Source organism: Joostella atrarenae (assembly GCF_021764745.1).
GTDB classification, from domain to species: domain Bacteria; phylum Bacteroidota; class Bacteroidia; order Flavobacteriales; family Flavobacteriaceae; genus Galbibacter; species Galbibacter atrarenae.
Map to the genome: position 1 here is coordinate 576,715 of NZ_JAETXX010000001.1, position 57,671 is coordinate 634,385.

Sequence of the window (57,671 nt, forward strand, 5' to 3'; positions counted from 1 at the left end):
CCCAAAATCCTTGAAGCTTGTTATCGTTTACTTCAATCGTATTTCCGTTTATGTCGAAAGATTCGATGTATTGGTTATAACCGATAAAGCCTGCAATAGTGGCATCGTATTCCTGCCCTTCGTTTAAAAGTTTAATAGTTCCGTTTTGATAGGAAGCAGAAATACGAACCCATTCATAGGTTCCTGTTTTTACTTCACTTATAGGGATTTCTATAAAAGTTTCGTCATTTTTTATAAGTGTTGCTTTAGAGAAGTCGATGGCTTTATCTCCTCCTTTTGTAGTTTCTTCACCTTGGTATATTATTGTCCCTTCACCTAAAAGAGTTGTTGCAGTTGGCGCTAACTCTAAATAATGTGCACTAAAAGCATTTAAAGTTGGGGTTTGGGCAGCATTTCCTTCTGCAATCGTAGATGGTTTTCCTAAATTATCTAGTCGCTCTTGATTTTCATCAAATTTAATTTTTACGATAAGATTGTTCTTAGTAACTCTTGTGTCATCAATATCATCATCGGCACAAGAAATTAATAATAGCGTAGTACTAAGCAATAAAGCTAGTTTTTTCATGATTCTAAAATTTGGGTTTCTAGATGGTAAAAATAATAATGTTTTTCAATATTTCTGAATAAAATAGGATTTGTCTATAATGATTACTATTCTGTTTTGTTAAACTTTATACGAAGTTTAACAAGAAAAAATTCTATTCTTATTAATTTTGACGAAATTCAAAATATACACAAATGAAGTACGATTTAATAGATAGTAATCTTTTTATAAAAAACCGTCAGAAATTTATGGCTAAGATGAAGCCAAATAGTATTGCGGTTTTTAATTCTAATGATATATATCCAATTGGTTCTGATAGTACGCTGCCTTTTCAGCAAGCTAGAGATCTTTTCTATTTAAGTGGTGTAGATCAAGAGGAGAGTATTTTGGTCTTATTTCCAGATGCTCATGAGCAGAAACATAGAGAGATTTTATTTGTTCGTGAAACAAATGATCATATTGCCGTTTGGGAAGGAGAGAAGCTTACTAAAGAAAAGGCGTTAGAAACTAGCGGTATTAAAACTACTTATTGGTTGGGAGATTTTAATAAAGTCTTCTTTGATATAATGACAGAGGCAGAAACTGTATATTTTAATACAAATGAACATTACCGTCAGTCTGTAGAAACAGAAACACGTGAAGATCGTTTTATCGATTGGTGTAAAAATAAATTCCCAGCTCATAAATGGGAAAAAAGTAACCAGATTTTACAAGAATTAAGAGGTACTAAAGAGCCTCAAGAGATTGCATTGATGCAACAGGCTTGTAATATTACCGAGAAAGCTTTTAAACGTGTATTGCAGTTTACAAAGCCAGGTGTTTGGGAATATGAAATTGAGGCGGAGTTTATACATGAGTTTACTAGAAATAGATCTCGTGGTTTTGCATATACGCCAATTATAGCTTCTGGAAACAATGCAAATGTTCTTCATTATATTGAAAACAAAATGCAGTGTAAAGAAGGTGAGTTGTTGTTAATTGACGCTGGTGCAGAGTATGCAAATTACGCTAGTGATATGACGCGTACTATTCCTGTGAGCGGAAGATTTACAGATAGACAAAAAGAAGTTTATAATGCTGTTTTAAGAGTTAAGAACGATGCAACAAAAATGCTAGTTCCTGGAACAATGTGGAAAGAATATCACGAAGAGGTTGGTAAATTAATGACGAGTGAGCTTCTTGGTCTTGGTTTATTAGACAAAGCAGATGTACAGAATGAAAATCCAGATTGGCCAGCTTACAAAAAATACTTTATGCACGGTACAAGTCACCACATTGGTTTAGATACGCACGATTATGGTCCGTTGAAAAAACCAATGAAATCAAACATGGTATTTACTGTGGAGCCAGGAATTTATATCCCAGATGAAGGATTTGGAATCCGTTTAGAAGACGATTTAGTAATTCAGGAATCTGGAGAACCATTTAATTTAATGGGAGGTATTCCTATTGAAGTCGATGAGATTGAAGATTGGATGAATAAATAATTTTAGAATTATAAATTTGAATGTTGATTACATATAGGAACATTCAAATTCACGATAATCCTGTCACATTGGGCGCGGTCAAATAAATTATTGATTGCGCTCAACTTGGCAGTTTTGTTTTTATATAATGACTCATAAATGACGCTAAATTATAAAGGCACAGCTATTTTTTTTGAAGATGAAGGCAAAGGCTCAGCTGTAGTTTTGCTTCATGGTTTCTTAGAAAATGCCACAATTTGGAATCCTTTAAGGGAAGTGCTGTCTAAGCGAAATCGTGTAATTACGATCGATTTACTTGGGCATGGTAAAACGGGTTGCTTGGGTTATGTGCATACCATGGAAATGATGGCAGAAACGGTAAAGGCTGTCTTAGATCATTTAAAACTAAGGCGAGTTTCTTTAATTGGTCATTCTATGGGGGGTTATGTTGCTTTGGCTTTTGCTGAAGCTTATCCAGATGATGTAAAGGGATTGGTTTTGGTGAATTCTACAACAAGCGCAGATTCTGAAGAAAAGAAAAAAAATAGAAATCGTGCCATAGAAATGGTAAAGCATAATCATAAGAGTTTTGTTCGGATGGGGATTGCTAACCTATTTAGGCCTAAAAATAGAAAGCTTTTTGCTGAAGAAATAAAGGCGCTTAAAAAGGAAGCATTGAATACTCCTTTGCAGGGAATTGTAGCTGCATTAGAAGGGATGAAAATTAGAAACGATAGAGAAGTTTTACTCCATTTTACTCCCTTTGCTAAAATGATGATTATCGGTAAAAGAGACCCTGTGTTAAATTACGATTCTTTAGTAAGTCAAACACAAGAAGCTGATGTGAAAGTAGTTGAATTTCCTGATGGACACATGAGTTTTATTGAAAACAAATCGCAATTCATCGATAATATCAATGAATTTTTGCGAAAAATTTGATTATTAGGTAAATAATGTATAAGTTCACGATACCCAAAATTTACATATCTAATGAAAACCTCAAATTCTACAGTAAAAAAAGCACTGTGCTCGATGTTTGGACATCGATATAGAGTGTCGAAAAAAGTAACTTCTCACATTACAGAATATCAATGTAAAACATGTAAATGTGAGCTCACAACAAACGAAACTGGACACCTGGATATCTTAACTCCAGAGTTGAAGGAAATCAATGAAACCCTTGCTAGATTTTATAAAAAGAGAAGGGCTGCGCATACAGTTGCTTAATTTCTAAAACACTCAATAAGAACTGCTGCATATTCCAATTTTGGATTATGTATAGGGATTTTACGGCCTGTAATTTCCGAATTTCACACAATTGTGTTATTCGTTCTCTTCTTCATTATCCTCAAATGAATTCCATCCTCTTGCTTTAAGAGGTATTTTTGTGTTTCCACGAGTAATTAAATGCATTCCTTCACTTTCTTGTGTCATATGACCAATTATCGATAGATGTGGATTTGCTTTAATTTTTGGGAAATCTTCTTGAGAAATTGTGAATAATAATTCATAATCTTCACCGCCACTAAGAGCAACAGTTGTACTGCTAATATTGAATTCTTCTGAAGTAGAAATTACTTGTGGGTCTAATGGGATTTTGTCCTCATATAGATTACAACCTACTTTAGACTGCTTGCACAAATGAATAATCTCTGAAGAAAGTCCGTCGCTGATATCAATCATAGAAGTTGGTTTAACCTCCAATTTTTTTAATAATTCAGGGATGTCTTTTCGAGCTTCAGGCTTTAGCTGACGTTCGATAATATATGTATATGGATCTAAATCCGGCTGATTCTGAGGATTTACCTTAAAAACTTCTTTCTCTCTTTCCAATATTTGGAGTCCGAGGTAAGCAGCTCCTATGTCTCCAGAAACTACCAATAAATCGTTAGCTTTAGCTGTATCTCTGTAAACTATATCTTCTTCATCGGCTTCTCCAATTGCAGTAACCGTAATTAAGAGTCCTTTATTAGAAGAAGTAGTGTCACCACCAATAAGATCTACTTTGTAAGCGTCGCAAGCTAGTTTTATTCCTGCATATAATTCTTCTAAAGCTTCTAATGGGAAGCGATTAGAAACAGCGATAGAAACGGTAATATGTGTAGCCTTTGCGTTCATTGCATACACATCAGATAGGTTGACCATAACAGCTTTATACCCTAAGTGTTTTAGGGGCATGTAGCTAAGGTCAAAATGCACATTTTCCACCAAAAGATCGGTAGTAATAACTGCTTTCTTGTCTTTAAAATCAATTACAGCAGCATCATCACCAATTCCTCGAACGGTGCTTAATTGGTTAATATCAAAATTCTTGGTTAAATGGTCTATTAAACCAAATTCTCCTAATTCAGATATCGATGTGCGCTTTGGGTTTTTGTCTTCTATCATGATGCAAAGATAGTTAAAGTTGAAGGTTTATAAAGTAAAAAAATAAACTACTACTAAGCTTAAGTTTTGATGTTTTGGTTAGTTAAAAAGTTGAAGGGTGAAAGTTTAGGTTTTTTTCTGGTTTGATTTTGTTTTCATAGGTTTTAAAAATAGTACCCCAAACTCGTGAGTTTTTAATTTTTTTCAGCTGAAAAGTTAAATGCATATTAAGAAAGAAATGAAGTCTTTTTTGATAATAAAATTGATTAAATTTGAGAACTACTTAAATTATAAGAAAACAAAATATAGGGGAGCTGTTTTTGTGTAGTAATTAACCGTAAAAACATAGCTTTTATACTCATATTCTTTTTTGTTTTTAAATGGAATTTAAAGCTCGCATACGTTATCTGCTAATCTCATTGAGACTGCTACTGTGTGGAGATGAAAGCCTGTTTGTGCTGTTCAGTAAGAGGGTGAAAGTGATTGCAATTATTACTATTAAAAAAGCTTCTTAGAGAAAATGTAAGGAATTACTAAAAATCATAACAAATCTCTATGAAAGGATATAATATAATAATGCAATAAGTATGGTAAATCGTGACGAATATCATATTTTTGTAAACTATTTAGAAATAACAATTTTATTATGATAAAAGTTTCTGAAACAGCGAAAAAGAAAATTTCTGAGTTAATGTCGGACGGTGGTTTTGATGTAGCTCAGGATTTTGTGCGCGTAGGTGTGAAGAGTGGAGGTTGTAGTGGCTTGTCATACGATTTGAAATTCGATAAAAGCAAAGCAGACGAAGATAAAATGTTTGAAGACAATGATGTAAAGATTGTTGTGGACAAGAAAAGCTTCCTGTATCTTATCGGAACCGTCTTAGAATATTCTGGCGGTTTAAATGGTAAAGGTTTTGTTTTTAACAATCCGAATGCTCAAAGAACCTGCGGTTGTGGGGAGAGTTTTTCGTTGTAGAATTATAAAGTTAAAGAGTTAAAAAAGTAAAAAGTTAATGTAATAAAATATGGGGAGTACAACTTTTGAAGATTTAGAAGTTTATAAATTGACCCTACTTTTTACGATTAATATTTTTGACTTATTGAATGAAAAGCAACTCGAAAAAGAGTTTTCTATTAAAGACCAATTAAAACGGGCAACTCTTTCTATTTCCAATAATATCGCGGAGGGATTTGAAAGAGAGACGGATAAAGAATTGATACGGTTTTTATATTTTTCTAAAGGCTCCTCTGGAGAAGTGAGAAATATATTAAACATTTTAAAAGAGACAAATTATATAAATGAAGATAAATGGTTGTCGTTAAGAAGTGAAGTTATAGTAATATCAAAGCAACTTTCTAATTACATTAAGTACATTAAAAGGCGCTAATAAAACTCCTTAACTTTTTAACTGTTTTCTTATTTACTTAGAATAAAAGTATGGCATATACCGAAGAAGAATTAAAAAAAGAGCTCGAGACGAAGGAATATGAGTATGGATTTTATACCGATATTGAATCGGATACTTTTCCTATTGGATTAAACGAGGATATCGTTCGAGCAATTTCAGCAAAGAAGAATGAGCCAGAATGGATGACCGAATGGCGTCTAGAAGCTTACAGAGCTTGGACGAAAATGGACGAACCTGAATGGGCAAATGTTACTTACGAGAAACCAGATTTCCAAGCTATTTCTTATTATTCGGCACCTATGAAAAAGCCGAAATACGATAGTTTAGATGAGGTAGATCCAGAATTACTAGACACGTTTAAAAAGTTAGGTATTTCTGTAGATGAACAGAAAAAGCTAGCTGGTGTTGCAGTAGATATCGTAATGGATTCTGTTTCTGTAGCAACGACTTTCAAAAAGACTTTAGGAGAAAAAGGAATTATATTCTGCTCTATTTCTGAAGCTATTCAAGAGCACCCAGAATTAGTAAAAAAATATATTGGAACTGTAGTTCCTGAGAAAGACAATTTTTATGCAGCATTGAATTCGGCAGTTTTCTCTGACGGTTCTTTCTGTTATATACCTAAAGGGGTTCGTTGCCCAATGGAATTGTCTACATATTTCCGTATTAATCAAGCAGGAACTGGTCAGTTTGAGCGTACGTTGGTTATTGCAGACGAAGGGAGTTACGTAAGTTACTTAGAAGGATGTACAGCGCCAACAAGAGATGAGAATCAATTGCATGCTGCAGTGGTAGAATTGATTGCTTTGGATGATGCTGAAATAAAATATTCTACTGTACAGAACTGGTATCCTGGAAATAAAGATGGTAAAGGAGGAGTTTTTAACTTCGTTACCAAAAGAGGATTGTGTGAGAAAAATGCTAAAATTAGCTGGACACAAGTAGAAACTGGATCTGCAGTAACTTGGAAATATCCTTCTTGTATTTTAAAAGGAGATAATTCTGTTGGAGAATTTTATTCTATTGCGGTAACTAATAATTATCAGCAAGCAGATACAGGAACGAAAATGATTCACTTAGGAAAAAACACTAGAAGTACGATTATTTCTAAAGGTATTTCCGCAGGGAAATCTCAAAATAGTTATCGTGGTTTAGTTCAGATAAATAGTAGAGCAGACAATGCTCGTAATTTCTCTCAATGTGATTCTCTATTAATGGGGAATGAGTGTGGAGCACATACGTTCCCATATATCGAAACTAAAAATAAAACGGCTCAAATAGAGCATGAGGCTACAACTAGTAAAATTGGAGAAGACCAAATTTTCTATTGTAACCAACGTGGGATTGATACAGAGAAAGCAATTGCATTGATTGTAAACGGATTTAGTAAAGAGGTTTTAAATAAACTTCCGATGGAATTCGCCGTTGAAGCTCAAAAATTACTGGAAATTTCTTTAGAAGGTTCCGTAGGATAAATATAATAAGGTATTGAGTTTGGGAATTTATTTTTAACGCAAACTCGGTAACAGCATAACTTGATAACAAGATAACAGCATAATTAGAAGTATATGTTAAAGATTGAAAATTTACACGCTAGCGTAGAAGATAAAGAAATTTTAAGAGGAATTAACCTAGAGGTGAAACCAGGAGAAGTTCATGCTATAATGGGACCTAATGGTTCTGGAAAAAGTACATTATCGTCTGTAATTGCTGGTAATGAAAACTTTGAAGTTACAGAAGGAAAGATTAGTTTCTTAAATGAAGATATTGCAGAATTGGCACCAGAAGATAGAGCTCATAAGGGTATTTTCTTATCGTTCCAATATCCAGTAGAAATCCCTGGAGTTTCTGTTACTAACTTCATGAAAACTGCAATTAACGAAACACGTAGAGCGCAAGGATTAGAAGATATGCCAGCAAAAGATATGCTGCAAAAAATTCGTGAGAAATCTGAATTATTAGAAATCGACCGTAAATTTCTTTCTCGTTCTTTAAACCAAGGGTTTTCTGGGGGAGAGAAAAAGCGTAATGAGATTTTCCAAATGGCAATGTTAGAGCCTAAATTAGCTATTTTGGATGAGACAGATTCAGGGTTGGATATCGATGCTTTACGTATTGTTTCTGATGGTGTTAATAGATTGAAAAGTAAAGACAACGCTGTAGTAGTAATTACTCACTACCAACGATTATTAGAATATATCGTTCCAGACTATGTTCACGTTTTATTAAACGGTAGAATTGTAAAATCTGGTGGAAAAGAATTAGCATTAGAGCTAGAGGAAAAAGGATACGACTGGATTAAGCAGGAAGTAGCGGTATAAGCATTATAGTTTGAGGTTTCTAGTTTGAAGTTTATGGAAATGGAATGGGTACAGTTAAACAGTTTGAAGATTTAGAAATTTGGCAAGAAGCTAGAAGACTTGCTAAGGAAATCTTACAAATTGTAAAAACAACCGATTTAAATAATGACTTTAGATTTAGGGATCAAATAAAGGCTTCATCTGGATCTGTAATGGATAATATTGCTGAAGGGTTTGAAAGGAGCGGAAATTTAGAGTTTAGACAATTTTTGTCGATAGCAAAAGGTTCTGCTGGAGAGGTAAGATCACAACTTTACAGGGCATATGATTCAGAATATATTGATGAAGATCGATTGAATGATTTGACTGTAAGTTATGTTAACTTGAGCAAAAGAATTTCAGCTTTTATAAGTTACCTCAACAAGAAAGATTACAAAGGAATAAAATATAAGGAGTAGTTAGTTTCTGGAAATGGGGTTTGTATAAACATCAAACCAGAAACAGAAAACTAGAAACACATACAAAATGGAATTAAAAGATAAATTAATATCATCGTTTATGGCTTTTGAAAATCGTGTGGATGTTCATCATCCAGTACACGATATTCGTACGGAAGCAATAAAGGTCTTTGAGGAAAAAGGATTCCCTTCAAAAAAGGATGAAGCTTGGAAGTATACCTCGCTAAATACATTATTGAAGAATGACTATAGTGTGTTTCCTAAGGAAGAGTCAGCTTTAGAATTTAAAGATGTAAAGAAATATTTTATACATGATATAGATAGCTATAAGATTGTATTTATAGATGGTATCTATAGTTCTCATTTATCACAAACATCGCATGAAGGTTTAGATGCTTGTTTAATGAGTTCTGCGCTTACAAAGCCTAAGTACAGACTTATTATTGAGAATTACTTTAATAAGATTGCAAAAAAGGATGAAAGTCTAACAGCGCTGAATACAGCTTTTTCTCGTGAAGGTGCTTTTATAAATATACCTAAAGGAAAGGTTGTAGATAAACCGATTCAGATTATTCATTTGGCTACAGGAAAAGAGTCTTCTATTATGTTACAGCCACGTAGTTTGGTTGTTGTTGGAGAGAATGCTCATGTTCAGATTATAGAACGTCACCAGAGTTTAACAGACAATCCTGTGCTTACAAATTCTGTTACAGAAATATACACTCATAAGCGTGGTATTGTAGATTATTATAAGATTCAGAATGATAATGAAAATGCTTCATTGATCGATAATACTTATATTTCTCAGCAAAAAAATAGTCATGCTTCTGTGCATACTTTTTCTTTTGGAGGGAAAATAACACGTAATAATTTACAGTTCCTACATAATGGAGAATATATAAATTCTACGTTAAAAGGAATTACTATTACTCAAGATAAGCAGCATGTAGATCACAGTACGCTTGTGCATCATGCAACGCCAAATTGTGAGAGTCACCAAGATTATAAAGGGATTTATGCTGATAAAAGTACGGGTGTTTTTAACGGTCGTATTATTGTAGAGAAAGAGGCTCAGAAAACCAATGGTTTCCAACAGAGTAATAATATCCTAATTGATGAAAAAGCAACTATCAATGCAAAGCCACAATTAGAGATTTTTGCTGATGATGTAAAATGCTCACACGGTTGTACTATCGGACAATTGGATGATGAAGCTCTATTTTACCTACAATCTCGTGGAATTCCTAAAAAAGAAGCACGTGCATTAATGATGTATGCTTTTGCAAATAACGTACTAGAAAGCGTTAAAATTCCAGAAGTGAAAACACGTATTAATAAATTAATAGCCCTTAAGCTAGGTGTTAATTTAGGTTTCGATTTATAAAAGAAACTTTTAGAAGTTTAAAACCCGAATATTTATTATGAGTATTCGGGTTTTTTGTGTTTCTTACTTTCCTAAACGTGATTTTATCAATGAAAAACAGCTGTAGAATGAGGGAGTTTACAAAAGAAGAAAGAGAATTATATTAAAAGTTCAAAATTTCTTCTAAATTAACACGTTTATTAGCTGTCATGAAAATTCTAATAATAGAGGATGAAGTTGAACTAGCAGAAGATATAATTAATTATCTAACTGGAGAGCAGTACCTGTGCGAATGGGTGTCAGATTGTCCATCTGCTATACAGAGAATTCATGATTATAATTACGATTGTATTTTATTAGATATAATGTTACCAGATGGTAACGGATTAACAATCTTAGAAACACTTAAGAAAATAAATAAGCAAGATGGCGTTATTATTATTTCTGCTAAAAACTCTACAGATGATAAGATAAAGGGTTTAAAACTAGGAGCCGACGATTACCTTGCTAAACCCTTTCACTTAGCAGAATTAGCTGCAAGAATTGAATCTTTAATTCGGAGGCAGCAATTTGACAGTAGCAATTTAATTATGCAAAATGAGTTAACGGTCGATTTAAATGCTAAAACAGTAGCTGTAAATAATTCCAATGTTAATCTAACAAAAAAGGAATATGATTTACTGCTTTTCTTTATAGGAAATAAAAACAAGGTGCTTTCTAAAGGAGCTTTAGCAGAACATCTTTCTGGAGATTTTGCAGATATGTTTGATAGTCATGATTTTGTTTATGCACATGTTAAAAACCTAAAGCGAAAATTAAAAGAGCAATCTTATGGGGAGTATATAAAAACTATTTACGGAACAGGATATAAATGGGAGTCATGACAAAGTTACTTCACAAGCCTCTAAAAGCATTTGCTATATATGCTTTGATAATTTTAATTGTGAGTATTCCTGTGTACGTATTAGTGGTGGATTATATATGGACAACGGAGTTGGATGAAAATAACTGGCTTACACTGCAACATACTAAACAAAAGCTTCAGTCTAAAAACTTTACTACTGATGAGGTGGAGCAGATAAATTACATTTGGGGGCAGCTTCAGCCTGGAGTATCAATAAAGAAATCAATAAACAGTACTGCTTTTAAAGATAGTATTTACGAAGTAATTAGAGCTAATGAATACGACTTTGATAATGGGGAAGATAGATTTCGTGGTTTAACATCTCATGTTGTGATAAACGGCGAGCCATATGTTGTCACTATAGAAACTAATGTTGAAGAATCTAAAGAAACCTTTATTGCCATAGCTTCTATAACGTTGGTGTTTTTTGTAATTCTGATAGTTGGATTCATACTATTAAATAAATATATCGCCGCTAAAACGTGGAAGCCATTTTATAATACACTGCGAGTGTTACAGACTTTTAAAGTTTCTGATGATAAGGAAATTAAATTTTCGTCTACAAAAATTGAAGAATTTAAAGCTCTTAACGATACTTTAGAAGTTATGATAAACCATAATATCGATCTTTATAAACAACAGAGGTCGTTTATTGAAAATGCTTCACATGAGTTGCAAACACCTATTGCACTACTTAAATCAAAAGTTGATTCATTGCTTCAGCAAAAGGGGTTAGACTCAAGCACATCCCAGATTCTTAATAATATAGAGGGGCCTCTTTCACGATTATCAAGGATTAATAAAAATCTATTGGTACTAGCCAAGGTTGATAATTATTCATATGGTGAAAAAAAGGATCTTGATGTAAAAGCCTTAATACAGGATACACTTTTGTTGTTTGAAGATTATATAGATGAAAAGAAGCTTTCTCTTAAAAATAAGATACAAGAGTCTATTATAGTTAATACAAATACGTTTTTATTAGAAACGCTTATTCATAATCTGCTTTCCAATGCAATTAGACACACTGCTTCAAATGGAGAAATTATTATTACTAGTGATGATTCTACAATTGAAATTATGAATTCTGGAGCGGAAGAATTAGATAATAATAAGTTGTTTAAGCGGTTTTCAAGTACTTCTCAGAAAAAAGTAAGCAGTGGCTTAGGGCTTGCTATAATTAAAGAGATTACTAATAAGAGTAACTGGGATGTAACATATAATTTTAAAGACTCGTATCATATTTTCACAGTAAAGTTTTAGGCATTCTAAATTTCTTCTAATTCTTGTTTGATGTTTGTCGTTCCAATATCTTTTAAAGGTGTTGTGAGTATGAGTAATTAATATCAATACAATCGCCAAATGTCCAATACAATAAAGTATCTAAGAACGTTAAAGTTCGATTATCGAGTAAGAACCAAGGTTGCCATATTATTTTATATGCTTCTGTTTTTTGCTTACGGAAATGCACAAGATTCCCTAGTGAACGTTTCAGGAAGTATAAAAGATGTAGCTTCAGGAGAAACACTCCCTTTTGTAACTGTACAAATAAAATCGCCAACAGGAACTAAACTTATCGAAGGAACTATTTCTAATGATAATGGATTGTTTACTTTTTCTGAAGTAAAATCTGGAGACTATGTTTTGGAACTTTCATATACAGGATACAAAAAACACATAGAGCCACTATTTATTGGTGCTAATTCTGAATATATCAACATTGGTGTTATAGAAATGGAAGCTCAGATTGAGCAATTAAACGAAGTTGTTCTTACCGCAAAGCAAGAAGCTATTGTAGGAGCTATGGATAAAAAAACTTACGGAGTAGCTGATAATATTAGTCAAGGTGGAGGAAGTGTTTTGCAATCGATAAGTAATCTTCCAGGAATAACTACTCAAGATGGGCAAGTACAGCTTAGGGGTAGTAGTAAAGTTGTCATTTTGATAGATGGTAAGCAAACCGCGATAACTGGTTTTGGAAATCAGAGCGGACTTGATAATCTCCCTGCTTCTGCAATAGAAAAAATTGAAATAATTAATAACCCTTCAGCAAAATATGACGCTAATGGTAATGCGGGGATTATCAATATCATATTAAAAAAAGAATCAGAAACAGGATGGAGCGGTAAAGTAGGTATGTCGACAGGGCTTGGAGCTCTTTGGGAGCGTAAAGAGAATCTCCCAGGAATCCGACCACAATACAAAATGACTCCCAAGATTAATCCTTCCATAGCACTTAATTACAGAAAGGAAAAGGTGAATTTCTTCTTGCAAGCAGATAATTTATATACAGAAACTTTAAACAAAAATGAGTTTGTTACTAGAACTTACGACGATGGCACTATTACTAACCAACAGCTCAAGCGAAATAGAAATACCAATTTTTTCACAACCAATGCTGGGGTAGATTGGTTTATAAACGATTATAATACACTAACAGTGTCAGGTTTTTTTAGCCAAGAATCAATTAAAGATTATGGTGATCAACCTTTTTTTGATGGTTATACAAATGAGCGCCTTCGACTTTGGCAATTTTTAGAAGATGAAGTGTTAACTGCTTTTATGGGGTCTGTTGCTTTCGAGCATAAATTTAAACAGCCAGGACACACATTAGATGTCGCTTTTAATTACACTTTTGATAGAGAAGATGAAAAGTATTTTTTTGAAAACACAATGCCTTCATTTACTACAGAAGAATCCTTTTTCTTGATTGCTGATCAAAAAGTAGCAGATTTTACTTTAGACTACACAAAACCATTAAAGCATGGTCTATTGGAAACTGGTTTTAAATTTCGTAGCAGGACCATTCCAACAGATATGCAGTTTAATCCATCTGAAGAAAATTCTGTATTAGATACTGGAGCTGATGGAAAGGCTACTTATAAAGAGATAATTCCTGCACTTTATGGTAATTATACATATGAAATAAAAAAGTTAGAAGCTGAAATAGGAATGCGATTAGAATATGCAGATTTGCAATATGATGTAGATCCAAACCATAATACTTACCAAAGTGATGGATATGATTATTTAGAACTATTTCCTAATGCTCGTTTAACATATAAAATTAATGATAGTAACAAGCTTTCTGCTTTTTATAACCGAAGAGTGGACCGTCCTGATGAGGTAGATATTAGAATTTTCCCAAAATATGACGATGCTGAAATAATTAAGGTTGGGAATCCTAGTTTACAACCTCAGTTTACCAATAGCTTTGAGTTAGGTTATAAAAAGGATTGGAGTGCTGGTTATTTTTATGGAGCAATATATCATCGTGCTTCTGAAGGAACGATTACAAGAATTGCTACTACTGTAGATAATACCAATCTTATATATAACATTTCTCAAAATGCAGGTAATAGTTATAATTCAGGAGTTGAAGTTGTAGTAAGTCAGGAATTAAATGATAAAATAGCTCTGGATTTAAATCTTAATGGCTATTATAATCAAATAGATGCTTTTACGGTTGTAAATCAATACCCAGTAGAGAATTCTTTTACTGCTGATGAGCAAGATATATATTCGGGAAATATAAAATTAAATGGCAAGTTTAAAATAGGAAATAGTATCGAAGCACAATTAACAGCTATTTATCTTGCTCCCGATATTATTCCTCAAGGAACTATAGATAGTAGATTCTCTTTGGATACAGGAATAAAAAAGATTGTTCAAAAAGGAAAAGGCGAATTTTATTTTAATGCTACAGATTTATTAAATACAATGGTTACAAAGAAGGAGATAGAGGGAAATGATTTTTCATATACTAGCTCCGATTATTACGAAACGCAGGTAATTCGATTTGGTTATAATTATAAATTTTGAAGTATGCTAACTCAGATATAAAGGCCTAAAAACCCATTATCCAATTACCTTTCTAAATCTTTCGGGTAACTCGTTTTTTAAACACAACTTTTGTTGGGTAAAAGGATGCGTGAATTTTAAAGAATATGCATGGAGATATATGCCCTTTCCATTTAGAATTAAGTCTTCTTTTCCATATTCTTTATCTCCCAGAATAGGATTTCCAATACTGGCCAAGTGAATTCGTAACTGGTGTTTTCGTCCCGTTTTAGGTTTTAGTTTCACCAAATTGAGATTTCCAAATCGTTTTGAAGGCACAGTTTTTAGAACTTTATATTTCGATTTAGACTTTTTCCCGTCTATGGTAGCTGTAATTACCCCTTTAGAATCCATTTTACCAATGGTAATAGCAAAATATGTTTTTTGAATCTTCTTATCTTCAAAAAGTTTGTTCAGTATACGAATACTATTGCTTGTTTTTCCAGTCAATAAAATACCAGTTGTGGGATAGTCTAACCGGTGTACAGGCTGAGGAATAGCAGCGTCAATAAGCGTGCTTTTCTTTAAGTTTTGAGGCAAAGCATTCGCGATTGTTTTAAAGCTATTTCCGCTTACTAAAATACCTGCGGGCTTATGGATAGCTGCTAGGTATTCGTCTTCATATAATACAGGAAGTGGAAAAATAAGTTCTTTCTTCGCTTTTTTTATTTCGGGAACAGAGATTTTAATAGTTTCTCCTCCTTTTATAAAAGTTGCTGTGCTAGCAAGAACTCCATTTACGGTAATAAGTTCTTTTTTTATAGCCTTTTTTAATGCAGATTTAGTGAGGGCACTATTAAAAATCCCGACACCATATTCCTGTAATCGAATTGGATGAAGCAGCTCAGGGACAATATGTTTTTCTGTTTTATTAATAGGAGTTTTATTTTTTAAAAAGCTCTTTTACGACACTAAGATTAGTATCTTTATTTACGGGATAAAAATAATCAGTTTGCCATTGCTGACTTCTTTGTGCTTGTTTGTTCTGTGGCCGATCCCAAGGAGGATAGACTCTAAAAGCTCTTTTTCCTTCTTTATGTTCAGTAGAAATAATTCCTTTTCTTATTAATACTGATTTAGGGAATACAAATTGCCCTATCTCATTTGCTGATTTTACGGTGACAACAAAAAAATCAAATTCATCAATTGTATGAAAAGGTGCTATTGACTTATTCTCAATTCGTTTCCAAAAAGTAACAAATTGCCCAGCCTTTTTAGGAGTTACTTTACCGTCTCTATAGATAATATTTAGGCCATCAAGTTTAAAAGTACAAGCACTATATTCTTTACTTTCTAATGCAGGTTTAAAATCGGAAAATTTAAAATTGCATGGTTCGTAAACTTCGGCCTTTATCGTTTCGAGACTTTTATTCATTTTTAGAGTTTATGTCTTTTAGTTGAAGAGATTTCTCTTCTTGCGCCTTTTTAATAATCGCTTTTAGGCGCTCTTTATGTTGGAGTTTTTGCTTCTTTTGTTTATTGATTTTCTGATTCATCAACTTGGTATGTTTGGCCTTGTTGACAGTGTTTTTTGCTTTTCCCTTTTTTGCCATCTCAATAAATTTAAAATTTCGCTATAACTGCTTCAGCACAGCGTTCTCCATCCATAGCCGCAGAAATAATTCCACCGGCATAACCTCCTCCTTCTCCACACGGAAATAAACCTTCAATTTGTGGATGTTCTAAATCTTCCTTTCTCGGAATATTTACAGGAGATGAGGTTCTAGATTCTACACCTACAATATTAGCTTCGTTGGTATAATAACCATGCATTTTATCTCCAAAAGCGGCAAAACCTTTACGCAATCTACTTCCTATAAGTTTAGGTAATAATGAATGCAGTGGTGCTGATTTTAATCCCGGTTGGTATGAAGTGTCGTTTAAAGTAGGTGAAATTTTACCTTCTACAAAATCTACCAAACGCTGGGCTGGTGCTATTTGACTCCTTCCTCCAGCATTGAATGCTAATTTTTCTAAGTCTTTTTGGTATTCTAACCCTTTTAAAGGACCGAATTTATCATATTTAAAGAGGTCTTTTTCTATGTTTATTTCCACAACGATTCCAGAGTTTGCAAACCTATTGTTTCTTTTGCTAGGAGACATTCCGTTCACAACAACTTCTCCATTGGCAGTAGCTGCTGGAACAATAAAGCCACCAGGACACATACAGAAAGAATACACGCCACGTTCGTTAACTTGATGAACCAAACTATATGCCGCAGCTGGTAATAATTCATCTCTTTTTCCAGGACAATGATATTGGATGCTATCGATAATCTCTTGCGGATGTTCTACACGTACGCCCATGGCAAAAGATTTTGCCTTTAAAGCGATGTCTTTCTTGTGCAATAGATCGTAGATATCTCTAGAAGAATGCCCTGTTGCCAAAATAACAGCATTTACAGGGAGTTCCTTACCGCTTTGTAATTGTATAGCTTTTAGTTTGTTGTCTTTGATTATAAAATCTACAACTCGGGCTTCAAAATGTACTTCTCCGCCATATTTTATAATATTCTCACGGATATTCTGAATGATTTTAGGGAGTTTATTGGTTCCAATATGAGGATGCGCATCTACTAATATCTGGTCTGTAGCTCCGTGGTATACTAGATTCTCAAAAATCCTTCTTACATCTCCACGTTTTAAACTTCTAGTATATAATTTCCCGTCAGAATAAGTTCCAGCGCCGCCTTCTCCAAAACAATAGTTAGAATCCTCATTTACAAAATGCTCTTGATTTATAGCTTTTAAATCGCGCCTTCTGTCTTGTACATTCTTACCACGTTCTAAAACTATCGGTTTGTAGCCTAATTCTATGCATCGAAGTGCTGCATACATTCCAGCAGGTCCAAAACCAATAATGTGTACCTCTTTTGCATTGGAAACATCTTTATAATCGAAAGTATAATCAGGACTATCAGAGGGTTTCTCTCCTAAATAAACCGCTACTTTATAATTAAAGATAATATCTCTTTTACGAGCATCTATGGATTTTCGCAATACTTTTACTGCTGAAATCTCTTCTTTAGAAACTCCTAATTGCTTGGATGCTTTATACAATAAAATATCCTCTTGCTTTTCTTCAGTAAGGTTAACACGGAGTTGAATCTCTTTTATCATGAAGCAAAATTACGCAAATGAAATCAGTTTTTGTCAGCATAAAATTTTTAAAGCTATGCAGGTCAATCTAAAAGTGTATTTCCTCTTTTATTTTAGCGTAAAATAAACAAAAGCAGAAGTTTATTTAAATTGCTTTAAGTGTTCTAGTAGAAGATTTATGGACTAATAATAAAAGGCGTATTGTTATATAGACCTGCTTTTATCGCTATAGTCAAGGGATAATTCGTTGTCGTTTATTTTGTAAATCAGATCTTCTACTTCACCACAATTACAACATCTAGTTCCTGTTTTAATATAGAGAATACCGTTTATGGTATATGTGGTCAATTTCTGTAGTGAACACGCACCTGTTAATGGATATACAAGGTCATTATAAATTGCAAATCGTGGTCCCGATGTAGAGCCATCCGAAGAGCGGTAGGAAGCTATAGTTACCTCAATATGTTTGTTTTTTGCGACATGCATTTCTGGAAGCCGATTAACAGCCGCTTTATTTAGTTCATTGGAAAGTGAAGCTAGATTTGCAGTAGTCTTTAACCGTTGATCCATTTCCTTTCTAGTTTGCTCATCGGTTATGATATGAGTATTTATCAGTTTAAAATCTATATTCTTTGTGTTAGGAATAACAGCGATGTCTAGATTTATATTATCTCGAAATAGAGAAGGCTCAATCGCCGTAAGTTCTAGTTTTCCTAAGATAGGATCTTCTTGAGTGGCATGCGTTGTTGTTTTTACCTTATGCGCTTTCCCAGATTTAAAATTTAGAAGATATAAATGTTTATTAAGAGGTTGATTTCCCCATAACATCAATGTGTCCGTATTCCAAAAGGTTAAAGAAAATGCATTTTTTAGATCATCTTGCCCGATTAATGTACCTTCATTATCAATTGAATACTCCAAAGTATCAGCCGACGAAAAATAGACATCATCTAATTTTAAAGGAGTACTTTTCTTAGTTTCTTTACAGCCAATTAGAATAATAATTAATAAAGATAGTGGTATGATATTGCGCATTATTGCTATGAATTTGATTTTAAGGGGAATTCAAATATAGTCAATAATCTACATTTTTATTTATTTTTTTGATGAATTATTCCTGAATTTGTAGGAAATAGAGCTTCTGTTATCTCTAGCTTTTAGTGCTAATTACCACCCAATGCTACTAACTTTAAAACGGTTTTCCAGTTCCTAGTTGTTGCTTCAACTTTTAATTTTTTCTCAAAAAAGGCATTTGATAATTTTGATTGATGGTATTTCCCTTCGCAATAAATAAAAACATCTTTATCCTTAATTGTAAACAAATCTGGTGCGTAATCATAACGCTCTGTCTCCTTTATATTTTCTTCGGAAGGAGATTCATTTAAAAAAGTAAGGTGGAGTTTATTTATATCTGAATCACTAGTATAATATGGATTTGACTCTGTTGCTTGTTTTAATTCTTTTACAGTTCTTATTACCACAGGAACTTCAAATCCAAATTTGTTTTTTATAGCATCTCTTATTTGTTCCGCTAGTTTTGTATGTGCTGATTCTTTTGAATCGAAAATCACATTTCCGCTTTGGATGTATGTAACGACATTAGAAAACTCCAAGGCTTCAAACATCCCTTTTAAATCCGACATCAATATTTTTTTCTTTCCTCCAACATTTATCCCTCTTAGGATTGCAATTTTTCGCTGCATTATAATTGTTTCTTTATAGCTATTATTTATAATCATCAGGAGTTACCTTAATATTCAATAAGAATACGCCTTTTTTATCTTTATAATCGTATTTTAAAGTCACTTCATTTTTTCTAAAATCGGCCATATCTGGATTTGTTTTCACAGAATTTATAATATTTGGCTCGATATTGCTTTTAAATTCATCGATATTAAGTTCAGATTTTTCTAGATTCACCAATGTATAATTATACTGAAGTGTATTGTTTGGGAGGACTACAGAATTATCTAGCCGCGTGTCTTGATCGACCATAAACGGACAAGTTTTATTAATTTCGTTGGAAACCTTTACTAATACTTCATCATAAGCAGAAGGACTAAAGAGCTTTTGAACAAAATAGAAACTTAGAATAGCAGCTATTACTCCAACTACGATAGAAGTGATTCTCTTTGTATTACCCGTCTTTTTCTTTTCTTTTTGTGGAGCTATATATTCAGGCGTTTCTAAATTTTGTTTCGGCAAAGTATGACCACATTGTGAACAATATTTTGCATTCGCAAAGTTTTCAGCATCACAATTCGAACAGTTTATTTTTTCCTTTGTATCCATTTATCTACGGAAGAGCTCCTTATTTTATAGTTAAACTTAATTTATTCCTTTAGAAATACCGCCTAAAAACCAATCAAAATCAAAGGCATCGCCAGAAGCTAATCCCATTCTTACTACAACAAGATCTTTTGATGGAACGATATACACACGCTGACCTTGAAAACCATCGGCATAATAGGTGTCCATTGGTGCATGAGGCATTTTATCTGGTGTATTGAGCCAAAAATGTGCTCCGTAGAGGCCATCAGAATTTGGTGCTGGTTCCGCTACATAATCGCTCCAATTCTTGTCAAATAACTGATCGCCGTCCCAATTTCCATTGTGGAGATATAGCAAACCAAATTTCCCCCAATCGCGAGTAGTTGCCCAGCCATAAGAAGAACCTACATAAGTTCCAGCAGCATCAGTTTCGATAAACATACTTTTCATTCCAATTCTATCGATAAGCTTTTGGTACGGAAAGTTTAGATATTCCTCATAGCTATTAAATTCTTTTCGCAATAAAGAAGATAATAGATTTGTAGTTCCAGAGGAATAATTCCATTGTTTATTTGGGGCAGCTTCTGCTAGTTTTTCTTCTTGTACTTTTCCCATATTGTCTGTTAGGAAAAGCATTTTGGTGACATCAGAAATGGTAGCATAATCTTCGTTCCACGCTAAGCCGCTGCTCATGTGTAACAAATCGTTATACGTAATTTTTGCACGTTCATCGTTTTGCCAAGCTTTAATATTTGTAGGGTCGTTTACATTGAGCTTCCCTTCATATTGAAGAATCCCATAAAGTGTAGCCATAATACTTTTTGTCATCGACCAGCCGAGGAGTTTAGAATCTTTGTTTAGAGAGTCGGCATATTTTTCAGCAATAATCTGATTTTTATAAATAACCAATACAGAACGTGTTTTCTGAATCTCATTGTTGTCGAAAGAAGCATTTACAATCTCATCGATTTGCTCATAATCTATATTAGAGAAGAAAGTATCTTTTTGCTGTAAGTCGCCATACGGATACGGCCGATTAATTCTCTCCGTATTTCGGATGGGTGCTTTCGCACTTTTAATTTTTTCTACATCTGCGTTTATTGGTAGTAAGACACACCCTAATCCTTCACGGTAAATGGCAGTACGCGATTTTAATCCGTAAACACTAGCGGTAACCGAATTGGCTGTTTTATTAATCTTATTGTTTGCTAAGTTGACAGGCGCAAAATTATTGTCGTTATTTCTTGTGAATTGCTGACTTCTACCGTCATTAAAAACACAAGAACACATGTTTTTTGCTGAAAATCCACTGATAATATTCAGTTTTGGATAGTTAAAGTAAACAACCGAAATAAATAATAAACATATAAGAATGATTGTAAAGAGTGCGAAGCGTTTAAAATTTCTCACAGATTAGGTGTTGTAGTTAATGTAGAATAAAGATAATATAAAAAGATTTAAGAGCTGAAGATAGAGCGCATGGTTTTTGATGTATTAGATTGGGATATACAAAGAATAAATAGATTATTAAATACTCATTTCTAACGTTTATAGTCAATTAAAAACAGATAAAGTATATCGAAATAATGGACTATTAAAACTTTCAACTTTATAACCTTTATACTTTACAAACTGTTGCCTACTTTTGTACAAAGATTAGTTATGATTGATATACAGAAAATACGTGAAGATTTCCCAATTTTAAAAAGGGAAATAAATGGATATCCTTTGGTTTATTTTGATAATGCTGCGACTTCGCAAACGCCAAAGCAGGTGATGGACTGTATTGTAGATTACTATTCTAATTACAATGCCAATATCCACCGTGGTGTACATACATTATCTCAGGAGGCTACAGATTTATATGAGGCTTCTCGTAAAAAGATCCAAGCACATTTTAATGCTAAAAAGGATTATGAGATTATCTTCACTTCTGGGACTACACATAGTATAAACTTGGTTGCAAATGGGTTTTCTGCGCTTTTAAAGGAAGGCGATGAGCTTATAGTTTCTGCTTTAGAGCATCACTCTAATATTGTGCCTTGGCAAATGCTTTGTGAGCGCACAGGAGCTGTCTTAAAAGTTATTCCGATGGACGAAAACGGAGAACTTAAGATGGATGTGTATTCAGAATTGTTATCGGATAAGACAAAGCTTGTTTTCTGTAATCATATTTCTAATGCTCTTGGAGTTATAAATCCTATCGAAGAAATTATTGCTAAAGCCCACGCTGTTGGTGCTGCGGTTTTAATAGATGGCGCGCAAGCTTGTCCGCATATAAAGCCAGATGTACAGGCATTAGATGTTGATTTCTATGTGGCTTCTGCTCATAAAATGTGTGGACCTACAGGTGTAGGAATGCTTTATGGAAAAGAGGAGTGGTTAAAAAAATTGCCGCCTTACCAAGGAGGGGGAGAAATGATTGCGGAGGTTACTTTCGAAAAAACTACCTATGCAGATCTTCCTCATAAATTTGAAGCTGGGACTCCAAATATTTGTGGAGGAATTGCCTTTGGTGCTGCCATAGATTACATGAATAATATTGGTTTTGATGCTATTCTTGCTTATGAGAATGAGCTTTTAAAATATGGAACAGAAAAGCTTAACGAAATTGAAGGATTAAAGATTTATGGGGTTTCTGATAAGAAGGCTTCTGTAATTTCTTTCAATATTGAAGGTATCCATCCTTATGATATCGGAACTATTGTAGATAAGCTTGGAGTAGCTGTAAGAACGGGGCATCATTGTGCACAACCGATAATGGATTTCTTTAAAATTCCGGGAACAGTGAGAGCTAGTTTTGCCTTTTATAATACCAAGGAAGAGATTGATGTATTGGTAGCAGCTGTAAAGAAAGCTTCAATGATGCTTTCGTAGTTTTTTATTGAAAAAGTATATCAATTTTATTGCTGAAATATTTATTGTTTCAATCATAAACGAGTTGTTTTTTTAAATGAGCTAACGGCTGATGCATTTATTTGAAATCTTAATTCTATTGTTATTGCATTAGGGATTGAGTGGTCTGTTTGAGCTCTTATGGCAAGAGATTGCCATAAAGCGAGTAACGAAAGCCCGGACGCGAATTTTCTTCGCGGAATGCCCAAAAAGGAGCTTACATGATTGGTTTTATATCTTTTTAATGTCTTTAGATGCTTTCTACTATCATTTTCCTTTATAATAACATATAGTAAAACAGTTGAATAGCATTTATTCTTGTTGTATTTTTGTTGAAAATTAAACCTATGACAATTCAAGAGATTCAAAATGATATTGTAGATGAATTTTCTATTTTCGACGACTGGTTGCAGCGTTATGAGTATATGATCGAGCTAGGGAAGTCATTGCCACTTATTGATGAAGATTATAAAACGGAAGATAATATAATTAAAGGATGCCAGAGTAAAGTATGGGTTCATGCGGAGCTTGAAGGTGATAAGTTGGTTTTTACTGCGGATAGTGATGCTATTATTACTAAAGGAATTATTGCTATTTTAGTAAGAGCTTTCTCTAATCAAAGTCCAAAGGATATTATAGAGGCGAATACAGATTTTATAGATGAAATTGGCTTAAAAGAGCATTTGTCTCCAAATAGAGCTAATGGATTGGTGAGTATGATAAAACAATTAAAGTTATATGCAGTTGCATATCAGACACAATTAAATTAAAAAAATATGAGTGAAACAATAGATACAGCGGCATTAGGAGAAAAAATTGTAGTGGTTTTAAAAACTATTTATGATCCTGAGATTCCTGTAGACATCTATGAATTAGGACTTATTTATGATGTTTTTGTAAATGAAGATTATGAAGTTAAAGTTTTAATGACACTTACAACTCCAAACTGCCCAGTAGCAGAAACATTACCAGTGGAAGTAGAAGAAAGAATTAAAACTCTTGACGAGGTAAAAGATGCAGAGGTAGAAATTACTTTTGACCCGCCTTGGAGTCAAGAATTAATGAGTGAAGAAGCTAAATTGGAGTTAGGTTTATTGTAGGAATACCTAAATAGCGATACGTTAAAGTTGTAAGGCACGGTGTAAGAAGTAAAAATGCTTATATATTAAACTTTAACGCTATTAAATACCCCAAAATCATAAATGCATGCAGGAAGAAATAATTAATAGAGTAGCGCAAAGTAAACTGGAGACTTTTAATCTTGAAGATTATTATCCAGCTGGTGAGCGTGTGCTTTTTGATATTAAAGATTGGCTTTTGGAAGGATTTTTGTTGAAAGAAAAAGATTTCCGAGAGCTAGCTAAAAATTATAATTGGGAGCAATATGAAGGTAGTTATGTAGCGTTAACATGCTCTACAGAAGCAATTATCCCTGCTTGGGCATTTATGTTGCTTACTACGTATTTAGCTCCTTACGCAAAAAAAGTTGTAGTTGGTTCTTTAGAGCAATTGGAGACATCTATATACCAAGATGTCATACCAAATATTGATCTTTTGGAGTATACAGATAAACCTGTTATTGTGAAAGGATGCTCTAGAAAACCAGTACCACAAAATGCTTATATAATGATTACGGAACGCCTAATCCCTGTAGCAAAAAGTGTTATGTACGGAGAAGCTTGTTCCGCGGTTCCTTTATATAAGAGAAAATAATTCATAATTTCCCTCAACATATCTACTTATTGTAGTAATATTGCACAAATTTTTTAAAAGGATAACTTAAAATTTAAATCAATGAGAAAATTATTAGTAATAGGGGCTCTTTTATTAGGGGTTACTTTTTCTTATGCTCAGGATGCGGATGCAGAAGATGCACCAAAACAAGGATGGACTAAAGGTGGAACATTTACCTTTTTATTAAATCAATCTGCTTTTAGTAATTGGGTTGCTGGGGGACAAAATAATATTTCTGGAACATTAGGAGTAAATTATGACTTTAATTATTTAAAAGAAGATTGGTCTTGGGATAATAAAGTGATTGCTTCTTATGGTCTTACAAATAACGACGATCAAGGTACGCGTAAAACAGACGACCGTTTTGAATACAACTCTTTAGTAGGGAAAAAAGCTTTTGGAAATTGGAACTATTCATTCTTCTTAAACTTTAGAACTCAATTTACAGATGGTTATGATTATGATAACGATGAAGATGGTGATTTCCGTACTTCAGGGTTATTTAAACCAGCTTATTTAACTTTTGGTCCAGGTATGGAATGGAAGAAAAATGAGAATCTTAAATTGAACTTAGCTCCAGCTACTTCTAAAATGACTTTTATTAGTGATGATCTTTATATTTATGATGAAGATTCAGATGAGTTTGTAGAGCATTCAGGTGTTTCTAATACTAATAATTTGCAGGCTTATGGAATTGATCCGGGAGATAAGTTTCGTTATGAATTAGGTTTCTATGCTTCAGGTTACTATAAATTTAGCTTGATGGAGAATGTGACTTTTGAAAACACATTAAACCTTTATTCTAACTATTTAGAAGATCCACAAAATGTAGATATCGACTATACGTTGAATGTTGTAATGAAAATAAACAACTACCTTTCTACAAATTTCACAGTACAAACGGTATATGATGATAATGCTGTTAATGCATTGCAATTGCGTGAAGTATTTGGTCTTGGAGTTAATTTCGGCTTCTAAGAGCACCTAAATAATATTTATTAAAAAATCCTCTTGTTATTTCAAGGGGATTTTTTAATATAGACTATATTCTACAGTGTAATTGTATAGTCTATGATTGATGAGGTTTTATTAGATGGTTCTCAAATTGAAAATTTAGAGGTAAGTAATGTTACTTCTAAAACCATAACTCGTCTTAAAAATCAAACAGAACTTACTACTTTTAATCCTGATTTTAGTTTAAAGCTTGTTTCTGTTCTAGGTGATATAAAAGCTCAAACAGTTGCTGTTTCTTTTCTTATTACTCATAAATTGGGGAATCAATTATTATGTTTTTATCACAGAGACGTGCATACTTATGTGAAAGATGTTGCTGATAATAAATATTTTTCAGAACAGGCTTCTGTAGGTAATATGTTTGTAGGTTATTATTCCGTTTGTAACAGAGTTTTAGCGAATATACCTATTCAAACAAAAGTAGTTTTTAAGAATATTAATCCAGAGGTTGATGTGTTTAGCAACATTACTATAAAAGTAAGTAATGAAGATTTGTATGCCGACTATTCTGAATTTAGTTTTATTAAAGGAAAGAATTTAGTTATAGATTGGAAATAAAAAAAAGCAACCCCAAGAATTTAAATCCTTGGGGTTGCTTTTTATTGATGCTTTTTAAATCTGAATATAAATATTCTAATCTACTCTTCAGTTTCTTCCGTATAATCCTCATAAAGGAAATTATTATAAGGGAAACGTTGTACATGAAGTTCTCTAACTGCATCGTACACTTTCTTTCTAAATTCCTCTAGGTTTTCTTTGTTAAGAGCTGATATAAATAGCACTTCGTTATCTCCAACTCTTCCCATCCATGTTTGTTTCCATTCATCGAGGGTAAAGTGTTTAGTAGTTTTTTCAGTTACTAAATCATCTTCTTCAATAGTTTCATGCTCGTAATTGTCGATTTTATTAAAAACCATAATTGCAGGCTTATCAGAAGCTTTTATTTCATCTAATATCTGATTTACAGAAGCAATATGCTCCTCAAAATTGGGATGTGAGATGTCTACAACATGCAGTAGCAAATCGGCTTCTCTCACCTCGTCTAAAGTACTTTTAAAAGACTCTACTAATTGTGTAGGGAGCTTTCTTATGAATCCTACAGTGTCAGTTAATAAAAAGGGAAGGTTTCCTATAACTACTTTTCTAACTGTTGTATCTAGCGTTGCAAATAGCTTATTCTCAGCAAAAACTTCACTTTTACTAATAACATTCATCAGCGTAGATTTACCAACATTGGTATATCCAATAAGCGCTACACGAATTAATGCACCACGATTTCCACGTTGCGTTTCCATCTGGCGATCTATCTTCTCCAATTTTTTCTTAAGAAGCGCAATACGATCTCTTACGATACGTCTATCTGTTTCAATCTCTGTTTCCCCAGGACCACGCATTCCAATTCCTCCACGTTGACGTTCCAAGTGAGTCCATAAACCTGTAAGTCTTGGTAATAAGTATTGGTATTGTGCCAATTCTACTTGTGTTCTAGCATTACTAGTTTGTGCACGTTGGGCAAAAATATCAAGAATAAGACTCGTTCTATCAAGAATTTTAGCCTTCAGAATCTTCTCTATATTACGTTGCTGACCAGGGGTTAGCTCATCATCAAAAATAACAGTCCCTATATCGTTCTCAGTAACAAATTGTTGAATTTCTTCCATTTTCCCAGTTCCAATAAAGGTTTTGGGATTCGGAATATCCACTTTCTGGGTGAACCTAGCAGCAACTTCACCACCGGCAGTATATGCCAAGAACTCTAATTCATCTAAATATTCTTTAGATGTTTCCTCATCTTGCTCTTGGTTAATAATTCCAACGAGCACTGTTTTCTCATATTCTAATGTTTTCTTTTCCAGCATAAAATAAAATGTAAAGTACAAAGGTACATAATTGATTTTTCTATTTTTACAGCATGAACGATAACAATTTGTACACCGTAGCTTTTTACAATTTAGAAAACTTATTTGACACTATTAACGATCCTAATATTTTAGATGATGATTTTACTGAAGATGGTCGTCTTGAGTGGGATGATGATCGTTATGAAAATAAAATATTCAAGCTAGGAAAAGCCATTTCTCATATAGGAACAGACGAATCAAATTTTCCTCCCGTAATCTTAGGTGTTGCTGAAGTAGAAAATAAAGCCGTTTTAAATGATTTAATTACTACTGAATCTTTATCAGATGCTAATTATAAATACATTCATTACAATTCTCCTGATGAAAGAGGAATAGATACAGCTCTTTTATATCAAGAAAAGCATTTTAAAATAATTCATAGTAAGGCAATTCCTTTATTAGTTTATAGTGAAGATGGAGTTCGTGATTTTACTAGAGATATTCTACATGTATATGGAGAGCTTCATGGGGAGCGAATTCATGTTTTTGTAAACCATTGGCCTTCTCGCCGTCAGGGAGATGGAGAAACCGCTTATAAACGTGTAGCTGCCGCAAAATCACTTCACACCGTTATGGATCAGATTAAAGTACAAGAAAATGATCCTAAGTTTATTATTATGGGAGATTTTAATGACGATCCTAGTTCTCCAAGTGTAAAAGATAATTTGGTTACTAACGATCTGTATAATCCAATGGAAAAATTGCATATTCCTTCAGAAAGAGGATCACTAAATTTTAAATCTAATTGGAATATTTTTGACCAGATTATTATCTCCAATAATTTCTTTAATATTTCTGAAAGTAAACTACGTTTTATCAAAGCTGATATTCTTGATGATAAATTTCTCGCAGAATGGAAAGAAAGGTATAAAGGTTTTCCTTTTAGAACTTATGTAGGTAATAAATACCTAGGTGGTTATAGTGATCATTTTCCTGTGTTTATTCAATTAAAAGAGTCTTAACTATTCTTTTTTATAAGGTAATGTTATAAGACTATCTTAATATCCAGAGACTATAATTCTCTTTAATTGTATATCATTATCCTATTTATATATCCTGATCCCTCGCAACTTATTTCGAGGGATTTAGTTTTTTATATATGAAAATGTTTCTTCTAATCTTGTTTTCATCATTTATCACCTAAAAAATCTATTAAAGGCAAATAACATCGATGAAATGCATAATAGACTACAGAAAAATATTACAATAAAAGTAGTCTTAAGTTTATATTTATTATGTTTTTATGTAGTTCATCGAAAACACTAGTGCATTTCATCGAATAAATCGTGCATTTCATCGGATTGATTTTACTTAACTCCTACATTAGTTAAGCCAAATCACAATAATTATGAAATCAATCCTACAAAAAGCAATTTTGTCTATTACCGTTATGGTAGTTTTACTTCTTAATGTTCAAAAAGTAACTGCGCAGCATAAATTTCAAAAGGATACTCACATAGAACAATCACAAAGTACCAATCTTAAATCGATTTCAAAAAAATTTAGAAACAATACTTTATTGCAAAAAGAGCAAGCAAAACGTATGGCTGTTTCTAAAGGATGGAAGCTTACGGAAGAACTTCCAAATGGAGGTTTAATGGAGTTGGAAAGAATAGGGCCAGATGGCGCTCCTATTTATTACACAACTTTTAATGATAATGTGGTGCACGCTTCTAGATCAAATTCTTTGTATAACACAGGCGATTTACATTTAGATGTAGATGGAATTGGTATGCATGTAGGAGTTTGGGATAGCGGGAATGCGTTGATGACTCATCAAGAATTTACTGGTCGTGTTCAATCTGGTGATAACTCTAGCAGAACAAGTGGGCATGCAACACATGTTTTAGGAACGATTATGGCAGCAGGAGTGGATCAAAAGGCAAAAGGCGTTGCATATAATGCGGAAGGAGTAACTTTCGATTGGTCGAATGATGAGGCAGAAGTTGCTGAAGCAGCTGCAAATGGATTGCTACTTTCTAATCATTCCTACGGAATTAGTGGTAAAACTATTCCAGATTGGTACTTCGGTGCTTATATCTATCAGGCGCAAGAATGGGATGAAATTATGTACAATGCTCCATATTATTTAATGGTTACTGCTGCTGGAAACACACAACAATATCAATATAATGAAGCTCCAAATGTTGGTACACCTGCAGATGCAAATGATCTTTTACTAGGATATGCAGTTTCAAAAAACGGATTGACGGTTGCTGCTGCAGACAATGTGGTTTTGGATGAAAATAATAATTTATTAAGTTCAGAGATTGCATCTTTTAGTAATTTCGGGCCTACTGATGATGGGAGAATCAAGCCAGATATTACTGGAGAAGGAGTTGATGTGTATTCTGCTTATGATAATAATGATACAAGTTATGTGAGTCAATCAGGAACTTCTATGGCAGCTCCAGGAGTAACAGGTGCTTTATTATTGTTACAACAATATTATAGAGAAACACATGGGACTTTTATGAGAGCGGCAACTTTAAAAGGATTAACGCTACACACCGCTGATGAAGCAGGGAATTTTCCAGGTCCAGACTATAAGTTTGGATGGGGAATTATAAATACCCGTAAAGCAGCTCAAACAATTTCTAAAGCTGGATTTGAATCTGAAATAATTGAAGAGTCTTTAAATGATGGTCAAACATATAGTTTTACCGTTGATGCTGAAGAAGGACAAACATTAATGGCTTCTGTATCTTGGACAGATCTTCCAAATCCAGTTAAAAATGAAGGTGATTTAAATGATGATAGCGCCGTTTTGGTAAACGATCTTGATATTGTAATTACAAAAGATGGTGAAGATGCTGTATATTATCCATGGAAATTATCTGTAGCTACTGCGAATACTGGAGCGCAACAAGGAATTAATAATGTAGACCCTTTTGAAAAAATTGAAATTCCAAATGCATCTGGAACTTATACAATTACAATTACCCATAAAGGTAAGCTAGCCAATAATAAACAAGATTTTTCAGTTGTTTTAACAGGAATTAAAAGTAGTGCTTGTACGTTAGATACTCCTCAAAAACTTACATCAACAGAAATTACGGAGACATCGGCAAACTTAGAATGGGAAATGGTGGAAGATGCTATTTATGAAGTTGCTTATAGACCGCAAGCAAATAATAAAAGTTCGGAAACAACTTGGGAAACTATTTTAGTTACCGAAAACAATAATAAAATAGAGTCTTTATCGCAAAATACCATTTATGAGTGGAAAGTTAGAACTTTATGTTCTGAGCTAGCAGAATCTGATTATAGTACTGTAAAAGATTTTAAAACGAAGTTTATAGATACCGAAGCACCAAGTGTAGTTAAGAATTTATCAGCTTCTAGTATTTCTCAATCAAGTTTAAATCTTAATTGGGGGCAAGCAGCAGATAATGTAGCTACTGTTGCTTATGAGGTTTATATGGATGGAATTATGATTGATGTGGTTACTGAAAATAAGGTTACTGTAAATGGATTGCAAGCAGATACTAATTATATTTTTACAGTAATTGCTAAAGATGAAGCTAATAATACTTCTGAAAATAGCGATGAATATAATGTAAAAACATTGTCTGAAGAGCGTTTAACTGCCATAATAGCTTCTAATGATTTTGAAAAAGGAATAGGGCAGTGGACTGCAGCTGGTGTTTGGGGAGCTAGTAAAGGGAAGTATAGCCTAGATAATTCTATCGCAGCAAGTAGTAGAGAAACTGGATTGGCTTCGATTTATACTCCAAAAATGAATGTGCTGCCTTATGAGAAATTGACTTTAGACTTTTTTATTCTTGCAACTGCTATTAAAAATAATGACAAAGTAGTTGTATCTATAAACAATGGTAATGGATGGAATGTATTAGATGAGTATTCAGTAAATGATGAATTGGAGAATGGATATTTTTATCAAGCTACTCTTTCCGTAACGAATAGTGAGTTTAAGTTTTCTGAAAACACACAGTTTAAAATTGAAACACAGATTTATAACGAAACAACAAGCGTATATATAGATAATGTTACGGTAAAAGGATATATAAATAGTGCAAGTAAAGAAAGTGTGCTAGATAGATTGGCAGCAATGGATGCGAGTGAGTTATTAGAGACTGCTGAAGATATTACAAGAATAAGTGTATATCCGAATCCTGCAGTAGATAATATTATGATTAACGGACTTTCTGAAACGAATGATGCATATCAGATTTATAATGCAACTGGTAACATTGTAGCAAGTGGAAATGGTTATAACAAAAGAATTAATGTTTCTAATTTCCCAACTGGATTATATGTAGTTAGAGTTCAAGAAAATGGTAAAATGACGGGAGCTAAATTTTTAAAAAATTAAGCTGATAGGTTTTGATGTTTATTTGACTAGAAAAAATTATACATGCATAATTTCAGAATCATCTAATATCTCGTTACCTCTAAGGCGCAGGAAGACTTGTGCAACAGCAATGACATCTTTCTCGCAATAAGTAACAATCTTATCAATGTCATTTTCCTTGTAAAAAACATGGCAAACCATACTTCCATCAATATCGTCTTTCGGCGATGGGATATTAAGTATGTTGGTCAATAGCTTTAAAGAAGTGTAGTGTTTGTAATCTCCAAACTTCCATAGCTCCATAGTGTCGAGATGAGGTATTTCCCATGGTTTTTTCCCGAATAAATTTAATTTACTCGGAAGAGAGATACCGTGGATAATCATTCTTCGAGCTATGTAAGGGAAATCAAACTCCTTAGCATTATGGCCACAAAGTAATTTGTATGGGGATTCATAATGAGTTTCTAGAAGAATTTTGAACTCTTTAAGGATTTCTTTTTCCTCCCCATGAATGGAAGTTACTCTAAAAGTCCTATTATTTCCCTTAAAAGTAAAATAGCCAACAGATATACAGACTATAATTCCAAACTCAGCCCATATTCCTGCACGATCATAAAATTCCTCAGGAGTATGTTCATCTTTTCTCTGATATTGCGTTTTATGAGCCCATAACTCTTTTTTGTCATCAGATAACTCGTTATAGTCTGGAAATTCTGGCACCGTTTCTATATCTAGAAATAAGATATTTTCTAAAGTTACTTTATGAAGCATCTTTTAATGTTAATGGGTTATATTAAATATAAGACTTTTAAACTAGCCTTTGGTTGGTTAGAACAGCGATTGCTGTATTGGTGGAGTTTCGTGCTCTAAAAGCCACTTTTTACGCCATAAACCTCCTGCGTAGCCTGTAAGAGAACCATCGCTGCCAATAACGCGGTGACAAGGGACAACAATCCAAAGCGGATTTTTTCCATTTGCTGCTGCTACCGCACGAATTGCTTTTACATCTCCAAGAGTTTTGGAAAGTTCTAAATAAGAAGTAGTTTTTCCATATGGAATTTCAAGTAATGCCTTCCATACTCTTTTTTGAAAATCGGTGCCTTTAAGGTTAGTTTTAAAATTAAACTGTTCTAAATTCCCTTTAAAATAAGCATTTAATTGTTCAACTGCTTCTGTGAGTTCAGTAGGAATTTCATCTGATGGTTTTACCTCATCATCTAAAACAGTAATTGCGGCAATTCCATTTTCGTCACCAATAATTTTTGTGCTTCCAAGTGGAGTTTTAATTATTGTCTGTTTCATCTTCATTTTCTATAGGTTTCTCGTAGATCCCCATTCGCTCTGCTCGCATCTGCCAATTCCTTCTGGCTAGTAATTGTAAATCTTCAACATTATCACTTTCGTCTACAATTTCTAAACCAAGCATCGTTTCTATAATATCTTCCATTGTTACCAATCCGCTGATGGAACCATACTCATCAACAACTAATGCAATATGATCTTGATTTCGGATGAATCTTTCAAATAATTCTGGAAGTGGAATATTACGTTTAGCAATAAGGATATCTCTACTCAAAGAACTTAGTTTCTCATTACCTTCTCCGTTAATGATAGCCTCCAATACTTGGTCTTTTAAAACAAAACCAGTAATGTTATCAGCATTATTTTTATAAACGGGAATCCTTGAAAAACGCAATTTTGGATTGCTTTTAAAGAAATCTTCTATTGTTATGTCTTCAGAGGCTGATTTCATAACCGTTCTTGGGGTCATAATATCTTTAGCTAGAATTTTATCAAAACGAACAAGGTTTTTAATCATAGTAGATTCCGATTCTTGGAAAACACCTTCTTCTTGTGCAATATCTGCCATAGCCGAAAAATCCTCTCTACTGAAAACAGATCCATGAGCACTTTTACCTCCTATTAATTTAGTAGTTAGTTTTAATAACCAAATAATACCTGTCCATTTTAATGGAAAAATCATAATAGTTAGTGCTTTGGCAGTAAAATTACCTAAGCGCCTCCAGTAAGTAGCTCCAATAGTTTTTGGGATAATTTCTGAAACAACAAGAATTAATATGGTCATAATAGCAGATACAACTCCCACAATATTAAAACCTAAAATATCAACTTTATATGGTAATTTTTCAGCTTGAACACCAACTAAAATGGCACCAACAGTATGCGCAACAGTATTAATAGTTAAAATAGCAATAAGTGGAGCGTCCACGTTTTGCTTTAACTTCTCAAGTGTAAAAGCATAAGCTTTACCTTCTTGTTTCTTTACATTTATAAATGTTGGAGTAACGCTCAAAAAAACAGCCTCTAAAACCGAACATAAAAATGAAAAGAAAATAGAAACAAGGGCAAATAATATTAATAATCCCATATATATATGATTTATAGCGAATTTAAGTATATATCTAGTAAGAACCAAGATAGTTTTTTGTAATGCCTATGGATTACAAAAAACTGTTTAATAAGTTAAGTATAAATTGGGTTATTCCCCTAGACTTAATTAACTTATTAAACAGTTAGATTTTTATTTCTAATCACATGGTAGAGATTACCAACCTACATATTTAGGAGGTTTAATATTGTTTAGGTTTAAGTAAACAATAAGTTGCCCACGGTGATGGGTAACATGATCTTGGAGTAGGTTTAGAATTTGAAGTTTTGATTTTTCACCTTTAAAGAAATCTACTTTTTCTTCTAGCTTATCATCTGGAACTTCTATTACTGCTATTTTAACAGCATCGAACGATTCTGTAATTGCTTTTATAAGCTCTTCTTTGTTGATATTCTCCGTTTCTACCTTTGTGATATCTGCATCAAAATAAGTTTTTCCTAGCCAGTCCATATTTTGTCTTATGTGGATTAATTGCTCTTTAAAACTCATTTCTCGTTCTGTAGGCTTGTAACCATAATTATGCTCAGGCATACTTTGGGCAATTTCTAATAAATAGTTTTTAGAATTTTCCCATTTTTCATTGAATGCTGCCACAGAACCCTGTTGAGCATTAATTGAATATGTAACAAGAGCGAAAACTATAAAAAAAACATTTTTCATCTTTTAGGAAATCAGTTTTACTACATCTTTTGCAAAATAACTAGCTATCATATCTGCACCAGCCCTTTTTATAGCAAGTGTTTGCTCTAAAACAACCGCATCGTGGTCTAGCCATCCTTTTTCGGAAGCCGCTTTAATCATAGCATATTCTCCACTCACTTGATATACTGCAACGGGAACTTCAAAAGTATTCTTTAAATCTCTAACGATATCTAAATAACAAAGTCCTGGTTTCACCATTACAATATCTGCACCTTCATCAATATCCATTTGAGTTTCTTTTATCGCTTCTGTGCGATTTGCAGGATCCATTTGGTAGCTTCTTTTATCTTTTGGAATGTCTTTAGCGTCAACAGGAGCAGAATCTAAAGCATCGCGAAACGGTCCGTAAAATGCAGATGCATATTTTGCGCTGTAACTCATAATTCCAGTGTTTGTAAAACCTTCATTTTCTAACGTTTCACGCATTTTTAAAATTCTTCCATCCATCATATCACTTGGTGCTACAAAATCAGCTCCAGCTTGTGCATGAGAAAGTGCCATTTTAGCCAATACTTCCGTAGAAGCATCGTTTAAAATTTGTCCGTTTTCAACAATACCATCATGTCCATATGCAGAATATGGATCCAATGCAACATCCGTCATGATTAACATTTCTGGAACTACATTTTTTACTGTTTTAACGGCACGCTGCATTAATCCTTCTGGGTTTAAAGCTTCAGTCCCTCTATTGTCTTTTAAATTTTCAGGAACTTTTACAAATAGTAATACTGATTTTAACCCCATTTGCCACAATTCTTTTACTTCTTTCTCCAGTAAATCTAAACTGTAACGAAAGTAATTCGGCATAGAAGCAATTTCTTCTTTTATGTTTTTACCTTCCACCACAAATAAGGGCACTAAAAAATCGTTTGGGGTAATGATTGTTTCTTGAACGAGGCTTCTTATGGCTTCGTTAGATCTTAAACGTCTATTTCTTCTTAAAGGGAACATATAATTATTTTTAATTTCTATTAATCATTAAGCTCTTCTATTTTGAGCTTGTCATTTATTTTGTCCGTTGTTGTGGTTAAAATCTTTGGTGGTTTAAATCGATATCCAATATAGAAATCTACATAAGTGATATTATCGTCTAATTCGACATGATTTTTCCCGCTGTACCTCAATTTTGATAAGTCTGCATGAATACCTCCGAAATAGCGATCTAAGGTGAAGCCAAATACTCCATTTGCAGAAATACTAAATAAAGATGTTACTATAGAATTGCCACCAAAATTATTATAATTTAATCCTACACCAACCGAAGCACCAGTAGATAAGAACATATGGTCGTTTATAACATAGCTGTATTGATATGCTGGAACCACAGAGATATTAAAAGAATTCGCATTATGGTCAAAACCGCTAGACTCCATTACAAAGTTTGTGTAGTCATATGCTATTTTAGGAATAAGACTTCCAGCGCTTTTTGCTTGCCATTCCCGCTGCCCAATTGTTGCACGATAAGAAAAATTATCGTTTAAAGAGATGGCTGTAGAACCTTGAAATTTATTAGTCTCGAAATAAGGGGCGTTATAATTTTCAGCACTACTTTCAATGGTAAATCCACGTTGGTGGTAAAAACTAAGGGTTTGGATGACACCTTTATAGAAAAATCTAAAATTCATATTATAGATTTCTGCATCTTCATTATCGTCAGCATCATTTCCTGGGAGGAAGTAAGGGGAAACTCCTAGTCCAAACTCTATAAACCGATATTGAAACCCTAATGAAAGGCGTTGTTTTAAGTTAGGAATTATATCATAAGTTGTTTTATTACCACTTTCATAGTAATTAAAACTATTGGAAACGTCAATAAAAGATAGTTTTAATCCAACAAGGCTATTGAATTTTTTTATATAACCATCATCCGTTAAGCTATCTTCTTGAGCAAAGCAGCTTAAGGTGATAAAAAATATAATGCAACAAGCCTTTATTTTATCCATTCTTTAGGGTTTTCCAATACTTGGATTAGTTTTTCTTCATCGCTTCCTTTTTCAGGGTGATGATCGTATACCCATTGCACATGTGGAGGTAAACTCATTAAAATACTTTCAATACGACCATTGGTTTTCAATCCAAAGAGTGTTCCTTTATCATGTACAAGGTTAAATTCTACGTAACGTCCACGGCGAATTTCTTGCCAATTTCTGTTCGCTTCAGAATGGGGGATAGTTTTTCTTTTTTCAACAATAGGGACATAAGCTTCTAAAAAGCTATTACCTACTTCTGATACAAAGTTAAACCAATTTTCAATATCCATATCTTCTGAAGCTTTGCAGTAATCAAAAAATAAACCTCCAATTCCGCGGGCTTCATTTCTGTGTGCATTCCAAAAGTATTCGTCGCATTTCTTTTTATATTCTGGGTAGAATTTTTTGTTGTGCTTATCGCAGGCTGTTTTGCATGTTTGATGAAAATGAATTGCATCTTCATCAAATAAATAGTAGGGAGTTAGATCTTGCCCGCCACCAAACCAGCTATCTATAATATTTCCTTGCTTGTCATACATTTCAAAATAGCGCCAATTGGCATGTACAGTAGGAACCATTGGACTTTTTGGATGTAATACTAAGCTTAATCCACAGGCAAAAAAGTCACAATCTTCAACTTTAAAATATGCTTGCATTGCTTTTGGTAGCGGCCCATGAACAGCAGATATATTTACGCCTCCTTTTTCAAAAACAGCTCCATTTTCAATTACTCGTGTACGACCGCCACCGCCTTCTGGGCGTTTCCATAAATCTTCTTGAAATTTAGCTTTACCATCTACTTCTTCTAATTTATTGGTGATTGTATCTTGAAGTTCTTGTATATATTGATAGAATTTTTCTTTCATGATTTATGCTTTATAAGATTCCGCTTTCTGTATTTTCTGAATTAATTCAAATGAAAAAAGTTTGCTTTCCACTTGGGCATATTCGTAAATGGCAATTGCTTTGTCTGCTAGGTTGCGTTGGTTTTTATCTGTCTCAACTTCAATTATTTTCAGCAATAAATCTCCCAATTCCTCATAGTTCTCGAATGATAAATTTTGAGTATGAAGCTTTTCTAGCAGTATGTCAACATTTGTTTCTATAATAAACTTTAAAGATAGTAAGTATGCCTTTTCTAGCTGTTCGTCTACTTTTGGTCTTTGTTCTTTTTCCCATAAACTAGGAACGAATTCTATTTTTAATAAGCTCTCCAAAATGCGACTTAGACGCTCATTTTCTTCATCTTTTAATCCTTTACTAAGCATGATCTCTAAAGGTTATATTTTACTATTTATCAATAAAAACAAGTCTATTTGGCATTGATTTTATATTTTCTAGGCTTGTTATGTGTATTGCTTTATCAACATTATTTAAAAGATATGAGACTATTGTGTCTCGACATTTTAGAGGCTTACCTTCTTCATGTAAGTCTATAAACCAATTTCTTCCGACTTGATTATTATGTAAATCCATGGCCCTTTCTAAAGGACTATTTTTAAATGCATCTTCATGCCAATCGGTTATATATTTGGCCCAATCAATAGACTCTTCAATAGATTTCCCAGCTTCTATGCTATATAATGTAATAAGCATATTCCATAATGCATGGCGGAAAGCATTGCCAACATTGTTTTTATGATGGTCGTTTCCAAAATGCTCTGTTGTTATCCTAATACAATCTTTAGTAGCCTTTATAAAGCAATAGAAAAAGGTGAATTTCGTAATGGCAATACCGAAAAGCTTTATAAGTTGACTTATAGAAAGCGATTTTACAATGCCACGGAAATCCATTTACTTTTGCTCGTATTCTTTTACAGCTTCAATAAATGCCTTTGCATGATCTACAGGGATATGTGGTAAAATACCATGACCTAAATTCACTACATATTTATCTTTTCCAAACTCGTCTATCATCTCATGAACCATTTTTTTGATCGTTGGAATAGGAGATAATAACCTTGTAGGGTCAAAATTACCTTGTAAAGTAATGTTTCCGCCAGAAAGATAACGCGCATTTTTAGGAGAACATGTCCAATCTACACCAAGTGCCGAAGCTTTACTTTTTGCCATATCACCTAAAGCAAACCAACAACCCTTTCCAAAAACAATAACTTCTGTTTCGTCTGCAAGAGCTTCCACAATTTGATTCATATATTTCCAAGAGAATTCTTGGTAATCTACAGGAGAAAGCATTCCTCCCCAAGAGTCGAATATCTGTACGGCATTTACTCCATTTTTCACCTTTTCTTTAAGATAAAGAATGGTAGTGTCTGTAATTTTTTGAAGTAATGCATGTGCTGCTTCTGGTTGAGAGAAACAAAATCCTTTTGCGAGGTCAAAGTTTTTAGAACCTTGCCCTTGTACGGCATAACATAGAATAGTCCACGGAGAACCAGCAAAACCGATTAACGGAACTTCATCATTAAGCATTTCTTTGGTAAGCTTAATAGCATCCATTACATAACCTAATTCTTCATTAATATCTGGAACAATAACTTGCTCCACATCTTTAGCAGAACGGATAGGGTTTGGAAGCCACGGACCAACACCAGGTTTCATTTCTACGTCTATATTCATAGCTTGTGGAATTACTAGAATATCAGAAAATAGAATTGCAGCATCTGGCTTTACAATTCGGATTGGCTGTACTGTAATTTCTGCAGCCAATTCTGGAGTTCTACAACGTGTAAAGAAGTCGTATTTTTCTTTTAAAGCCATAAATTCTGGCAAATATCTCCCTGCTTGGCGCATCATCCATACTGGTGGTCTGCTTACAGTTTCTCCTTTTAATGCTTTTAAAAATAAATCGTTTTTTATCATGGTTTCAATGCTAAAGATGCTATTCTGTTACTTAAAATGTTTTATTACTTGTACAAGTACGTTTTCTACGGTTGTTCTATTGGCAGTAATAATATTATTGGTATGTTTTCTCGCTGCTGCTTCTGTTGTTTTTCCTAAGCAGAAAACAGTAGTGTCTTCAAATAAATTTCGCTGAGAATAACTTTCTACAGCGCTTGGACTAAAAAAAAGTACACCATCATAGGTGCGAAACATATTTTTAGAGGTTAATTGCGTTTCATAAACCTGAATTTCTTCTAGTTTAATATTGTTTTCTTTTAATAGTTTAGGTAATTCTTCTCTACGGATATTTCCGCAGAATAATGTAAAATCTTTTTCAGAATGAAAAGCTACAATTCTTTCTGCTAATAGTTGTGCTTGATAGGCTTTTTCTGCAACCGTAAACCCATGATGCTTAAGCAGGGCTTCCGTTTTATCGCCAACACAAAAACAGTTTTTAATAGTAATGTTATGATTTGCAACAGACTTTACTGCATTCTGACTAGTGAAAATAGCATTTTCTATTACTTGGGGACATTTAAAATCTTGTGATTCGATTTTGATAAAATCCTCCTCAATGCAATTTATTTCAGCTTCCTCTAAAATATTTCTTTGGGTTGTGGTAAGCTTTTTAGTGCTTAATATCTCTATCATATATCAAACTCATTTAGTCATTTCTTCTCCAAAACTAGAAATATCTTCGTTCCTACCAAAGACAATAAGGAGGTCGTCTTTCTGAATTTTGGTATTGTTATCTGGCAATCCGATTACTTCTTTTTTCTTCAACTGATTTCCTAAAAAATTCTTTTTATTGCAAGGTCTTATGATTGTAACAATCGTTAAATTATATTTTTTTCTGAACTCTAACTCTTGCAGTGTTTTATTTTGAAATGAATCGTTAACTTTTACTTCAGAAATAGAATATTCATCATCTAAATTGAAATTATCGAGTACATTTTTCAGGTTGATTTTTCCTGTAAGATTTGCTGCTGCTTCTTGCTCCGGATGAATTATATTTTCAATTCCCATTGCTTTTAAAACAGTATCGTGCACAGGAGATAGCGATCTACTGATAATTTTAGCTGATGTCTTATCTTTTAAAATTGCAGTAGTAATAATTGCGGCACCTTCATGTTCTCCGATGGCAACAATAGCTATGTGGGCATCTTTAAGCGGAAGAGCGTCGTAAGCAAGCTCGTTGGTAGCATCCAAACAGATGGCGTGGGCAATTTTATCTTTTAAGATATTTACCTTTTCCATTTTTAAGTCCACTCCAATAACTTCGTTACCAGACTCTGTGAGCTTTAAAGCTAGTGAGCTTCCAAAGTTTCCTAAACCAAAGATGATGATTTTCATATTAACATAAATTAGTTAATTAGTATATTTTCTTTTGGATATTCGTAGAACTGATTATTCATTTGCCTCAATACGCCGATAAGAATATTTAACATTCCTATTCGTCCAATAAACATCACTACTATTATAACAATTTTACTGGGCACACTTAATGTAGGTGTTAAATTTAGACTCAATCCTACCGTACTGTATGCAGAAAAAGACTCAAAAGCTATTGAAATAAGATCTCTCTCTGGCTCAAAGAACAGCAAAAGTAAAATAGCAGTTCCAATGGTAATTAGAGAGATGGAAAGAATAGCAAATGCACGATTTAATGTAGCGTTATCTATGCTTCGGGTACCAATCTCAATTTGTCTTTTGTTCGTTGCAACTGCAAATATATTTAGTGTTGCCAATGCAAAAGTTGTTGTTTTTATACCTCCAGCAGTAGAAGCTGGCGATCCTCCAATCCACATCAATAAAATTACAAAAAGTATAGAAGGCAGCGTTAAGTCGGCATAATTAATAGTATTAAATCCTGCTGTTCTAGGTGTAACCGATTGAAATGCCGTAGCAGTTATTTTACCAAATGTTGTATTGTGTTCAGCTAAAGTATTGGAGTTTTCATTAAAATAGAAAAACACAAACCCTGCGAGTAGCAATATAAGGGTAGTGCTGATTACAATTTTTGAATTTAATGTAATTACCCGTACTAAATTTGCTTTATTATTCCTGCTGATTAAATTTTTAAAATATGTTTTTATATAATTATAAATGTTGAAAACTATATTGTACCCCAATCCTCCGAAGATTATTAAAAGCATAATTACCCATTGAAAAGGATAATCGAAACGCAGGGTTTCATTAAATAATCCATCTGAAGCGTTCGAAAAACCAGCATTACAAAATGCTGAAATAGAATGGAAAATACTAAAGAATATAGGGTGGTCTATATTCGTAAAATCTTCAATAGAGGTGTAAATAAAAATAGCTCCTAAACCTTCTAAAGCGAAAGTAAAGAGCACGATATTCATTGCAAACTTTAAGGTATCTTTTAATGTTTCCGAAGCAACAAAATCTTTAACATAAAGGGTTTCCTTAAAAGAAGAACCTCCTTTAAAGAAATATGCAAAAAATGAGGTAAAAGTTAAAATACCCAAACCTCCTAATTGGATTAAAAACAAAATAACACCCTGCCCAAACACGGTAAAATCTGTTGAGGTATCCATAACTGCCAAGCCTGTAACGCAGACTGCACTCGTGGAAGTAAAGAAAGCATCTATAAAGTTTAACTCGCCTACGGTAGTTGCCTTTGGGAGCATTAATAGGAACGCTCCTATTAGGTCAAATATAAAAAAGCTACCTACAAATAAGATAGCTGGATTGAAATATAAGCTGTATAAATACCGTATTAATATGGTCAACCTCAAAGTGAGATAGAGTAATAGGGCGCCTTCTAGAAATGGTTTTATCTTAAAAAGATATTGCTCCAAAACATGTTCTGAAGCTACCACATAAACGCCTATACTTAAAAGCACTACAGAAGCAAAAATGGCAACGTATGTAAGGCTAATAAGTTTACGGGTTTTATCTTTCTGACTAAAATAGCGGTATAAATTGGTTGCTAACAGCGTTAAAATTAGTACGCTAACAATAATTAGCTTGTGAGTTCTAAATTTCTCGTACACAAAAAAGCCAAAATCAAATATGAGAAAACTAATGACTATGAAGTCAATAATTAAAAAAAATAGCCTTTGTGGACTTACTTTTTTCACAAGCTCAATTCTTTTTTAAGTTTTTTCATTATTTCTTCCCCTCCTTTGCTTAGAATCTCCTTAGCGCAAATAACGCCAAGATCATCGCAGTGTTCTATTAGGATTCTTTTTTCAATAGTAACTTTTTGTTTACCATCCAAAGAAAACAATCCACCAGTAAAGGTAAGGTAATCAATATCTATTTCTGCAATTGCTCCAATTGGAGCTGTACAGCCACCCTCTAAGGTACTTAAAAATTCTCTTTCAATTGTGGTGCAGATGTCCGTTTCATAATGATTGAGCTTTTTTAAGGCTTCACGACAGAAGTTGTCTTTCTCTAAGGCAACAACCAACATCGCTCCTTGTGCAGGAGCAGGAATCATCCAATCTAAAACCGTGTGATTTTTAGGCTTGAGATTTATTCTCTCTAAGCCAGCAGCAGCAAATACCGCCCCATCCCAATCGTTATTTTTTAATTTCTCTAAGCGCGTGTTTACGTTCCCACGAAGATCAACAACGTTATGTTTTGGGTATTTATTAAGCCATTGGGCTTTTCTTCGTAAACTTCCAGTTGCAATGGTTGCATTTTTATCTAGTTCCTTTGGAGTGTCTTTGTGTAATAATAAATCACGATTATTAGCACGCTCCAGAACAGCAGCTTTTACAATGCCTTGAGGTAATTTTGTAGGCACATCTTTCATGCTGTGTACAGCAATATCTACAGTGCCATTAAGCATAGCAACATCTAGCGTTTTTGTGAAAACACCAGTAATTCCTAATTCATGTAGTGGCTTGTCTAGGATAAGGTCGCCATCAGATTTTACAGGAATAATAATTGCTTCAAAACCATTTTTTTCTAAAAGGTCTTTTACGTGGTTAGCCTGCCATAGTGCCAATTCACTATCGCGAGTTCCAATTCTAATTACGTTGTTCATTTTGAAGTTTCTAATTGAAACACTTTTTTAATTAGTTCTATACTTTCGTCTGAGGTGTTCGAACTATCTTTTAAATGATTGGCGAAGTGTGTTGTTATCTTTTGAATGATACGATTACTGATGATTTCTGCCTGCTCGTCATTAAAATCATTAATTTTCTTACGTTGAAAATCAATTTCAGCATCTTTCATCGTTCTTAACTTCTTCTTCAAAGCTTTAATTGTGGGGGCAAATTTCCTTGTTTCTAACCAATGTTTAAAATCAGTTTCGACCTCTTTGATGATTACTTCCGCCTTAGGGATATATAATTCTCTCTTTTTAAGCGTATCATCAGTCATTTTTGATAACTGATCTAAATGTACTAAAGTTACATTTTTGTGGTCTTGCACATTAGAATCTACATTTTTGGGGATTGATAAGTCCAAAATTAGTAAATCTTTTGATGTATGGATAAGATCTTTTGTAATAGTTGGATTTTGTGCTCCAGTTCCTACAATTAGAATATCACTTTTTCGAATTTCTTCCTGTAAATCGCTATAATCTTTAACGATTAGGTTGAACTTTCCAGCAATCTTCTCTGCTTTATTTTTTGTTCTATTGATTAAAACAATATGTTCATTTTTGGTGTGCTTCACTAAATTCTCACAAGTATTCCTTCCAATTTTTCCCGTTCCAAATAATAAAATATTCTTATTTGATACATTTGGTACTTTGGCTAGAATATATTGAACAGAGGCAAAAGCTACAGAAGTAGCACCAGAAGAAATTTCAGTTTCATTTTTAATTCGTTTACTAGCCTGAATTACACAGTTACATAAACGCTCTAAAAAATGATTGGTAATTCCTTTTGCCTTCGAAGCAGCAAAACTTTGTTTAATCTGACTTATTATTTCGAAATCTCCGAGAATCTGACTGTCAAGACCTGTTCCTACTCTAAATAAATGCGAAATAGCATCGTTGTTTTTATAAACGTATCCTATTTTTTGAAACTCTTCAACGGTACCGTTAGAGTTTCCACAAAGTAATTGTATGAGTTGAAATGGGTGTTGAGCAAATCCGTAAATTTCTGTTCTATTACATGTAGAAGTTACGAGGATGCCGTCGATACCTGCCGATTTCGCCTGATCTAACAGTGCGTTCTTTGCAGTTTCATCTAAGCTAAATTTACCTCTTAATGCAGCATCAGCCTTTTTATAGCTAATACCAATGATGTAAAATGAACTATGTTTTGAAATGTTATAAGCTTCCATTCAGTTTTTTCTGATGTCGGGACAAATTTATATTTATTACTTTTATAAAAATAACGCTAGAAGAACTTTTTATGTCGCTTTAGGAAAAATACTCTGTTTTGATGAAACATCTCACAAAATGTCTTATTTTCGCAGTATATTAGGGTGTTGTGAAGATGTCTGTTTAGAACTGTTCTAAATAAAGAACGTAAATATGAGTTTCATTTAACGTTGAAAAAATAACGCTATAAGTGCTATGGAAGAAATAATTATTGAAGAAGGATTTACAGTATTGAAAATTCAAAATGAAGGAAATGACATTCAGCATATTACAAAAAATATTGACAGTAGTTTTCTTCAATTTCATTTTTGCTTGAAGGGAAGTTCTATTTTTAATTTTAATGAAGGGAGCTATGCTTTGGACTTAAAGGAGGAAGAAGCTTTAATACTTTACAATCCACAGCGAGATCTGCCGATTAACTTAGAATTAAACTCTAAAACGTGGCTTATTTCTATATTGATCCCTATTAAAAAGTTTCATTCTCTATTTTCTACGGAAGCAAATTACATTCACTTTTTAGATGAAGATAATATAGATAAGAAGTATTATAATACGACACAAATCACACCGATTATGTCTGTTGTACTTAGTCAGATAATGAATTATAACCTTCATAAATCCATAAAAAAATTATATCTCAAAGGAAAAGTATATGAGTTACTTGGACTTTATTTTAACAGACCTGAAGATGCAGATACAGAACAATGTCCTTTTTTAGTTGATGAAGATAATGTAAGACGCATCAGAAGAGCAAAAGATATTGTAATTGCAAGAATGGCAGAGCCACCATCTTTACAAGAACTTTCTGATGAAATTGGATTAAATTTAAAGCGTTTAAAAGAAGGCTTTAAACAAGTATATGGAGATTCTGTGTATAGTTTTTTATTCGATTATAAGATGGAGTGTTCACGAAAAATGCTTGAAACGGGCGAGCTAAACGTTAATGAAGTCGGATTAAAAGTTGGGTACAGCACCGCAAGTCATTTTATTGCTGCTTTTAAAAAGAAGTATGGCACTACTCCAAAAAAATATATAATGGCATTAAATCAATAAACCATAAAAACCAATAACCAACAATGAAAAACCTATTATTTACAGTTGTTTTAATTTCCCTTTTTGGATGTAAAGAGAATAATTCAGAAAAAGAAACAGTTACATTATCAGAATCATCACAAAGTGAAGAAGTTGTAGCTCAAGATCAAGTATTAGTATTTACAAAAACTGCTGGATTTCGTCATAAATCTATTGAGACAGGAGTAGCTTTAATTGAAAAATTAGGAGCTGAAAATGATTTTGAAGTAACACATACAGAAGATTCATTACAGTTTAACCTTGATAATCTAAAGAAATATAAGATGGTGATGTTTCTTTCCACTACAGAAGATGTTTTGGGGGAAGAGCAACAAGAAGCTTTTAAAAAATATATCCAAGGAGGAGGAAACTTTATGGGGATTCATGCTGCCACAGATACTGAGTTTGAATGGCCTTGGTACGGAAAACTAGTAGGAGCTTATTTTGTAAATCATCCAAGTGGAACTAGAGATGCAGCTATCAATGTTATAGATAGAAATCATATTTCTACAAAAGGATTGCCAGCGGTATGGAATAGAAAAGACGAATGGTATAATTTTAAAAATATAAATCCTGAGATGAATGTGCTGATGAAGCTCGACGAGTCTTCCTATGAAGGAGGAACAAATGGAGACAATCATCCAATAGCATGGTATCATGAGTTTGATGGCGGACGTGCTTTTTACACTGGTGGCGGGCACTCGATTGAGTCGTTCTCTGAGCCGCTATTTGTGGAGCATATTTTAGGAGGGATTTTTTATTGCCTAGAAAGAGAGTAGCATTAGATTTCTTTATACTACTATTGAAAGGTTAACGTTCAAAATGAAAAAGATTAGTAATCAAAATAGTAATTTTGCTAAATAATTTATTAAAGAATAATTAATGAAGGGAGTTTTATTGGTGAATTTAGGTTCTCCAGATTCTACAGATCCTAAGGATGTAAAGCGATATTTAGGTGAGTTCTTAATGGATGAGCGTGTTATAGATATGCCATTATGGTTGCGTACTTTTATCGTAAAAGGTATCATATTAAATACACGTCCTAAGAAATCGGCTGCAGCATACGAGAAAATTTGGTGGGAAGAAGGTTCTCCATTAATAGTACTTTCTGAACGTTTACAAGATAAAGTAGATGTACTTACTAGTGTGCCGGTTGCATTAGCTATGCGTTATGGAAATCCTTCTATAAAAAGCGGATTAGAAGCTTTAAAAAATGAAGGTGTAGATGAGGTTTTGTTAATTCCATTATATCCGCAATTTGCAATGGCAACTACAGAAACTATTTTGGTTTTAGCGGAGGAGATTCGTAAGAAGCATTTCCCAGAAATGCAGTTTACAAATGTGCCTGCCTTTTATAACCACCCAGATTATATTCGAGTTTTAGCGGAGTCTATTCAAGATGAATTAAAAGATAAAGATTGGGAACATGTATTGTTTTCATATCATGGAGTTCCAGAAAGACATATCAAAAAATCGGACATCACGAAGTCACATTGTAAAATAGACGGACAATGTTGTAAAACGGCATCTCCGGCTCATCAATTTTGTTACCGTCATCAATGTTATGAAACCACAAGGCAGGTAGCAGAATATTTAGATTTAAAAGAAGGTACATTTACAACTTCCTTTCAGTCGCGTTTAGGGATAGATCCTTGGTTAAAGCCATCTACGGATGCTACTATTAACAGTTTTCCTGAACAGGGAATTAAGAAATTAGCTGTTATTACCCCTGCTTTTGTTTCTGATTGCTTAGAAACATTAGAGGAGATAGGAATGGAAGCTCGCCATGAGTTCAAAGAAAATGGAGGAGAGCAGTTTCACTTGGTTCCTTGCTTAAATGATGATGAGGCGTGGGTAAAAGTGCTAGCGAGATGGGTTGATGAATGGGCAAAAAGTCCTGTACTGAAATAAACATATGTCGAAAGCATCTTCTAAAGAATTAGGAACAGATCCTATTGGGAAGCTTCTGGTAAAACAAGCAGTTCCTGCATCTATCGGAATTTTAGTAATGTCGCTGAATATTCTGGTAGATACTATTTTTGTAGGGAATTGGATTGGTTCTATAGCCATCGCCGCAATAAATGTGGTATTACCTGTTTCCTTTTTTATTGCCGCTTTAGGGATGGCAATCGGGATAGGAGGATCTTCGATTATCTCAAGAGCTTTAGGTGCCGAAAACAGACCAAAAGCTTTAAAAGTTTTTGGGAATCAAATAACGCTTACATTATTACTAACCTCCATTTTTGTAATTGGAGGTTTGTATTTTATAGATACTATTATTCCTAGTTTTGGAGGGAAAGGGGAGATCTTTGAGCCAGCAAAAATCTATTATAGAATAGTATTGTATGGAGTTCCTTTTCTGGCACTTTCTATGCTTGGTAATAATGTAATTAGAGCAGAGGGGAAACCCAAGTTTGCAATGGTAGCAATGATTATCCCTTCCCTTGGGAATCTAATTTTCGATTATCTTTTTATCAATGTTTTGGACTATGGGATGGAAGGTGCTGCATGGGCAACATCTGGGTCTTATATCTGTTGTTTTGTTTATATTGTTTGGTTTTTCTTATCTAAAAACTCCGAGTTGAAGATTAATTTTTCTCACTTCGGTTTAAATAAAAGTATTGTTAGTGAAATAGCTTCTTTAGGAGGGGTTACTTTGGCTAGACAAGCGGTGGTTAGTGTTACTTATTTATTTCTGAATAATATTTTGTTCGATCTTGGCGGAGCGTCATCGGTTACGGTTTATGCTATTATCGGGCGAATGCTAATGTTTGCATTGTTTCCTGTATTAGGAATTACCCAAGGTTTCTTACCGATTGCAGGTTATAATTATGGAGCAAAGAAATACCAACGTGTTCGAGAGTCTATTAATACTGCTATCAAGTATGCTATGATTTTGGGTTTTATGATCTTTATATTAATCATGATTTTCCCGGAAGAGATTGCTAATATTTTTACAAAAGATGGTGATGAAGCTCTCTCAAAAGCTCCAGGTGCCATGCGTTGGGTTTTTGCGGCAACACCAATTGTAGTAATTCAATTAATAGGCTCTGCTTACTTTCAAGCGATAGGGAAAGCAATACCAGCATTATTATTAACTTTAACACGACAGGGGTTTTTCTTTATTCCACTGATATTAATCCTTCCTAAATTTTATGGAGAATTGGGGGTTTGGATTTCATTTCCTATTGCAGATGTGTTATCAACCATTGTAGCAGGGTATTTTTTAAACAGAGAAATAAAAGCGACTATAAAGAAACCCGAAATAGCGAAAGTATGAGGGTATATTTAAATAAGATCTAAAATGGAATACTATAATTTTATAAAGGCATTACATCTAATCTTTGTAATCACTTGGTTTGCGGGGTTGTTTTATATACCGCGTTTGTTTGTATATCAAATTGAAGCTTCTGCTAAGCCTTCACCAGAAAAAGAAATTCTAGAGAAACAGTTAGGGTTAATGGCAAAGCGATTATGGTATATTATTACATGGCCATCAGCAATATTGGCTACTATTTTTGCAGTTTGGTTGCTAGTTTTATCTCCAGCTTGGTTACAGCAGGGTTGGATGCATGTAAAATTACTGTTCGTATTCTTACTTATTTTATATCATTTAAAAACGCATCAAATCTTCAAGCAATTACAAAATGGGGTGGTAAATTATACCTCCAAATTTATGCGTATTTGGAATGAAGGAGCTACAATCATTTTATTCTCTGTAGTCTTTTTGGTGATTCTTAAAGATAGTGTTAACTGGATTTATGGCTTGGTAGGAATCTTTGCCCTTGGAATCTTATTAATGCTAGGAATTAAACTTTACAAACGTATTCAAGATAAAAACCCTGACGCTTAGTTGTTCTCTTCTACTGTAGTTGTAGCTTCTATTTGATTCTCTTTAGCATCTTCTTCCACATCATCAATATGAATTAAAGCTTGTAGCATTAAATCGCTATCTTTTAATATCTGCTGATGTGCATTCTCGCCATATAATTGATCGGCTAGGGTGGCTTTTATGTATAGCTTTAGATTTTCTCTGTATGGGTTAAGGTCTATATTCAATCCATTATCATCAGCATAATACATAAATTCATCTACCATTTCTTCATCAATAACAACAGTATTAATAAAGTCGTCTTCAGAGATGTTTTTATACTTATTTCTGTGAGTATCTAAGTATTCAAAAGTATAAAAAGACATAAATCCAGAATCGAGCATGGTATTTACCCAAGCTTCCTCTTGTGTCCCTTCTAAAGGAACAAAAACATCTGGAATAATACCTCCACCTCCATAAACAATCTTACCTTTTGGAGTTTTAAAAACTAAAGAATCGGCTACCTTTATGCTGTCTGCAGAGCGTAACTCTCCATTTTCAAACCTTTTATAAAACTGTTGGTAGTAATCTTTAGTTCCATTTTCATAAGAACGCTGTATAGATCTCCCGGTTGGAGTGTAGTAACGAGAAACGGTAAGTCTTACTGAAGATCCATCTCCAAGGCTCATTTCACGTTGTACAAGTCCCTTTCCAAACGATCTCCTTCCAACTATTGTTCCGCGATCATTATCTTGAATTGCTCCTGCTACAATTTCGCTGGCAGAAGCAGACTTTTCATTAATTAAGATATAGATTTCACCATCCTCAAAGTCTCCTTTTCTAGAAGCGAATGCCTTTTGAATAGCGCCACTTTTATTTTTGGTGAAAAGTATCAGTTTATCGTCTTCCAAAAATTCATCAGCAATTTCTTCAGCAATACTTAGATATCCTCCAGGGTTGTTTCTTAAATCTAAAGCCAATTTGGTGATTCCTTTTTCCTGAAGTTCGTCTAAAGCACTTTTAAATTCACGATAAGTACTTTCAGCAAAACGATTTACTTTTATATATCCAAAGTCGTCCTCTATCATATAATAAGCATCCACACTTTTAAGCGGCACTTCTGCTCTTTTTATATTAAATGAAAGGATTTTATCTTCTGAAGGTCTGTAAACGGTAAGCTTTACATTTGTTTTATTATCTCCTTTTAAGGTATTTACCACCTGCTCACTGCTAATATTCTTACCGTATAAAGTATCATTATCAGCCATAAGAATTCTATCTCCAGCAAGTATTCCAGCCTTTATGCTTGGACCACCGGCAACGGGTCTTATAACAGCAAGGCTATCTTTATACATATAAAAGTTAACTCCAATCCCTACAAAATCACCCTTCATCGTTTCGGCAACCTTAGCAACTTGCTCTTTTGGAATGTATACAGAGTGTGGATCTAATTTATCTAAGATATTATTTACGGTAACGTCTACAATGCTATCGGTATTTACATCGTCTACATATTCGTAATCTATATAATCTATGAGTCTATTAAGTTTGTCTTTTTTAGAATTAGTAGAGAAAAGTAATTCCGGACTGTCATTAAAATTTAATTTTCCACCAATAAAAATACCAACAGCAAGAACTGAGGCAATAATTATAGGCCATAAATAATTTTTATTTTTGAGCATTTATTATTCTTCTAAATTTTCAAGATGTAGCAATTCTACGCCTGCTTTTTGTAAAAACTCCAATCCTTCGCAATCTTTGTAAGCACGACTGTAAACAACTCTTGTGATTCCTGCTTGGTGCACTAATTTGCTACACTCTTTACAGGGGGATAAGGTAATGTATAAGGTAGCGCCTTTACAGGATTGAGTAGAAGAAGCCACTTTTAAAATAGCATTTGCTTCAGCATGTAAAACATACCATTTTGTAAAATGCTCTTCATTTTCACATTCATTTTCAAATCCTGTTGGAGTACCATTATACCCGTCAGAAATAATCATTCTATCTTTTACAATAATAGCACCTACTTGTTTTCTTTTGCAATGAGATAATTTACCCCATTCTTGTGCCATTCTTAAATATGCCCTATCGTATCTTGCTTGCTTTTTTCCAGCCATAATATTATTGGAGTACAATGCCTTTTAGATACCTCCAAAAGGTATTTTTATTTGAAACAATTACCATAACCGATTCCTTAATTTGATTTAGAAAACTGATAATTGAGTGAAAAAATAAACCCTTATGTACTATTTAAGGGTGTTATATTATAAAAACGAAGATAACGGCTTTACTGCGTAATTACAACATGCAAGAAGTTAATTTTAATCTAATTAAATACGCATGAGCTCATTAGCATCGGGATTACAAATCCTACAACAATAGAGGAGATGACCATTACCCAATCTCGTTTGTTAAATCTAAATACCGACTGGCAGATAAATCCTAAAATTAGAACAATAAGGACTACAATAATCTGTGAGGCTTCTATTCCTAATGCAAATTCTAGTAACGGGAGTATCTTGTTGGAAGAACTGGCTACTATTTGCTTAAAGTATGTTGAAAATCCTAATCCGTGAATCAGTCCGAAAAATAAAGTAGTAAAAAATGTTAAACCGAATGTCTCCTTTTTTGCTCCCTTTCCAGCGGTGAAAATATTAAATACAGCAGTCACAAAAATAGTTACAGGAATTAAGCATTCTATAATACTTGAACTTATAGAAACTACCCCATAGGTAGCTAGAATTAGCGATAGCGTATGTCCAACTGTAAACATGGTTACTAGCCATAGTATTTTTTTCCAGTTAGAAAAAGTATAAGGCACTGTTAGCGCTATAAAAAATAGGATATGATCGTATGCATTAATATCTAATACATGCTCAAGTCCCAGCTTAAAGTAGAACCAAAATTGATCCATTGCGATTGGTTTAAGGGTTTTTTCAAATTTACAACTATTTTAAAAAGAGGAATCCTTTTTATAAAATCCTTGCCTAATTTAAATGATAAAATTCAGTAATTATCAGATCAAATTATTGCTTTTCAGCTAAATAAGTTAATTTATTTAAAATTAGTCTAAATTAATTTTGAAGTTTATATTCGATAAAATATATTTGACTTTTCAAACAAACAGGCTATTTCTAAGTGTTTACACTAAAATGGCACAAGATTTTATGATTCAACTAGCAAACATATGACCAAAAAGAAGAAGAAATACGGAATAAGGAAGTTTATAAACGATATTCACCTATGGTTAGGAATAGGAAGTGGGATCATATTATTTTTAGTTTGTTTGAGCGGAACTTTTCTGACATTTGAGCATGAGATAAAAGATATTTTTACTGAAAAAATGGTTGTTACTCCTAGCGGAGAGGCAAAATCTGTTTCAGAACTTACTGCTTTGATAAATGAAAGTGTAGAAGGAGAACTTACTCGTGTTACGTTGCCTGCTGAAGCAAATCAACCTTATGAGTTTACGGTAAAAACTAACCCGAAAGATCGAAGAGGGAGTGCTTTTTATGTGAATCCATATACCGCAGAAATTCTAAAAGCGCCAAAATCGAGTGCAGATGGGTTTATGATGTTTATGTTTCGTATGCACCGTTGGATAATGTTAGAAGTTCCTGTGGGAAGACCAATTGTTGGTATTGCTACTATTATATTTTTAATTCTTTCCGTTTCTGGTATTGTACTTTGGTTCCCTAAAAAGGTGAAATGGAAGAATATGAAGAGCGGTTTTAAAATTAAAACCAATGCTAACTGGAAGCGTGTTAATCACGATTTACATAATACATTAGGTTTCTATGCTTGTATTTTTATTGTCATTATGGGACTTACAGGGCTTTGCTGGTCTTTTGAAGGTTATAGAGATGGACTTAGCGCTGTAATAGGAACTAAAGTTTTTGGTAACCGTGGCGGAGGTCCTGCTATAGAAGTAAAAGCACAAGATTCTAAAACAATTACCTTAGAGGAAGCTGTTGCTATTACCAATAAGGAGTTTGATTTTGAAGGAGATACTAGAGTTTCTTTTCCAAGTAAAAAAAATAAATTTTATAGCATTAGTAAATACAATAAAAGCTCATTTTCTCCTGTAACAGCAGATGCTTTAACGCTAGATATTTACGGGAATGTACTTAAAAAAGAATACTTTAATGATAAGCCTCTTATTGTTAGAATTGCAAGTCTTATAAAGCCAATCCATACAGGGCAGATTTTTGGTTTGTTCTCACAGATACTATACTTTTTGGCTTGTTTAATTGCTACTAGTCTGCCAATAACAGGAACACTTATCTGGCTAAATAAAATGAAGAAAAAGAAAAAATAAACCACTTATATACAGTACCGGCCAGTGTATGGCATTTAATTGAAAGTGAAAAAGCGTGAGGGATTTCCTCACGCTTTTTGTATATATAAGGTTTATTTTTGAAGTTGAATAGACACCAATCACCTCTATTAGAAATACAAAGAGGGTATAATGTATCTTTGCTGAAAATATTTTCAAGATGGATAAACCAACACGGATATTAAATGCTGCCTTAAATGTTATAATAGAAGAGGGTTTGGAGCGTACTCCAATATCTAAAATTGCAGATAAGGCTGAAGTAGGGATAGGAGCCATTTATAAGTATTTTAAAAACAAGGAAGATATTATAAATGGAATTTATGTGAAGATTAAAGAGGAGGAGGCCGAAATGATATTTGTTAATAATGGTCATAACCCATCCGTAAAGGAAACGTTTTATGATTATTATGGTAGGATGATCGATTACTTCTTGCAGCACCCTATGAAGTTCAATTTTATTAGTCAATATGCTTTCTCTCCAATTGTAAATTCTGACACTCAGAAAAAGGCAATGTCAAGGTTCCATTATTTCGATGCGCTCTATGAAAAAGGACATACAGAAGGTTTATTTAAAGAAATAGAAGCATCGCATCTTACTTATTTTGTTTTTACATCCATTGCATATTGGTTAAAAGCAGCTAAAGAAATGAAGATTATTATCGATGATGAATACAAAAATGTATTGCTTCAAATGGCGTGGGATTCTATAAAAAAATAATTGTTTTTTATTTAACAATTACTGAATGAATATTCAGTCCTATAAGAGTAGTTTTGTTTAAAGTATAAACAAACAGATAGTTATGGGTAAGATTGAATTAAATAATAAAGTAGTTGTTGTTGCTGGTGGAGCTAAAAATCTTGGCGGATTAATAAGTCGAGAAATGGCAAAGAAGGGAGCGAAAATAGTCGTTCATTATCATAGTAATAAATCAAAATCTGATGCTGAAAATACTGTTAAAGATATAGTAGATAATGGGGGAGAAGCTTTTAGTATTCAAAGTGATCTAACAAAGGTTGAAAATGTAAAGCAGCTTTTTAAAGCGGCAAAAGATAAGTATGGTAGGGTAGATGTAGCTGTAAATACAGCGGGAATGGTATTAAAGAAACCATTTGTAGATACTACCGAAAGCGAATATGATACCATGTTCGATGTAAATTCCAAAGCAGCTTATTTATTTATTCAAGAGGCAGGAAAAAGCGTTGAAGACAACGGTAAGATTATCACAATTCTAACATCATTATTAGGAGCATATACAGGCTTGTACTCTACTTATGCTGGAGCAAAAGCGCCAGTGGAGCACTTTACAAGAGCAGCTTCCAAAGAGTTTGGAGGGCGTGGAATCTCTGTATAGGCAGTAGCACCTGGACCAATGGATACTCCTTTTTTCTACGGACAAGAAGGCGAAGATGCTGTAGCATATCATAAGTCTGCATCTGCATTGGGAGGATTAACACAGATAGAAGACATCGTTCCTATAGTTACATTTTTAGCTACTGATGGGTGGTGGATTACCGGACAGACCATTTTGGCAAACGGTGGTTATACAACAAAATAAGCATTTAGATACATTTAATTTATTAAAGGGGCAGCGATTTAATCCTGCCTCTTTTTGCGTTATAGTAATTATTAAGGAGTGTGATGCTTTATACCGATAAATACTAAAAGCTCAAAGCTTTAGGCATTATGCTGAAAAATTAGCAGTTTCACTAATTAGTAAATTAGACAGTATTCAAATTTTGTGTAAACAAAAATTTTGGATACTGTCTTCTTAATTGTCGTTTGGATTGTCATTTACAAGGATTTCTACTGAATCGCCCTTAATTTTCATAAGCACTATTTCTGGTGAATTCTCAGGCGTAACAACTACTTCCTTTTTCAACTCATTAGAAATAGCTTTTAGAAATCTTATAAGTTTATTATGGTCGTCAATGTTTTTAAATTCTCTAGGGTCAATGTCGTTTTCAATTTCTGAATTATCAAAGAAATGAGCATTAACTTGAATGTTGTCAGCTATAAAAATTTTTGCAGTTGAACATAGGTTATGATTTCCATCCCAATATTCCTGAATCACCGAAAAATCAATCTTAGATTCATCTTTATCTGACTTTCCGTTGTACCAATTAATTTTGAAATTCTGATTTACATATTTAGTCCAAACCTTCCAATCATTAGCGGAAGTTGAGTGGATATAAATATCTAGCCATCCACCTTCCCAAACGTAAATTTTATTCTTTAATTGATTCCATTTCATGTTTTTTTAAAAAGTGTATTTTTTTTGGAACCGGTCTTGATTATGGTGAGCTGTTTATTTTTTTCTTGACATATTTCGTAAATCTATTAATGCTTGTTCTGCATCTTTATTTTCAAAAGATAATAATGATTTTGAATTTATAATGATATATTTTTCGGTTGTACTATTGTCGCTTTTCATTTCGACTGAAATGTATTTAGTGTTCTTCAATTGAAAAGATGTTGGGTATCCAATCTTATCAAAGGAGTATGATTTTGGTTGCCTAAACTGTTTTTTTAGAATGATATTTTCTTCAATAATACGAGCATCACAAGTATAAATAAATAAGTATATAAGAGAACCAATTAATGCCAAAAAAATGATTCCAGCTATTGCCATTCCCATATTTAACTCTTGTTCTTTAGCGGCAAAAATTAAAATAGGAATCATAAATAAGGTTAATAGGCTTCCCGTATATAGCCCTACATTAGTCCAGTTAGACGATAGTTTAATTTCTTTTTGATTGTTCATTTCATTTCTTTCTTTTATAATTAAGCGTACCATCTTGGTTATGATTAGCACAACTTAATTTTTCGATTTATTATTTAATAAAACTTTTGACTTGAATTTAAATGTCCAGTATTAAAGTCAAGTCAAAAAAACTGTCAGTTTCTATGAGAATATACTAATTTTTGTACTTCAAATGCCGTTTAGTAGCTTTTTCCAGTTCCTTTGCTTATATAAATACCGCAATTTGCTCCATTGTAAAACATTTCTTTTTTTTATAAATTATCAAAATAAACAAATCATGCTTATTTTCTATAAATATAATCATTCAATTGGGAAACCGTTTACGGTAATCCGCATTAATAAGAAATAAAGTTTTTAAGCTTTAGGCATTATGCTGAAAAATTAGCAGTAAGGGAATAGATATTAGCAGTTTCACTAATTAGTAAATTAAAGCTAGAATGTATCTCGATACGTTCCAAATAGCTCCTGATACATGGTATGACGTATCCAGATACGTCTTTAATCTATATTTATACGTAGCATAACGTATCCCGATACGTTCCGAACCCCAAACTATACGTAGTATTACCTCTCC

The 57,671-nt window shown here is 33.4% G+C and carries 58 protein-coding genes and 1 pseudogene (1 of these 59 running past the window's edge); 28 read left to right on the forward strand and 31 right to left on the reverse strand.

What is annotated here, in order from left to right:
* A protein-coding gene (locus tag JM658_RS02500; RefSeq protein WP_236957646.1) for a hypothetical protein crosses the window boundary here: on the reverse strand, positions 1 to 565 show its 5' portion. Its footprint begins 302 nt before the window's first position; the window shows 565 of its 867 coding nt (coding positions 1-565); its start codon is at positions 563 to 565; the stop codon falls past the left edge of the window.
* A gap of 173 nt (positions 566 to 738) precedes the next feature.
* Between JM658_RS02500 and JM658_RS02505 the strand changes: the two genes are divergently transcribed.
* The 3 genes from JM658_RS02505 (at position 739) to JM658_RS02515 (ending at position 3,237) form a co-directional block, all read left to right on the forward strand.
* Positions 739 to 2,031 (forward strand): aminopeptidase P family protein, encoded by a 1,293-nt coding sequence (locus tag JM658_RS02505; protein WP_236957647.1) that lies wholly within the window; start codon positions 739 to 741, stop codon positions 2,029 to 2,031.
* A 138-nt stretch (positions 2,032 to 2,169) separates the two neighbouring features.
* A complete protein-coding gene (locus JM658_RS02510; protein WP_236957648.1) occupies positions 2,170 to 2,949 on the forward strand; it encodes an alpha/beta fold hydrolase in 780 nt (259 codons plus the stop codon).
* Positions 2,950 to 3,000: 51 nt separating this feature from the next.
* Positions 3,001 to 3,237 (forward strand): hypothetical protein, encoded by a 237-nt coding sequence (locus tag JM658_RS02515; RefSeq protein WP_236957649.1) that lies wholly within the window; start codon positions 3,001 to 3,003, stop codon positions 3,235 to 3,237.
* A gap of 96 nt (positions 3,238 to 3,333) precedes the next feature.
* On the opposite strand, the gene thiL is transcribed toward JM658_RS02515, so the two are convergent.
* The gene (gene thiL / locus JM658_RS02520) at positions 3,334 to 4,398 is read right to left on the reverse strand and encodes a thiamine-phosphate kinase (protein WP_236957650.1); all 1,065 of its coding nucleotides are present in this window, start codon (positions 4,396 to 4,398) and stop codon (positions 3,334 to 3,336) included.
* Between the two features lie 625 nt (positions 4,399 to 5,023).
* On the opposite strand from thiL, the gene JM658_RS02525 reads away from it, so the two are divergent.
* From JM658_RS02525 to JM658_RS02565, 9 genes are all read left to right on the forward strand, one after another.
* On the forward strand, positions 5,024 to 5,353 hold the full coding sequence (locus JM658_RS02525) for a HesB/IscA family protein (RefSeq protein WP_236957651.1): 330 nt from the start codon (positions 5,024 to 5,026) through the stop codon (positions 5,351 to 5,353).
* A gap of 49 nt (positions 5,354 to 5,402) precedes the next feature.
* On the forward strand, positions 5,403 to 5,765 hold the full coding sequence (locus JM658_RS02530) for a four helix bundle protein (RefSeq protein WP_236957652.1): 363 nt from the start codon (positions 5,403 to 5,405) through the stop codon (positions 5,763 to 5,765).
* 50 nt (positions 5,766 to 5,815) lie between these two features.
* Positions 5,816 to 7,261, forward strand: coding sequence for a Fe-S cluster assembly protein SufB (gene sufB / locus JM658_RS02535; RefSeq protein ID WP_236957653.1), 1,446 nt, complete (start codon positions 5,816 to 5,818; stop codon positions 7,259 to 7,261).
* 93 nt (positions 7,262 to 7,354) lie between these two features.
* Complete coding sequence (gene sufC / locus JM658_RS02540; RefSeq protein ID WP_236957654.1) at positions 7,355 to 8,107, forward strand: Fe-S cluster assembly ATPase SufC; 753 nt, start codon at positions 7,355 to 7,357, stop codon at positions 8,105 to 8,107.
* Positions 8,108 to 8,151: 44 nt separating this feature from the next.
* A complete protein-coding gene (locus JM658_RS02545) occupies positions 8,152 to 8,544 on the forward strand; it encodes a four helix bundle protein (RefSeq protein ID WP_236957655.1) in 393 nt (130 codons plus the stop codon).
* 67 nt (positions 8,545 to 8,611) lie between these two features.
* Positions 8,612 to 9,928, forward strand: coding sequence for a Fe-S cluster assembly protein SufD (sufD, locus tag JM658_RS02550; RefSeq protein WP_236957656.1), 1,317 nt, complete (start codon positions 8,612 to 8,614; stop codon positions 9,926 to 9,928).
* A gap of 188 nt (positions 9,929 to 10,116) precedes the next feature.
* Positions 10,117 to 10,791 carry a response regulator transcription factor gene (locus JM658_RS02555; RefSeq protein ID WP_236957657.1) on the forward strand — a complete coding sequence of 225 codons (675 nt, stop codon included), beginning with the start codon at positions 10,117 to 10,119 and terminating at the stop codon, positions 10,789 to 10,791.
* Positions 10,788 to 12,074 (forward strand): sensor histidine kinase, encoded by a 1,287-nt coding sequence (locus tag JM658_RS02560; protein ID WP_236957658.1) that lies wholly within the window; start codon positions 10,788 to 10,790, stop codon positions 12,072 to 12,074. The genes JM658_RS02555 and JM658_RS02560 overlap by 4 nt, the downstream gene beginning before the upstream one ends.
* Positions 12,075 to 12,173: 99 nt before the next feature.
* Positions 12,174 to 14,633, forward strand: a complete 2,460-nt coding sequence (locus tag JM658_RS02565; protein ID WP_236957659.1) for an outer membrane beta-barrel family protein — start codon at positions 12,174 to 12,176, stop codon at positions 14,631 to 14,633.
* Positions 14,634 to 14,669: 36 nt separating this feature from the next.
* On the opposite strand, the gene JM658_RS02570 is transcribed toward JM658_RS02565, so the two are convergent.
* The 8 genes from JM658_RS02570 to JM658_RS02605 form a co-directional block, all read right to left on the reverse strand.
* Positions 14,670 to 15,527: an RluA family pseudouridine synthase gene (locus JM658_RS02570; protein WP_317207853.1), complete on the reverse strand. Its 858-nt coding sequence runs from the start codon at positions 15,525 to 15,527 to the stop codon at positions 14,670 to 14,672.
* A 7-nt stretch (positions 15,528 to 15,534) separates the two neighbouring features.
* Positions 15,535 to 16,026: a MepB family protein gene (locus JM658_RS02575; RefSeq protein ID WP_236957660.1), complete on the reverse strand. Its 492-nt coding sequence runs from the start codon at positions 16,024 to 16,026 to the stop codon at positions 15,535 to 15,537.
* Positions 16,019 to 16,204, reverse strand: a complete 186-nt coding sequence (locus JM658_RS02580) for a hypothetical protein (RefSeq protein ID WP_236957661.1) — start codon at positions 16,202 to 16,204, stop codon at positions 16,019 to 16,021. Before JM658_RS02580 ends, JM658_RS02575 begins: the two co-directional genes overlap by 8 nt.
* Positions 16,205 to 16,214: 10 nt before the next feature.
* A complete protein-coding gene (locus JM658_RS02585; RefSeq protein WP_236957662.1) occupies positions 16,215 to 17,771 on the reverse strand; it encodes an NAD(P)/FAD-dependent oxidoreductase in 1,557 nt (518 codons plus the stop codon).
* 183 nt (positions 17,772 to 17,954) lie between these two features.
* The gene (locus JM658_RS02590) at positions 17,955 to 18,785 is read right to left on the reverse strand and encodes a hypothetical protein (RefSeq protein ID WP_236957663.1); all 831 of its coding nucleotides are present in this window, start codon (positions 18,783 to 18,785) and stop codon (positions 17,955 to 17,957) included.
* A gap of 128 nt (positions 18,786 to 18,913) precedes the next feature.
* A complete protein-coding gene (locus tag JM658_RS02595) occupies positions 18,914 to 19,453 on the reverse strand; it encodes a DUF1697 domain-containing protein (protein WP_236957664.1) in 540 nt (179 codons plus the stop codon).
* A gap of 22 nt (positions 19,454 to 19,475) precedes the next feature.
* Entirely contained in the window at positions 19,476 to 20,042 is a 567-nt protein-coding gene (locus tag JM658_RS02600; protein WP_236957665.1) for a zinc ribbon domain-containing protein, read from the reverse strand.
* A 36-nt stretch (positions 20,043 to 20,078) separates the two neighbouring features.
* Positions 20,079 to 21,311 (reverse strand): serine hydrolase domain-containing protein, encoded by a 1,233-nt coding sequence (locus JM658_RS02605; RefSeq protein ID WP_236957666.1) that lies wholly within the window; start codon positions 21,309 to 21,311, stop codon positions 20,079 to 20,081.
* A 372-nt stretch (positions 21,312 to 21,683) separates the two neighbouring features.
* Between JM658_RS02605 and JM658_RS02610 the strand changes: the two genes are divergently transcribed.
* The 6 genes from JM658_RS02610 (at position 21,684) to JM658_RS02635 (ending at position 26,222) form a co-directional block, all read left to right on the forward strand.
* Complete coding sequence (locus tag JM658_RS02610) at positions 21,684 to 22,898, forward strand: aminotransferase class V-fold PLP-dependent enzyme (protein WP_262911721.1); 1,215 nt, start codon at positions 21,684 to 21,686, stop codon at positions 22,896 to 22,898.
* Positions 22,899 to 23,263: 365 nt separating this feature from the next.
* Positions 23,264 to 23,686, forward strand: coding sequence for a SufE family protein (locus JM658_RS02615; RefSeq protein ID WP_236957667.1), 423 nt, complete (start codon positions 23,264 to 23,266; stop codon positions 23,684 to 23,686).
* A gap of 6 nt (positions 23,687 to 23,692) precedes the next feature.
* The gene (locus tag JM658_RS02620) at positions 23,693 to 24,016 is read left to right on the forward strand and encodes an iron-sulfur cluster assembly protein (RefSeq protein ID WP_236957668.1); all 324 of its coding nucleotides are present in this window, start codon (positions 23,693 to 23,695) and stop codon (positions 24,014 to 24,016) included.
* Positions 24,017 to 24,122: 106 nt separating this feature from the next.
* Positions 24,123 to 24,629, forward strand: a complete 507-nt coding sequence (locus JM658_RS02625) for a DUF2480 family protein (protein WP_236957669.1) — start codon at positions 24,123 to 24,125, stop codon at positions 24,627 to 24,629.
* Between the two features lie 81 nt (positions 24,630 to 24,710).
* Positions 24,711 to 25,628: a DUF3078 domain-containing protein gene (locus tag JM658_RS02630; protein ID WP_236957670.1), complete on the forward strand. Its 918-nt coding sequence runs from the start codon at positions 24,711 to 24,713 to the stop codon at positions 25,626 to 25,628.
* A gap of 93 nt (positions 25,629 to 25,721) precedes the next feature.
* On the forward strand, positions 25,722 to 26,222 hold the full coding sequence (locus JM658_RS02635; protein ID WP_236957671.1) for a hypothetical protein: 501 nt from the start codon (positions 25,722 to 25,724) through the stop codon (positions 26,220 to 26,222).
* Positions 26,223 to 26,302: 80 nt separating this feature from the next.
* On the opposite strand, the gene hflX is transcribed toward JM658_RS02635, so the two are convergent.
* Positions 26,303 to 27,523, reverse strand: a complete 1,221-nt coding sequence (hflX, locus tag JM658_RS02640; RefSeq protein WP_236957672.1) for a GTPase HflX — start codon at positions 27,521 to 27,523, stop codon at positions 26,303 to 26,305.
* 53 nt (positions 27,524 to 27,576) lie between these two features.
* On the opposite strand from hflX, the gene JM658_RS02645 reads away from it, so the two are divergent.
* A complete protein-coding gene (locus JM658_RS02645) occupies positions 27,577 to 28,527 on the forward strand; it encodes an endonuclease/exonuclease/phosphatase family protein (protein ID WP_236957673.1) in 951 nt (316 codons plus the stop codon).
* Positions 28,528 to 28,913: 386 nt separating this feature from the next.
* Positions 28,914 to 31,901: a S8 family serine peptidase gene (locus JM658_RS02650; RefSeq protein WP_236957674.1), complete on the forward strand. Its 2,988-nt coding sequence runs from the start codon at positions 28,914 to 28,916 to the stop codon at positions 31,899 to 31,901.
* Positions 31,902 to 31,937: 36 nt separating this feature from the next.
* Here the strand turns inward: JM658_RS02650 and JM658_RS02655 are convergent, their stop codons facing one another.
* The 15 genes from JM658_RS02655 to hemA all read right to left on the reverse strand — a co-directional run bounded on the left by JM658_RS02655 (position 31,938) and on the right by hemA (position 45,077).
* Positions 31,938 to 32,651 (reverse strand): 3'-5' exonuclease, encoded by a 714-nt coding sequence (locus tag JM658_RS02655; RefSeq protein ID WP_236957675.1) that lies wholly within the window; start codon positions 32,649 to 32,651, stop codon positions 31,938 to 31,940.
* 57 nt (positions 32,652 to 32,708) lie between these two features.
* Positions 32,709 to 33,182 carry a methylated-DNA--[protein]-cysteine S-methyltransferase gene (locus JM658_RS02660; RefSeq protein ID WP_236957676.1) on the reverse strand — a complete coding sequence of 158 codons (474 nt, stop codon included), beginning with the start codon at positions 33,180 to 33,182 and terminating at the stop codon, positions 32,709 to 32,711.
* The gene (locus tag JM658_RS02665; protein ID WP_236957677.1) at positions 33,163 to 34,269 is read right to left on the reverse strand and encodes a CNNM domain-containing protein; all 1,107 of its coding nucleotides are present in this window, start codon (positions 34,267 to 34,269) and stop codon (positions 33,163 to 33,165) included. Before JM658_RS02665 ends, JM658_RS02660 begins: the two co-directional genes overlap by 20 nt.
* Positions 34,270 to 34,446: 177 nt before the next feature.
* A complete protein-coding gene (locus JM658_RS02670) occupies positions 34,447 to 34,950 on the reverse strand; it encodes a DinB family protein (protein WP_236957678.1) in 504 nt (167 codons plus the stop codon).
* Between the two features lie 3 nt (positions 34,951 to 34,953).
* Positions 34,954 to 35,943 (reverse strand): porphobilinogen synthase, encoded by a 990-nt coding sequence (gene hemB / locus JM658_RS02675; protein WP_236957679.1) that lies wholly within the window; start codon positions 35,941 to 35,943, stop codon positions 34,954 to 34,956.
* 20 nt (positions 35,944 to 35,963) lie between these two features.
* Positions 35,964 to 36,935 carry a DUF4421 family protein gene (locus tag JM658_RS02680; RefSeq protein WP_236957680.1) on the reverse strand — a complete coding sequence of 324 codons (972 nt, stop codon included), beginning with the start codon at positions 36,933 to 36,935 and terminating at the stop codon, positions 35,964 to 35,966.
* Positions 36,923 to 37,828 (reverse strand): oxygen-dependent coproporphyrinogen oxidase, encoded by a 906-nt coding sequence (gene hemF / locus JM658_RS02685; RefSeq protein ID WP_236957681.1) that lies wholly within the window; start codon positions 37,826 to 37,828, stop codon positions 36,923 to 36,925. The genes JM658_RS02680 and hemF overlap by 13 nt, the downstream gene beginning before the upstream one ends.
* Positions 37,829 to 37,831: 3 nt before the next feature.
* Positions 37,832 to 38,230, reverse strand: a complete 399-nt coding sequence (locus JM658_RS02690; RefSeq protein WP_236957682.1) for a hypothetical protein — start codon at positions 38,228 to 38,230, stop codon at positions 37,832 to 37,834.
* Between the two features lie 22 nt (positions 38,231 to 38,252).
* Entirely contained in the window at positions 38,253 to 38,756 is a 504-nt protein-coding gene (locus JM658_RS02695; protein ID WP_236957683.1) for a DUF6973 domain-containing protein, read from the reverse strand.
* Positions 38,757 to 39,785: a uroporphyrinogen decarboxylase gene (gene hemE, locus JM658_RS02700; protein WP_236957684.1), complete on the reverse strand. Its 1,029-nt coding sequence runs from the start codon at positions 39,783 to 39,785 to the stop codon at positions 38,757 to 38,759.
* 27 nt (positions 39,786 to 39,812) lie between these two features.
* Entirely contained in the window at positions 39,813 to 40,457 is a 645-nt protein-coding gene (locus tag JM658_RS02705) for a uroporphyrinogen-III synthase (RefSeq protein ID WP_236957685.1), read from the reverse strand.
* Positions 40,458 to 40,466: 9 nt separating this feature from the next.
* Positions 40,467 to 41,159, reverse strand: a complete 693-nt coding sequence (locus tag JM658_RS02710; RefSeq protein ID WP_236957686.1) for a potassium channel family protein — start codon at positions 41,157 to 41,159, stop codon at positions 40,467 to 40,469.
* 11 nt (positions 41,160 to 41,170) lie between these two features.
* Positions 41,171 to 42,826: a TrkH family potassium uptake protein gene (locus tag JM658_RS02715; protein WP_236957687.1), complete on the reverse strand. Its 1,656-nt coding sequence runs from the start codon at positions 42,824 to 42,826 to the stop codon at positions 41,171 to 41,173.
* Positions 42,827 to 42,909: 83 nt separating this feature from the next.
* Positions 42,910 to 43,827, reverse strand: a complete 918-nt coding sequence (gene hemC, locus JM658_RS02720) for a hydroxymethylbilane synthase (RefSeq protein ID WP_236957688.1) — start codon at positions 43,825 to 43,827, stop codon at positions 42,910 to 42,912.
* A complete protein-coding gene (gene hemA, locus JM658_RS02725) occupies positions 43,824 to 45,077 on the reverse strand; it encodes a glutamyl-tRNA reductase (RefSeq protein ID WP_236957689.1) in 1,254 nt (417 codons plus the stop codon). Before hemA ends, hemC begins: the two co-directional genes overlap by 4 nt.
* A gap of 235 nt (positions 45,078 to 45,312) precedes the next feature.
* Between hemA and JM658_RS02730 the strand changes: the two genes are divergently transcribed.
* The 5 genes from JM658_RS02730 (at position 45,313) to JM658_RS02750 (ending at position 50,041) form a co-directional block, all read left to right on the forward strand.
* Positions 45,313 to 46,170, forward strand: a complete 858-nt coding sequence (locus JM658_RS02730) for an AraC family transcriptional regulator (protein ID WP_236957690.1) — start codon at positions 45,313 to 45,315, stop codon at positions 46,168 to 46,170.
* Positions 46,171 to 46,193: 23 nt separating this feature from the next.
* The gene (locus JM658_RS02735; RefSeq protein WP_236957691.1) at positions 46,194 to 46,967 is read left to right on the forward strand and encodes a ThuA domain-containing protein; all 774 of its coding nucleotides are present in this window, start codon (positions 46,194 to 46,196) and stop codon (positions 46,965 to 46,967) included.
* Positions 46,968 to 47,070: 103 nt separating this feature from the next.
* On the forward strand, positions 47,071 to 48,099 hold the full coding sequence (gene hemH / locus JM658_RS02740; RefSeq protein WP_236957692.1) for a ferrochelatase: 1,029 nt from the start codon (positions 47,071 to 47,073) through the stop codon (positions 48,097 to 48,099).
* A gap of 4 nt (positions 48,100 to 48,103) precedes the next feature.
* The gene (locus tag JM658_RS02745) at positions 48,104 to 49,468 is read left to right on the forward strand and encodes an MATE family efflux transporter (RefSeq protein WP_236957693.1); all 1,365 of its coding nucleotides are present in this window, start codon (positions 48,104 to 48,106) and stop codon (positions 49,466 to 49,468) included.
* Positions 49,469 to 49,492: 24 nt separating this feature from the next.
* Positions 49,493 to 50,041, forward strand: coding sequence for a CopD family protein (locus JM658_RS02750; RefSeq protein ID WP_236957694.1), 549 nt, complete (start codon positions 49,493 to 49,495; stop codon positions 50,039 to 50,041).
* Here the strand turns inward: JM658_RS02750 and JM658_RS02755 are convergent.
* The 3 genes from JM658_RS02755 to JM658_RS02765 form a co-directional block, all read right to left on the reverse strand.
* Positions 50,038 to 51,681: a S41 family peptidase gene (locus JM658_RS02755; RefSeq protein WP_236957695.1), complete on the reverse strand. Its 1,644-nt coding sequence runs from the start codon at positions 51,679 to 51,681 to the stop codon at positions 50,038 to 50,040. The two genes, JM658_RS02750 and JM658_RS02755, sit on opposite strands and share 4 nt — an antisense overlap.
* Before the next feature lie 3 nt (positions 51,682 to 51,684).
* Positions 51,685 to 52,116, reverse strand: a complete 432-nt coding sequence (locus tag JM658_RS02760) for a deoxycytidylate deaminase (RefSeq protein WP_236957696.1) — start codon at positions 52,114 to 52,116, stop codon at positions 51,685 to 51,687.
* 209 nt (positions 52,117 to 52,325) lie between these two features.
* A complete protein-coding gene (locus tag JM658_RS02765; protein WP_236957697.1) occupies positions 52,326 to 52,913 on the reverse strand; it encodes a HupE/UreJ family protein in 588 nt (195 codons plus the stop codon).
* A gap of 273 nt (positions 52,914 to 53,186) precedes the next feature.
* Between JM658_RS02765 and JM658_RS02770 the strand changes: the two genes are divergently transcribed.
* The 3 genes and pseudogenes from JM658_RS02770 (at position 53,187) to JM658_RS02780 (ending at position 55,891) form a co-directional block, all read left to right on the forward strand.
* Positions 53,187 to 54,317: a PepSY-associated TM helix domain-containing protein gene (locus JM658_RS02770; RefSeq protein WP_236957698.1), complete on the forward strand. Its 1,131-nt coding sequence runs from the start codon at positions 53,187 to 53,189 to the stop codon at positions 54,315 to 54,317.
* Positions 54,318 to 54,495: 178 nt separating this feature from the next.
* Positions 54,496 to 55,053, forward strand: a complete 558-nt coding sequence (locus tag JM658_RS02775) for a TetR/AcrR family transcriptional regulator (RefSeq protein WP_236957699.1) — start codon at positions 54,496 to 54,498, stop codon at positions 55,051 to 55,053.
* 82 nt (positions 55,054 to 55,135) lie between these two features.
* Positions 55,136 to 55,891: pseudogene (locus JM658_RS02780) on the forward strand (SDR family oxidoreductase).
* 213 nt (positions 55,892 to 56,104) lie between these two features.
* Here the strand turns inward: JM658_RS02780 and JM658_RS02785 are convergent.
* Both JM658_RS02785 and JM658_RS02790 read right to left on the reverse strand, forming a co-directional pair.
* Positions 56,105 to 56,587, reverse strand: a complete 483-nt coding sequence (locus tag JM658_RS02785) for a hypothetical protein (RefSeq protein WP_236957700.1) — start codon at positions 56,585 to 56,587, stop codon at positions 56,105 to 56,107.
* Positions 56,588 to 56,641: 54 nt separating this feature from the next.
* A complete protein-coding gene (locus JM658_RS02790; RefSeq protein ID WP_236957701.1) occupies positions 56,642 to 57,097 on the reverse strand; it encodes a hypothetical protein in 456 nt (151 codons plus the stop codon).
* Positions 57,098 to 57,671: the final 574 nt, after the last annotated feature.

Excerpts from the sequence above, each read along its gene's own strand:
- JM658_RS02505 (WP_236957647.1), top strand. The coding sequence starts at position 739 with ATGAAGTACGATTTAATAGATAGTAATCTTTTTATAAAAAACCGTCAG.
- JM658_RS02510 (WP_236957648.1), top strand. The coding sequence starts at position 2,170 with ATGACGCTAAATTATAAAGGCACAGCTATTTTTTTTGAAGATGAAGGC.
- JM658_RS02515 (WP_236957649.1), top strand. The coding sequence starts at position 3,001 with ATGAAAACCTCAAATTCTACAGTAAAAAAAGCACTGTGCTCGATGTTT.
- thiL (WP_236957650.1), bottom strand. The coding sequence starts at position 4,398 with ATGATAGAAGACAAAAACCCAAAGCGCACATCGATATCTGAATTAGGA.
- JM658_RS02525 (WP_236957651.1), top strand. The coding sequence starts at position 5,024 with ATGATAAAAGTTTCTGAAACAGCGAAAAAGAAAATTTCTGAGTTAATG.
- JM658_RS02530 (WP_236957652.1), top strand. The coding sequence starts at position 5,403 with ATGGGGAGTACAACTTTTGAAGATTTAGAAGTTTATAAATTGACCCTA.
- sufB (WP_236957653.1), top strand. The coding sequence starts at position 5,816 with ATGGCATATACCGAAGAAGAATTAAAAAAAGAGCTCGAGACGAAGGAA.
- sufC (WP_236957654.1), top strand. The coding sequence starts at position 7,355 with ATGTTAAAGATTGAAAATTTACACGCTAGCGTAGAAGATAAAGAAATT.
- JM658_RS02545 (WP_236957655.1), top strand. The coding sequence starts at position 8,152 with ATGGGTACAGTTAAACAGTTTGAAGATTTAGAAATTTGGCAAGAAGCT.
- sufD (WP_236957656.1), top strand. The coding sequence starts at position 8,612 with ATGGAATTAAAAGATAAATTAATATCATCGTTTATGGCTTTTGAAAAT.
- JM658_RS02555 (WP_236957657.1), top strand. The coding sequence starts at position 10,117 with ATGAAAATTCTAATAATAGAGGATGAAGTTGAACTAGCAGAAGATATA.
- JM658_RS02560 (WP_236957658.1), top strand. The coding sequence starts at position 10,788 with ATGACAAAGTTACTTCACAAGCCTCTAAAAGCATTTGCTATATATGCT.
- JM658_RS02565 (WP_236957659.1), top strand. The coding sequence starts at position 12,174 with ATGTCCAATACAATAAAGTATCTAAGAACGTTAAAGTTCGATTATCGA.
- JM658_RS02575 (WP_236957660.1), bottom strand. The coding sequence starts at position 16,026 with ATGAATAAAAGTCTCGAAACGATAAAGGCCGAAGTTTACGAACCATGC.
- JM658_RS02580 (WP_236957661.1), bottom strand. The coding sequence starts at position 16,204 with ATGGCAAAAAAGGGAAAAGCAAAAAACACTGTCAACAAGGCCAAACAT.
- JM658_RS02585 (WP_236957662.1), bottom strand. The coding sequence starts at position 17,771 with ATGATAAAAGAGATTCAACTCCGTGTTAACCTTACTGAAGAAAAGCAA.
- JM658_RS02590 (WP_236957663.1), bottom strand. The coding sequence starts at position 18,785 with ATGCGCAATATCATACCACTATCTTTATTAATTATTATTCTAATTGGC.
- JM658_RS02595 (WP_236957664.1), bottom strand. The coding sequence starts at position 19,453 with ATGCAGCGAAAAATTGCAATCCTAAGAGGGATAAATGTTGGAGGAAAG.
- JM658_RS02600 (WP_236957665.1), bottom strand. The coding sequence starts at position 20,042 with ATGGATACAAAGGAAAAAATAAACTGTTCGAATTGTGATGCTGAAAAC.
- JM658_RS02605 (WP_236957666.1), bottom strand. The coding sequence starts at position 21,311 with ATGTGTTCTTGTGTTTTTAATGACGGTAGAAGTCAGCAATTCACAAGA.
- JM658_RS02610 (WP_262911721.1), top strand. The coding sequence starts at position 21,684 with ATGATTGATATACAGAAAATACGTGAAGATTTCCCAATTTTAAAAAGG.
- JM658_RS02615 (WP_236957667.1), top strand. The coding sequence starts at position 23,264 with ATGACAATTCAAGAGATTCAAAATGATATTGTAGATGAATTTTCTATT.
- JM658_RS02620 (WP_236957668.1), top strand. The coding sequence starts at position 23,693 with ATGAGTGAAACAATAGATACAGCGGCATTAGGAGAAAAAATTGTAGTG.
- JM658_RS02625 (WP_236957669.1), top strand. The coding sequence starts at position 24,123 with ATGCAGGAAGAAATAATTAATAGAGTAGCGCAAAGTAAACTGGAGACT.
- JM658_RS02630 (WP_236957670.1), top strand. The coding sequence starts at position 24,711 with ATGAGAAAATTATTAGTAATAGGGGCTCTTTTATTAGGGGTTACTTTT.
- JM658_RS02635 (WP_236957671.1), top strand. The coding sequence starts at position 25,722 with ATGATTGATGAGGTTTTATTAGATGGTTCTCAAATTGAAAATTTAGAG.
- hflX (WP_236957672.1), bottom strand. The coding sequence starts at position 27,523 with ATGCTGGAAAAGAAAACATTAGAATATGAGAAAACAGTGCTCGTTGGA.
- JM658_RS02645 (WP_236957673.1), top strand. The coding sequence starts at position 27,577 with ATGAACGATAACAATTTGTACACCGTAGCTTTTTACAATTTAGAAAAC.
- JM658_RS02650 (WP_236957674.1), top strand. The coding sequence starts at position 28,914 with ATGAAATCAATCCTACAAAAAGCAATTTTGTCTATTACCGTTATGGTA.
- JM658_RS02655 (WP_236957675.1), bottom strand. The coding sequence starts at position 32,651 with ATGCTTCATAAAGTAACTTTAGAAAATATCTTATTTCTAGATATAGAA.
- JM658_RS02660 (WP_236957676.1), bottom strand. The coding sequence starts at position 33,182 with ATGAAACAGACAATAATTAAAACTCCACTTGGAAGCACAAAAATTATT.
- JM658_RS02665 (WP_236957677.1), bottom strand. The coding sequence starts at position 34,269 with ATGGGATTATTAATATTATTTGCCCTTGTTTCTATTTTCTTTTCATTT.
- JM658_RS02670 (WP_236957678.1), bottom strand. The coding sequence starts at position 34,950 with ATGAAAAATGTTTTTTTTATAGTTTTCGCTCTTGTTACATATTCAATT.
- hemB (WP_236957679.1), bottom strand. The coding sequence starts at position 35,943 with ATGTTCCCTTTAAGAAGAAATAGACGTTTAAGATCTAACGAAGCCATA.
- JM658_RS02680 (WP_236957680.1), bottom strand. The coding sequence starts at position 36,935 with ATGGATAAAATAAAGGCTTGTTGCATTATATTTTTTATCACCTTAAGC.
- hemF (WP_236957681.1), bottom strand. The coding sequence starts at position 37,828 with ATGAAAGAAAAATTCTATCAATATATACAAGAACTTCAAGATACAATC.
- JM658_RS02690 (WP_236957682.1), bottom strand. The coding sequence starts at position 38,230 with ATGCTTAGTAAAGGATTAAAAGATGAAGAAAATGAGCGTCTAAGTCGC.
- JM658_RS02695 (WP_236957683.1), bottom strand. The coding sequence starts at position 38,756 with ATGGATTTCCGTGGCATTGTAAAATCGCTTTCTATAAGTCAACTTATA.
- hemE (WP_236957684.1), bottom strand. The coding sequence starts at position 39,785 with ATGATAAAAAACGATTTATTTTTAAAAGCATTAAAAGGAGAAACTGTA.
- JM658_RS02705 (WP_236957685.1), bottom strand. The coding sequence starts at position 40,457 with ATGATAGAGATATTAAGCACTAAAAAGCTTACCACAACCCAAAGAAAT.
- JM658_RS02710 (WP_236957686.1), bottom strand. The coding sequence starts at position 41,159 with ATGAAAATCATCATCTTTGGTTTAGGAAACTTTGGAAGCTCACTAGCT.
- hemC (WP_236957688.1), bottom strand. The coding sequence starts at position 43,827 with ATGAACAACGTAATTAGAATTGGAACTCGCGATAGTGAATTGGCACTA.
- hemA (WP_236957689.1), bottom strand. The coding sequence starts at position 45,077 with ATGGAAGCTTATAACATTTCAAAACATAGTTCATTTTACATCATTGGT.
- JM658_RS02730 (WP_236957690.1), top strand. The coding sequence starts at position 45,313 with ATGGAAGAAATAATTATTGAAGAAGGATTTACAGTATTGAAAATTCAA.
- JM658_RS02735 (WP_236957691.1), top strand. The coding sequence starts at position 46,194 with ATGAAAAACCTATTATTTACAGTTGTTTTAATTTCCCTTTTTGGATGT.
- hemH (WP_236957692.1), top strand. The coding sequence starts at position 47,071 with ATGAAGGGAGTTTTATTGGTGAATTTAGGTTCTCCAGATTCTACAGAT.
- JM658_RS02745 (WP_236957693.1), top strand. The coding sequence starts at position 48,104 with ATGTCGAAAGCATCTTCTAAAGAATTAGGAACAGATCCTATTGGGAAG.
- JM658_RS02750 (WP_236957694.1), top strand. The coding sequence starts at position 49,493 with ATGGAATACTATAATTTTATAAAGGCATTACATCTAATCTTTGTAATC.
- JM658_RS02755 (WP_236957695.1), bottom strand. The coding sequence starts at position 51,681 with ATGCTCAAAAATAAAAATTATTTATGGCCTATAATTATTGCCTCAGTT.
- JM658_RS02760 (WP_236957696.1), bottom strand. The coding sequence starts at position 52,116 with ATGGCTGGAAAAAAGCAAGCAAGATACGATAGGGCATATTTAAGAATG.
- JM658_RS02765 (WP_236957697.1), bottom strand. The coding sequence starts at position 52,913 with ATGGATCAATTTTGGTTCTACTTTAAGCTGGGACTTGAGCATGTATTA.
- JM658_RS02770 (WP_236957698.1), top strand. The coding sequence starts at position 53,187 with ATGACCAAAAAGAAGAAGAAATACGGAATAAGGAAGTTTATAAACGAT.
- JM658_RS02775 (WP_236957699.1), top strand. The coding sequence starts at position 54,496 with ATGGATAAACCAACACGGATATTAAATGCTGCCTTAAATGTTATAATA.
- JM658_RS02785 (WP_236957700.1), bottom strand. The coding sequence starts at position 56,587 with ATGAAATGGAATCAATTAAAGAATAAAATTTACGTTTGGGAAGGTGGA.
- JM658_RS02790 (WP_236957701.1), bottom strand. The coding sequence starts at position 57,097 with ATGAACAATCAAAAAGAAATTAAACTATCGTCTAACTGGACTAATGTA.